Annotated in this window: 43 protein-coding genes (1 of these 43 only partly in view); 22 read left to right on the top strand and 21 right to left on the bottom strand. The window is 34.7% G+C overall.

Going from position 1 to position 43358, the window contains the following annotated elements:
• Nucleotides 1–33 precede the first annotated feature (33 nt).
• The 8 genes from B0A66_RS03340 to B0A66_RS03305 all read right to left on the bottom strand — a co-directional run bounded on the left by B0A66_RS03340 (nucleotide 34) and on the right by B0A66_RS03305 (nucleotide 7705).
• Nucleotides 34–444 carry a BrxA/BrxB family bacilliredoxin gene (locus B0A66_RS03340; protein WP_026982321.1) on the bottom strand — a complete coding sequence of 137 codons (411 nt, stop codon included), beginning with the start codon at nucleotides 442–444 and terminating at the stop codon, nucleotides 34–36.
• A gap of 143 nt (nucleotides 445–587) precedes the next feature.
• Nucleotides 588–1385, bottom strand: a complete 798-nt coding sequence (locus tag B0A66_RS03335; RefSeq protein ID WP_089048435.1) for a tetratricopeptide repeat protein — start codon at nucleotides 1383–1385, stop codon at nucleotides 588–590.
• 3 nt (nucleotides 1386–1388) lie between these two features.
• On the bottom strand, nucleotides 1389–2606 hold the full coding sequence (locus B0A66_RS03330; protein WP_089048434.1) for a lycopene cyclase family protein: 1218 nt from the start codon (nucleotides 2604–2606) through the stop codon (nucleotides 1389–1391).
• A gap of 85 nt (nucleotides 2607–2691) precedes the next feature.
• Nucleotides 2692–3417 carry a hypothetical protein gene (locus B0A66_RS03325; protein WP_089048433.1) on the bottom strand — a complete coding sequence of 242 codons (726 nt, stop codon included), beginning with the start codon at nucleotides 3415–3417 and terminating at the stop codon, nucleotides 2692–2694.
• 120 nt (nucleotides 3418–3537) lie between these two features.
• Complete coding sequence (locus tag B0A66_RS03320; protein WP_089048432.1) at nucleotides 3538–3999, bottom strand: thioredoxin family protein; 462 nt, start codon at nucleotides 3997–3999, stop codon at nucleotides 3538–3540.
• 1 nt (nucleotide 4000) lies between these two features.
• On the bottom strand, nucleotides 4001–6262 hold the full coding sequence (locus B0A66_RS03315) for a TonB-dependent receptor (RefSeq protein WP_089048431.1): 2262 nt from the start codon (nucleotides 6260–6262) through the stop codon (nucleotides 4001–4003).
• Between the two features lie 154 nt (nucleotides 6263–6416).
• Nucleotides 6417–7325: an NAD(P)/FAD-dependent oxidoreductase gene (locus B0A66_RS03310; RefSeq protein ID WP_089048430.1), complete on the bottom strand. Its 909-nt coding sequence runs from the start codon at nucleotides 7323–7325 to the stop codon at nucleotides 6417–6419.
• A gap of 35 nt (nucleotides 7326–7360) precedes the next feature.
• Complete coding sequence (locus tag B0A66_RS03305) at nucleotides 7361–7705, bottom strand: MerC domain-containing protein (protein WP_089048429.1); 345 nt, start codon at nucleotides 7703–7705, stop codon at nucleotides 7361–7363.
• Between the two features lie 84 nt (nucleotides 7706–7789).
• Between B0A66_RS03305 and B0A66_RS03300 the strand changes: the two genes are divergently transcribed.
• From B0A66_RS03300 to B0A66_RS03290, 3 genes are all read left to right on the top strand, one after another.
• Nucleotides 7790–8191: a Fur family transcriptional regulator gene (locus B0A66_RS03300; RefSeq protein ID WP_089048428.1), complete on the top strand. Its 402-nt coding sequence runs from the start codon at nucleotides 7790–7792 to the stop codon at nucleotides 8189–8191.
• Between the two features lie 75 nt (nucleotides 8192–8266).
• Complete coding sequence (locus B0A66_RS03295; RefSeq protein ID WP_089048427.1) at nucleotides 8267–10138, top strand: Nramp family divalent metal transporter; 1872 nt, start codon at nucleotides 8267–8269, stop codon at nucleotides 10136–10138.
• 90 nt (nucleotides 10139–10228) lie between these two features.
• The gene (locus B0A66_RS03290; protein ID WP_089048426.1) at nucleotides 10229–10882 is read left to right on the top strand and encodes a metal-dependent transcriptional regulator; all 654 of its coding nucleotides are present in this window, start codon (nucleotides 10229–10231) and stop codon (nucleotides 10880–10882) included.
• A 522-nt stretch (nucleotides 10883–11404) separates the two neighbouring features.
• On the opposite strand, the gene B0A66_RS03285 is transcribed toward B0A66_RS03290, so the two are convergent.
• The 7 genes from B0A66_RS03285 to B0A66_RS03255 all read right to left on the bottom strand — a co-directional run bounded on the left by B0A66_RS03285 (nucleotide 11405) and on the right by B0A66_RS03255 (nucleotide 17472).
• Nucleotides 11405–11806: a hypothetical protein gene (locus B0A66_RS03285; RefSeq protein WP_089048425.1), complete on the bottom strand. Its 402-nt coding sequence runs from the start codon at nucleotides 11804–11806 to the stop codon at nucleotides 11405–11407.
• Between the two features lie 180 nt (nucleotides 11807–11986).
• Entirely contained in the window at nucleotides 11987–12769 is a 783-nt protein-coding gene (locus B0A66_RS03280; protein WP_089048424.1) for an enoyl-CoA hydratase/isomerase family protein, read from the bottom strand.
• Between the two features lie 10 nt (nucleotides 12770–12779).
• Nucleotides 12780–14195, bottom strand: coding sequence for an ATP-binding protein (locus B0A66_RS03275; protein WP_089048423.1), 1416 nt, complete (start codon nucleotides 14193–14195; stop codon nucleotides 12780–12782).
• Nucleotides 14196–14337: 142 nt separating this feature from the next.
• Nucleotides 14338–14886: a CopD family protein gene (locus B0A66_RS03270; protein ID WP_089048422.1), complete on the bottom strand. Its 549-nt coding sequence runs from the start codon at nucleotides 14884–14886 to the stop codon at nucleotides 14338–14340.
• A 61-nt stretch (nucleotides 14887–14947) separates the two neighbouring features.
• The gene (gene hemH, locus B0A66_RS03265) at nucleotides 14948–15964 is read right to left on the bottom strand and encodes a ferrochelatase (RefSeq protein ID WP_089048421.1); all 1017 of its coding nucleotides are present in this window, start codon (nucleotides 15962–15964) and stop codon (nucleotides 14948–14950) included.
• 158 nt (nucleotides 15965–16122) lie between these two features.
• Nucleotides 16123–16563, bottom strand: a complete 441-nt coding sequence (locus B0A66_RS03260) for an FEKKY domain-containing protein (RefSeq protein WP_089048420.1) — start codon at nucleotides 16561–16563, stop codon at nucleotides 16123–16125.
• 36 nt (nucleotides 16564–16599) lie between these two features.
• Nucleotides 16600–17472, bottom strand: a complete 873-nt coding sequence (locus B0A66_RS03255; RefSeq protein WP_089048419.1) for an AraC family transcriptional regulator — start codon at nucleotides 17470–17472, stop codon at nucleotides 16600–16602.
• A 227-nt stretch (nucleotides 17473–17699) separates the two neighbouring features.
• Here B0A66_RS03255 and hemA point away from each other — a divergent pair, with 227 nt between their 5' ends.
• The 9 genes from hemA to B0A66_RS03210 all read left to right on the top strand — a co-directional run bounded on the left by hemA (nucleotide 17700) and on the right by B0A66_RS03210 (nucleotide 25244).
• A complete protein-coding gene (gene hemA / locus B0A66_RS03250) occupies nucleotides 17700–18950 on the top strand; it encodes a glutamyl-tRNA reductase (RefSeq protein WP_089048418.1) in 1251 nt (416 codons plus the stop codon).
• Nucleotides 18951–19071: 121 nt separating this feature from the next.
• On the top strand, nucleotides 19072–19998 hold the full coding sequence (gene hemC, locus B0A66_RS03245) for a hydroxymethylbilane synthase (RefSeq protein WP_089048417.1): 927 nt from the start codon (nucleotides 19072–19074) through the stop codon (nucleotides 19996–19998).
• Nucleotides 19999–20673 (top strand): uroporphyrinogen-III synthase, encoded by a 675-nt coding sequence (locus tag B0A66_RS03240; protein WP_089048416.1) that lies wholly within the window; start codon nucleotides 19999–20001, stop codon nucleotides 20671–20673.
• A gap of 179 nt (nucleotides 20674–20852) precedes the next feature.
• Nucleotides 20853–21878, top strand: a complete 1026-nt coding sequence (gene hemE / locus B0A66_RS03235) for a uroporphyrinogen decarboxylase (RefSeq protein ID WP_089048415.1) — start codon at nucleotides 20853–20855, stop codon at nucleotides 21876–21878.
• A 63-nt stretch (nucleotides 21879–21941) separates the two neighbouring features.
• Nucleotides 21942–22319, top strand: a complete 378-nt coding sequence (locus tag B0A66_RS03230; protein ID WP_089048414.1) for a hypothetical protein — start codon at nucleotides 21942–21944, stop codon at nucleotides 22317–22319.
• Nucleotides 22320–22322: 3 nt separating this feature from the next.
• Nucleotides 22323–22874, top strand: coding sequence for a GNAT family N-acetyltransferase (locus B0A66_RS03225; protein WP_089048413.1), 552 nt, complete (start codon nucleotides 22323–22325; stop codon nucleotides 22872–22874).
• A complete protein-coding gene (locus B0A66_RS03220) occupies nucleotides 22864–23277 on the top strand; it encodes a hypothetical protein (protein WP_089048412.1) in 414 nt (137 codons plus the stop codon). The genes B0A66_RS03225 and B0A66_RS03220 overlap by 11 nt, the downstream gene beginning before the upstream one ends.
• Before the next feature lie 6 nt (nucleotides 23278–23283).
• The gene (gene hemF, locus B0A66_RS03215; protein ID WP_089048411.1) at nucleotides 23284–24186 is read left to right on the top strand and encodes an oxygen-dependent coproporphyrinogen oxidase; all 903 of its coding nucleotides are present in this window, start codon (nucleotides 23284–23286) and stop codon (nucleotides 24184–24186) included.
• 122 nt (nucleotides 24187–24308) lie between these two features.
• Complete coding sequence (locus B0A66_RS03210) at nucleotides 24309–25244, top strand: DUF4421 family protein (protein ID WP_089048410.1); 936 nt, start codon at nucleotides 24309–24311, stop codon at nucleotides 25242–25244.
• Nucleotides 25245–25309: 65 nt separating this feature from the next.
• Here the strand turns inward: B0A66_RS03210 and B0A66_RS03205 are convergent, their stop codons facing one another.
• Together B0A66_RS03205 and B0A66_RS03200 are read right to left on the bottom strand one after the other, a co-directional pair.
• On the bottom strand, nucleotides 25310–27154 hold the full coding sequence (locus tag B0A66_RS03205) for a hypothetical protein (protein ID WP_089048409.1): 1845 nt from the start codon (nucleotides 27152–27154) through the stop codon (nucleotides 25310–25312).
• 3 nt (nucleotides 27155–27157) lie between these two features.
• Complete coding sequence (locus B0A66_RS03200) at nucleotides 27158–27790, bottom strand: hypothetical protein (protein WP_089048408.1); 633 nt, start codon at nucleotides 27788–27790, stop codon at nucleotides 27158–27160.
• Between the two features lie 246 nt (nucleotides 27791–28036).
• Between B0A66_RS03200 and hemB the strand changes: the two genes are divergently transcribed.
• Nucleotides 28037–29029: a porphobilinogen synthase gene (hemB, locus tag B0A66_RS03195; RefSeq protein ID WP_089048407.1), complete on the top strand. Its 993-nt coding sequence runs from the start codon at nucleotides 28037–28039 to the stop codon at nucleotides 29027–29029.
• Between the two features lie 9 nt (nucleotides 29030–29038).
• On the top strand, nucleotides 29039–29437 hold the full coding sequence (locus tag B0A66_RS03190) for a c-type cytochrome (RefSeq protein ID WP_089048406.1): 399 nt from the start codon (nucleotides 29039–29041) through the stop codon (nucleotides 29435–29437).
• Nucleotides 29438–29500: 63 nt separating this feature from the next.
• Here the strand turns inward: B0A66_RS03190 and B0A66_RS03185 are convergent, their stop codons facing one another.
• Nucleotides 29501–31561, bottom strand: a complete 2061-nt coding sequence (locus tag B0A66_RS03185) for a M13 family metallopeptidase (protein ID WP_089048405.1) — start codon at nucleotides 31559–31561, stop codon at nucleotides 29501–29503.
• Between the two features lie 201 nt (nucleotides 31562–31762).
• Between B0A66_RS03185 and B0A66_RS03180 the strand changes: the two genes are divergently transcribed.
• The 4 genes from B0A66_RS03180 (at nucleotide 31763) to B0A66_RS03165 (ending at nucleotide 34999) form a co-directional block, all read left to right on the top strand.
• Complete coding sequence (locus B0A66_RS03180) at nucleotides 31763–32428, top strand: SCO family protein (RefSeq protein WP_089048404.1); 666 nt, start codon at nucleotides 31763–31765, stop codon at nucleotides 32426–32428.
• 103 nt (nucleotides 32429–32531) lie between these two features.
• Entirely contained in the window at nucleotides 32532–32771 is a 240-nt protein-coding gene (locus tag B0A66_RS03175) for a FeoA family protein (protein WP_089048403.1), read from the top strand.
• The gene (gene feoB, locus B0A66_RS03170) at nucleotides 32771–34870 is read left to right on the top strand and encodes a ferrous iron transport protein B (RefSeq protein WP_089048402.1); all 2100 of its coding nucleotides are present in this window, start codon (nucleotides 32771–32773) and stop codon (nucleotides 34868–34870) included. Before B0A66_RS03175 ends, feoB begins: the two co-directional genes overlap by 1 nt.
• Before the next feature lie 6 nt (nucleotides 34871–34876).
• Nucleotides 34877–34999 (top strand): FeoB-associated Cys-rich membrane protein, encoded by a 123-nt coding sequence (locus B0A66_RS03165; protein WP_089048401.1) that lies wholly within the window; start codon nucleotides 34877–34879, stop codon nucleotides 34997–34999.
• A 179-nt stretch (nucleotides 35000–35178) separates the two neighbouring features.
• Here the strand turns inward: B0A66_RS03165 and B0A66_RS03160 are convergent, their stop codons facing one another.
• The 3 genes from B0A66_RS03160 to B0A66_RS03150 all read right to left on the bottom strand — a co-directional run bounded on the left by B0A66_RS03160 (nucleotide 35179) and on the right by B0A66_RS03150 (nucleotide 37726).
• Nucleotides 35179–35832, bottom strand: a complete 654-nt coding sequence (locus tag B0A66_RS03160; RefSeq protein ID WP_089048400.1) for an HD domain-containing protein — start codon at nucleotides 35830–35832, stop codon at nucleotides 35179–35181.
• Between the two features lie 107 nt (nucleotides 35833–35939).
• A complete protein-coding gene (locus B0A66_RS03155) occupies nucleotides 35940–36932 on the bottom strand; it encodes an acyl-ACP desaturase (protein ID WP_089048399.1) in 993 nt (330 codons plus the stop codon).
• A 53-nt stretch (nucleotides 36933–36985) separates the two neighbouring features.
• Nucleotides 36986–37726, bottom strand: coding sequence for a lysophospholipid acyltransferase family protein (locus B0A66_RS03150; RefSeq protein ID WP_089048398.1), 741 nt, complete (start codon nucleotides 37724–37726; stop codon nucleotides 36986–36988).
• Between the two features lie 126 nt (nucleotides 37727–37852).
• Here B0A66_RS03150 and rnpA point away from each other — a divergent pair, with 126 nt between their 5' ends.
• The 4 genes from rnpA to B0A66_RS03130 all read left to right on the top strand — a co-directional run.
• Complete coding sequence (gene rnpA / locus B0A66_RS03145; RefSeq protein ID WP_089048397.1) at nucleotides 37853–38257, top strand: ribonuclease P protein component; 405 nt, start codon at nucleotides 37853–37855, stop codon at nucleotides 38255–38257.
• Nucleotides 38258–38337: 80 nt separating this feature from the next.
• Nucleotides 38338–39150 carry a DUF4349 domain-containing protein gene (locus tag B0A66_RS03140; protein ID WP_089048396.1) on the top strand — a complete coding sequence of 271 codons (813 nt, stop codon included), beginning with the start codon at nucleotides 38338–38340 and terminating at the stop codon, nucleotides 39148–39150.
• Between the two features lie 2 nt (nucleotides 39151–39152).
• Entirely contained in the window at nucleotides 39153–40790 is a 1638-nt protein-coding gene (locus B0A66_RS03135; protein ID WP_089048395.1) for a S41 family peptidase, read from the top strand.
• 281 nt (nucleotides 40791–41071) lie between these two features.
• A protein-coding gene (locus tag B0A66_RS03130; RefSeq protein WP_089048394.1) for a contractile injection system protein, VgrG/Pvc8 family crosses the window boundary here: on the top strand, nucleotides 41072–43358 show its 5' portion. The gene runs 911 nt beyond the window's last position; only the first 2287 of its 3198 coding nucleotides appear in the window; the start codon lies at nucleotides 41072–41074; its stop codon lies beyond the right edge, outside the window.

The following is a 43358-nucleotide window of genomic DNA, read 5'->3' as shown; positions in this document are numbered from 1 at the left end:
TTTGAACCTCTGAGCCTTTGTACCTCAAAAAAATTAACAAAACTCGTTAAAAGCGTCTTGTAAGTTCTCAGCGATTAATTCAGCTGGGCGACCTTCGATATGGTGACGCTCTAACATGTGAACTAATTCTCCGTTTTTGAACAAAGCCATAGATGGCGATGATGGAGGAAAAGGGAACATGTGTTGTCTTGCAGCATCAACAGCTTCTTTATCTACACCAGCAAAAACTGTAATTAAATGATCTGGTTTTTTAGCTCCTTCTAAACTCATTTTTGCTCCCGGACGTGCGTTTCTTGCAGCACAACCACAAACAGAGTTTACAACAACTAAAGTCGTACCTTCTGCTTTGATAGCATTATCTACAGCATCAGCACTATGTAAATCTTGAAAACCAGCAGCAGTTAATTCAGCTTGCATTGGCTTTACCATTTCTTCTGGATACATATTTCTTAATTTTTAAATTTTACTTTTGAACTGCAAAGTTACGAAGTTTACGCGCACCAACTTAATTTGAACTATAAAGTTTTGTTATAGTTCAATTTATTTAGTCAAAAGTTGAAAAGTCATATAATCGAAAGTCCTAAATTTTACTTTGAAAACCTTACTTGATAAGGATACATTTCGTAAACTGTGTTATCCTCATTAATAGAATATCCTTTTTTAGCATCTTCCTGTGCAACATCATACAGAGCCTTAATTTGCTCTTTTGGCTTTCCCTGTTTCAGCCAGCAAATTGCTTTGTAATATTTTGCATCTGAAAATTCAGGATATATTTTTAATGCTTTATCAAAAATAGCAATTGCTTCATCCAGTTTTTGTAATTCATATTTTGCAATTCCCTGATAAAAATAAGCTGTAGGGTGTTCTAACTTGCTTCTGTTTTTATAAATATCATTCACATAATCATCCAAAAGCTTTTCTGCTTTTGCATATTCATTGAGTTGCAGGTAACTAATTGCCATATAAAAATTATAAGTATGATCCATGACATAAGAGTTTCCGTAAAGTCTGATACATTCCTCAAAATCGGCTATTGCTTCTTTGTAATTATGCGAAAAAATACATTTTATAAAACCGCGGTACGACAGCCAGCGCTCTTTATCATAGAAAACTGCTTTATCTAAATATGGCATTCCGACTTCGTGTTTCTTGCATTTAAAATACGGCATCGCTTTTTGCTGCCATAAGTAAGCAATGGTGCTGTCTTTTTTCAAACCTGCATCAAGACAATTTTGATATTCGGTCATTTCATACATGTAACTGTGTTTATCTACACAGTTTTTAAAAGTCTCTTCGACAATAGCATCTTGCGCTTTGTTTGTTGAAACTTGCGCGTAAGACAAAAGGGTAAATAAGAAGCTAAAACCTAAAGTAATTTTTTTCAAAGTTCATCGTTTTTGGTTGTATTTTTTTGGAAGAAAAATCAGAACAAATAACGATTTTAAAAATGGGATTTTTGGGCACTTTAAAATAACTTTAACATCTTCGAGAAGTGTAGTTTCTTCGTCTAAAAACTTAAAAATCAGTTGAGGATTTCCCTTTCGAAATAAGGATGAAAAAATACGGCTTCCCAATTCATTATGGCGGTAAAGGATATCTAAAAGGAGAAGATCATAAAACCAGAATCTGTTCTTTTTATGAAATGATGAGAGTCTGATTGATTCCTTATTTGAGACAATAGATCCTGAAGCGTCATTATCCTTTAGAAATGAAACCAATGCTGTTGACTTTTTATCTGAATTTTTGAAGGTATAACCTGTACTTGCTTTTGTCCATCCGCCGGCGGTACCAATATTCAGGACGCGTTTGGTATTCTTCTTCCAAAAAGGAAAACAGGTCATGGGAATACTTCCCTGCTCTTTCTCTGTAATTTCGTATTGATCTGCACCGAGATTTCGCAAGTAAATTTGAATCTCATTTTCATATTCTTCTTTTGCCAGAAGATTTTCAGAAAACAAAGTATATTCGACTAAAGCTTCTGTCTTAGAAATAGGCAACACATACATAAATCGCGTATTGCCTCTTTGCTCTATCGAAAAATCCATAAAAGTAGCTTTTTCAGGATTGAAGATTTCATTTTCCGTTTTCACAAACCAGCCGATAAAGTGCTGTTGCAGAACAGGATATTTAGTCTGACTTAAAGGAAAAACTTTACAATAAATACTATTGAATAAATAGTTACAGGTATATCGATTACTTTCTGTACCAACAAAAACATGGGTTTCTAATTCATTGATATCGGTTACTTTCTCCTTTGAAATCGTGATGTTCTCCTGATTGGAAATAGTTTCAAAAACATATTTGTAAAAATCCAAACCCCGAATCTGATTGTATTGATACGGTTTTAGTTCTAAATCCTGCTTAAAATTGTCATGTCCAAATAAAGCTAAATCCCATTTTTTAAAGATTATAGGATCCCAAATACTTTCGTTCTGGCCCCAAAAACACCAAGTACGATCGTTAGTTTCTTTAGCATCTTGGTCTACTAATAAAATAGATCGATCAGAGAATCTTCCGCTCAACACCATTTTATAAACGGTCATTAAAGTCGCTAAACCAGTTCCTGTAAAAATGTAATCGAAATGTGGGATTTGTGAAGATTGCATTCTCAAAAATAAGAAAATTTATTGTTGTTATTTTTGAGAATGCATTTTTAAAACTTAAAAAAAAGATAAAAAATGATCTATAATCTTAATTCCTTCTTTTGAGATTATCGATGTCTTGCTGTTGCTTTTCAAGAAGCTTTTGCTGATTCATAATCTGAGCTTTCTGATCTAGTAAAGATTTATTTTGTTCTATAAGATATAAAGTAAGTTCTTCTACTTTTTTCATCAAAACTTTATTCATTTCACCCAACTCTAATCCATTTTCAGTAATTTCTTTAGCAGAAGGCACCTCTGGAAGATGTTTGTTTATTTTAATGAATTTTTCTAAACTTTCCAATGAGATTATCTTGTAATCATCTTCGAAAACATAATCTGGCCAAACAATTACTTCTACTTTAATTTCTTCGGAGCGAATTTTTCCTTTTACAGATAATTTTTCAGTGGAACTTGGAGCCATACCTATTCCAACATGGTCACTACCACCCTTCAATGCAATAAAAGAAAATCCTTTTTTTGGATCAACAATAAATTGTGAATAGTTAGTTTCATCCCCGTTTATAGATGTTTGTAATCTTAGTTTATCCAGCTTATCTACTTTCCCTAATTGCTCAAAAAACACACCATTACCATCTTGTCCGGAATATAAAAATTGTGAAGCTTCACCCCACTTTATTATTCCGTTTACATCAAGTCTATATTTAGGAGTGTTAGTTCCTATACCAACGAAACCGCCGCTTTCAAAAATATTTGATGTTTGAGCAAATCCGTTTAAAGCTCCGAGCATAATGATAAATAGGGAAAATTGTTTCATATTGTTGTTTTGAAAGTTGTTATTAAATTCCAGACAAAGAAACGAAAAAATTTTTCTCGTTTTGACTTTTTACTATTTCTAAATTATTATGTTTTAACCTAAAAATACTTATAAAATAACTTAAACGATTTTCTCTAAAAGCACTTTAAAATCCTTTGCATTAAGGTAATTGCTGTATTGCAGGATAATTTCATTTTCTTCATTCAAAACACATAAGATCGGATAAACAATTTGTTTGTTTATCGTCCCCAATTGCAACGCCAATTCGTGAACTCCAACATTATTTCCGGAGGGCTGATACTTAAATGTTTGTTTATTAAAAGTAATTGCCCTTTTCTCCTCAGCATTAAAATCAATAAAGTAAAAATCGGAGTTTAACTTATTGATGATTTCCTGATCTTTAAAAGTGGTGTTTTTCATTCTATGGCAAAACTGACACCAATCGGTGTAAATGAATACGATTGTTTTTTTCTTTTGAATGCGCTGCAAACTATCCACTTTTTCAAAGGTTCTCGCTTTGAGTTGACTAAAACCTGTTGTCGTAATTCCGATAAGAAAGACAATTATCATTAGCTTTTTCATACTATCTGAATGTATATCGCAATCCGAAGAATCCGCGAATCGTTTGGTTTTGTCCGTATACATACGTGGTGTCAAAGGTCAATCCGTATGGATTATCGGGTGTTGCCATTACTTTTCCCGCGGCATCATATTGCACATTTTTATCGAAAGGATCATTACTTCTCGAAATCAAAAACGGATTATTTTGCTTTGGTGTAAAGTTCAGCAAATTTTTCACACCTCCATAAAGCTCAAAATTCTTCCATCCAGAATACGTAAATTGTATGTTCTGAATACTGTACCAAGGTGACTTTGGACTTCTTGGGTCTAACTCACTAAGTAACGGAAGATTCATAGGACTGTATACATTTCCGGTATAATCAAGTAATAAATTCCAAGGTTCAATTTTATACGACACGCTCCACGTTCCGGTGAAGTTTTCGGTTAGAAAAGGTCTTTGAGAAATTCCATCTTCTACATTTTTATTGTCTAAAACGGTTGCTCCTAAGATAAACTTTAAACCGGAAGGGAAATTGACATCAACATTGGTACTGATTCCCTGGCTTATGGCGTAACCATCGATGTTGTCATAAATGATTTTGTTAGGATCTGTTTCATAATCGGAAATAATTTTATTGCTAAATCGGGTAAAGAAGGCTGTGGTTTCAATTCCGATAAACGTTCCATTGGTGAAATTGATCTTTTGAATGTAATTCAAATTTGCATTTATGGATTGCTCGGGTTTTAAATCATTCTGAATCACTACATCTCGTGAACCGGTGAGCGCTGCATGATCTTCTGTAAACAAATTGACTACACGAAATCCGGTTCCGGCATTGAATCTAAAAATAGTATTTTCATTTTTCTTCCATCGATAAGCTACTCTTGGCGTAACAATAGAACCATGAATGGAGTTGTAATCGTATCGCATTCCTAATAAGACCTGGCTTTGCTTTGAAAGCGTAATTTCATCCTGCACAAAAATTCCCGGCAACCAAGTGCTTTCAGCTTCTTTTGTTGCAGGTGTATTATCATCGTAGTATGAATAACGGTTGGCGATTCCGGCAAGAAAATCGTTTCTTCCTATTTTCTTATCCCAGGTCAATTGCAGAAATCCAATCTTTTGATTCGCGATATACGATGTTGTTCCGTAGCGGCTATCCTGATAATGTACATTTCCAGAGAAGGAAAGCATTAATTTTTCTTCAAATGGCAATTGATAACTTCCTATCAATTCACCACGTTTTGTATAAACACTTTCACCATAAATTTCGTCACCGCCTCGGTACTTTTTCTCCCAGCGTACATCTCCACCCCAACGATCTTCGTACATTCCACGTGCTGCGATGGTAAACAAACGATTATTTTCACGGGCAAAGCTCCATTTATTAAAGACAGAAATTCTTTCGGACAGGGCTGCATCCGTAAAATTATCTTTGTCTTTGTCTATTACCTGATCGTAATTAAAGTAATTAATACCCACAATGGAAGTCGCTTTTTTTCCGGCATTAAATTTCATTCCCAAATCAAGATTGCTTTCAAAATACGACGTGGTAAAATAATCAGCTGAAAACAAAGGGGCATTGGTTGGATTTTTAGTAATGATGTTAATCAAACCTCCAACGGCTTCACTACCGTACAATGAGGATGCGGGACCTTTTACAATTTCTATTCGCTCAACCAGAGAATTTGGAATTCCGGACAAACCATAAACCGTAGAAAGACTGCTTACAATAGGCATTCCGTCGATTAAGACCAAAGTATACGGACCTTCTAATCCGTTTATGTGAATGTCTCCTGTATTGCAGACACCACAATTCAGCTGTGGACGGACGCCATTTATATTCTGCAATGCCTCGTAAATACTTGGTGTTGGATTTTTCTTGAAGAAAACCGGCGAATATACCTCAACTGGAACGGCACTTTCTAATCGTTTTACTGCTTTTAGAGTTCCGGAAACTACTACTTCATTCAAGTTGTTTTGATTATCGGTCAATTCGAAATCATACGATTGAACTGAATTGTTCTTAACCTCCACTTTTTTCTTTAAACTTTGAAAACCAATTTGTGAAATCTGAAGTGTGTAATTGCCAACCGCAACGTTTCCGATCATGAAGTAACCTAAACTATCTGTTACAGCTTTGTGTTCTGTTCCTAACAAATGAATGTTTACATATTGTAATTTATGACCTTCGCCAGATACAAATCCTTCGATTTTACCCTTTTCCTGAGCAAACGTAAATTGGAAACCAAACAAAAGCAATATCAAAAATAGTTTTTTCATTGTTTTAAAATTAAATTTAGACAAAACTAAAAATTAAATTTGACAAATATAGTTTATAAAGCAAAAAACTTTTTAACTAATTCTTTTCGTATAACTTATAATACCTAACAGGTTTCTAAAACCTGTTAGGATAGGCAAACGTTAGCAAATTCAATTACACAAACTCAGCATCGATAAGTTCTTTATTGATTGCCGCTCCGGCAAATGATCCTGAAGAAACTGCCATTGCAACAGATCTTGCCTGAATGCAACTATCGCCACTGGCAAAAATGCCTGAGACAGTAGTCTTTTGCATAAGATCGACTTTAACTAAACCTTGTTCTGTCAATTCGCAACCTAAAGATTCGATTAGGGAACAATGTTGTTCAAAAGGCGGACGGAAATAAACCGCTTCAATCTCCATTTTAGATTGATCTTTGAAAATGATTTGCTTAATATTTCCCTTTACATGTTCTATTGCATCAATTTCATTTTCAATTATTTGAATATTATGTTGTTTTAAAACTTCAATATCTTTTGAAGCTAAAGTCGATTTTCCGTTGGTTAAAATTCTTAGGTCTTTCGTCCAGTTTGAAATCATTTTGGCGTATTCAAAGCCCATTGCTCCGTTGGCAATAATGGCTGTTTTCTGTTCCTTGACTTCATAACCATGACAATATGGACAATGTATAACGGAAATTCCCCAGCATTCAGCTAGACCAGGAATTGCTGGAAGTAAATCTTTGACGCCTGTTGAAAACAATATTTTCTTGGCAGAGAATACTTTACCGGATGCTGTGGTGATTTCGAATCCGTTTTGGGTTTTAACCGCTGCTGTGGCAAGTCCGCTATAAAATTGAACGGAATTATAATACTCGACCTGTAGTTTGGCTTTCGCCGAAATTACCGCGGGTTTTTCACCATCTTGGGTTATGAAATTATGTGAATGTGGTGTTTGTCTGTTGCAAGGCAAACCACTATCGATAACCAAAACTTGTCTTAATGCACGACCTAAACTCATTGCTGCTGAAAGTCCGCTATAACTACCTCCGATAATTATAACATCAAAATGATTTTGTTTCATAAGTATTTCATTTATATTTATAGCCGCTCCCGCAACTATTTTTTATGTAATTTATAATTCAATAAATGCCCTACGATCATTCCGACTCCTCCAATATATAGAAGGTCAAGATGAATCTCCAAAATAATGTCAGCAAGAACACTTATCCAGATTAAGCTCATCGAAATAACAAGGATCGCTGATATTAAAATCGAGGTCTTGTTTACAATTTTTAAAATGGCTAAAAGTCCGATCGTGGCAAAGAACAAATCGACAAAAGGATTATGACTTAAACCTAAAGGCAAAATGGTAAGCAGCGGAAAAATCAAACAATGAACCAAACAAATAGTTGCAGACGAAATTCCTAAAATATCGTAAAAGGATGAGGTAGTTTTCTTCATTTTCAGTACTTTTGATTAATGCAATTTTGTTGCAAATATACACTTTTATTTAACTTGCAACAATGTTGCATTAAAGTTTTTACTATGGACAAAACGAAAACAACACGCAATACAGCAGCAAAGACGGCCGTTTTAGAGATTTTGACTCAATCAAAAATTGCTTTATCTCATACCGAAATTCAGAAACAAACAAATGATCTATGCGATCGCGTTACGATTTACAGAATCCTCGACCGCTTAGTTAACGACGATATTATTCATAAAATTGTCAATCTTGATGGTACTGTAAAATATGCAAAATGTCATCATCATGCACAACGTGTACATATTCATAACCATGCGCATTTTAGCTGCGAAAAATGTTTGGAGATCACTTGTCTTGAAAATGTAAAGCCGAGTTATATCATTCCACATAACTATAAAGTCAACGAGATAAACTTTACATTGTCAGGTTTGTGTCCGAATTGTTTAAATTCTAACAATTAAGATTTAGACAAGCCTAAAAATATTGTTGCACGAATATGATTAATCCCTATATTTGTTCAAACAACATTTTTTACAATGGCCAACTCTTTAGAAGAAGTACATCAATCGGTAGCGACAGAACATAAAAAAACAGGATTCAGAAAAATATTAGCCTTTTTAGGTCCCGCCTATTTAGTAAGCGTAGGTTATATGGATCCTGGAAACTGGGCAACAGATATTGCCGGTGGAAGTCAGTTTGGATATTCTTTGCTTTGGGTTTTATTGATGAGTAACTTAATGGCTTTGCTTTTGCAGAGCTTAAGTGCAAGACTTGGTATCGTAACGCAACGCGATTTGGCGCAAGCTTCGAGAGAAACGTATTCGAAATTTACCAATTACATTTTATACTTTTTAGCCGAAATTGCTATTGCCGCCTGCGATCTTGCAGAGGTTTTGGGAATGGCAATCGGGATTAATCTTTTATTCGACATTCCGCTTATCGAAGGAGTGCTTATCACGGTGTTAGATACTTTCCTCCTCCTTTTCCTGATCAATAAAGGAATTCGTAAAATGGAAGCTTTTATTATTGTGCTGGTTGCCATCATCGGATTCTCCTTCATTTTTGAAATGATTTTTGCTGAACCGGAACTTGACAAAGTTATGTACGGACTTATTCCGTCTATGCCAAATTCTGCTGCATTGTATATCGCGATCGGAATTATTGGTGCTACTGTAATGCCTCACAATTTATATTTACACTCGTCGCTAGTACAAACCCGTAAGTTCGACAGAACGCCAGCGGGTATTAAACAAGCTTTGAAATATAACTTTATCGATTCTACTATTGCCTTGAACCTGGCGTTTTTTGTAAATGCTGCTATTTTAATTTTGGCCGCAGCTACCTTTTACAAGAATGGTATGTTTGAAGTGGCCGAAATTCAGGATGCACACCAATTTCTTGAACCGCTATTGGGTACTAAATGGGCACCAATCTTATTTGCGGTTGCTTTGATTGCTGCCGGACAAAGTTCGACTGTAACGGGAACACTTGCCGGACAAATCGTAATGGAAGGTTACCTGAATTTACGCATTCAGCCTTGGGTTCGACGCATTATTACCCGATTGATCGCGATTGTTCCTGCTGTTGTGGTGATCTTAATTTATGGAGAAAGTGTAACGGGAAAACTTTTGATTTTAAGCCAGGTTATTTTGAGTTTGCAATTGGGCTTTGCGATTATTCCGTTGATTCACTTTGTGAGCGATAAAAGCAAGATGAAGGGTTTTCATATTTCTAAAATAACACAGGTTGCTGCATGGATTATTGCCCTTATCATTGTTTCGCTTAATGCTAAATTGGTTTATGATGAAATAACATCGTGGCTTGCCAGCGCTGAACAGCCTTTGTTTTTATGGCTGACGGTTGTTCCACTTGCTTTTGGACTTTTGGGATTGCTTTTATACATTATTGCAAAACCTTTTATTGCCAGAGCTAAATCAGATATCGAGAATCACTCGCCACATCACTTAAAACTGGAATACACTCCAAAAGAAGCGTACAGCAAAAAAAACATTGCCATTTCTGTCGATTTTTCTAAAGCGGATGAAGCTGCACTTAACAATGCTTTTGAACTTGGCGGAATCGACGCGCAATATACTTTAATTCATATTGTGGAAACTGTTGGCGCACTTATGTACGGAGGTCATGTTGACGATCACGAAACTACAATCGATGAAAAGCTTTTATTGGAATATAAAGAGATGCTTTCGCAGAAGGGCTTTAAGATCGAAACTGCTCTTGGTTTTGGTAAACCAAACACTGTAATTCCGAAGATTATCAATGAGGGTAATTTTGATGTTCTGGTTATGGGAACCCACGGCCACACAGGTGTAAAAGATATTTTATTTGGTACGACTGTAGATAAACTAAGACATAAAATTTCGATACCTTTGTTGATTGTTAAAAAATAGGGACATAGCAACAGAGGGACAAAGGGACAAAGATTTTAAAAACTCTGAACCTTTGTTGCTTTGCACCTTTGCACCTCAAAAAATAAAAAAATGACTTTTTCAGAAGAAAACTATCTTAAATCAATTTATCATCTTACGGCTTCTACTGATGCGGAGGTTAGTACAAATGCTATTGCTGAAATGATGGAAACGAAAGCTTCATCGGTGACGGATATGCTGAAAAAACTTTCTGAGAAGGATTTGGTGCATTATAAAAAATACCAAGGTGTTTCTTTGACTGAAAACGGTAAACTGGCGGCTAAAATGATTGTTCGTAAACACCGTTTATGGGAGGTGTTTTTGGTAGAGAAGTTAAGCTTTAGCTGGGATGAGGTTCATGATATTGCGGAACAGCTGGAGCATATTAAATCGGAACAATTGATTAATCGTCTGGATGATTTTCTGGGCAATCCGACTGAGGATCCGCATGGTGATCCTATTCCGGATGCTAACGGACGTATTGTTAAGATTGAAAAGTATTTACTTTCTGAATTGGCAGAACAACAGGTTGGTATTTGTGTTGGGGTAAAGGATACCTCATCGGAATTTTTGAAATATCTGGACAAGCAGGAAATTGCGCTGGGTTCTCAAATTGAATTTCTTTCTAAAGAATCTTTTGATTTATCGGTTAAAATTAAGGTTGATGGACGTGAATTGTCTATTTCTAATAAAATAGCTTCTAATTTGTTTGTGAAACTGGCTTAATGCTATTTCACGGAGATACGCGAAGATTTTTTATACAGTTTTGTATGGAACGAACTATATTGCAGCAGCTTCCCGAATATTATTATGTTGAAGCTTTAATTTATCGCGCAAAGGCGCTAAGACGCAAAGTTTAAACGAAAGCTTAAGGATTAATTTAGCAAATGCGGATTGGAATTTATTTGTGAAACTGGCTTAATTTCTTAGAGTTATTTCGCGAAGAATTGCACAGAGGTTCACTAAGATTTTTTATACAGTTTTGTAGGGAACGAACGATATTGCAGCAACTTCCCGAATGTCATTATGTTGAAGCTTTAATTTATCGCGCAAAGGCGCTAAGACGCAAAGTTTAAACGAAAGCTTCAGGATTAATCTGTTGAAAATATTCACTCAAACATCTTTTAGAAATCAAATCTCCTAGCCCCGATAGAAGTGGAAATCCTTTTGTGCCGGGGTTCGGCACAAAAGATTAGAATGGATAGCGGGATTAGCTCCTAAAAACGAACTTACACACTATCCTTTTCTTTATTTAATTATGCCCTTCTCTATCATTTCAAGCATTACCGGTGATGCGTTCTTGAAGGTTGGTTCCTGCTCGATAATACTTCCTGCGTTCTTTTTGTTTACTTTGAAGGTCACATCGTTGTCTGTTGTGAATAAAAGTGCGGTTAAAAACGGATTCTTGATATAGGTTCCTAATACTAATAATGCTTCGTCTAATGTATGGATGCTTTCGATTTCTTCGGTTTTGTAACGTGAAGTCAGTGAAATCGAAAAGGTGTTGTCTTCATTTAGGACCAATCGGAAGTAAATGTTTTTGATTTCGGTATCACCGATGGTTTTTGCTAAAGTAAGTTTGGCAAAGGTTCCGCTTTGTATGCTTTCTTTAACGCGCTCACAAAAAAGAGCAAATATTGGTTCGTACATTTTTTAAGGTGCTTAGGTTCTGAGATACTGAGGTTCTAAGTTTTTTTAATTACTTTGAGAATCTTTGTGTTGTTTTGTCACAGAGTTACACAAAGATTTCGCAAAGTTACACAAAGCTTTACATTAAATTTCTTCTTTATGACTCTCTGTGGAATCTTTGCGCAACGCTACGGTTAAACTTTATTTTCCTGTAAATTCGGCTTTGCGTTTTTCTAGAAATGCTGTGGTTCCTTCTTTAAAATCCTGAGTACCGAAACATTTTCCGAATGATTTGATTTCGACATCGAAACCATTTTTACCATCTGTATAATTGGCATTGATTGCTTTTATGGCTTTACTGATAGCAAAAGGAGCATTTTTGATGATTTTTTTTGCGATTGCTGTTGTAAAGTCAATTAGTTCTGATTGCGATACTACATGGTTTACTAAACCATATTGCTGCGCTTCCTGTGCAGAAATCATTGCTGCGGTCATAATCATTTCCATAGCGCGTCCTTTTCCCACTAATTGAGGCAAACGTTGTGTTCCTCCGTATCCCGGAATAACGCCTAAGGTTACTTCCGGCAATCCCATTTTGGCATTGTCTGATGCTATTCTAAAATGACATGCCATGGCAAGTTCTAATCCACCACCTAATGCAAAACCATTAACGGCAGCAATAACTGGTTTTTTAAGATCCTGAATGAAATCGAATAAAAGTTCTTGTCCTTGGGCTGCCAATTGTGCGCCTTCGACAACGGTATAGTTTGCAAATTCTGAAATATCAGCTCCGGCTACGAATGCTTTTTCTCCGCTTCCGGTTAAAATGATAACACGAACGTCATCGTTTTTACCTAAAATTTTAATGGCCTTGTGCAGATCTTCAATCGTTGCTTTGTTTAAAGCGTTTAGTTTTGTAGGTCGGTTAATGGTTACGGTTGCAATTTTTTCTTCGATAGAAATTAAAAGATTTTCGTAGTTCATGACGCTGATTTTATGAGTTTGTGATAGGGAGAGAAACTCTAAAGGTGGTTCCTTTTCCGAAAGTTGATTCAAAGGTAATTGTTCCTTTGTAATTTTCGATGATGTTTTTTATAATTCCGAGTCCTAATCCCATTCCGCTTGTTTTTGTGGTGAACTTGGGTTCGAAGATTCTTCCTGTATCTTGTTTTTGAATTCCGACTCCGTTATCCTTTACTGCTATTTCGACATTGTTATTACGCCTTTTTACGGTAACTAAAATTGATTTTTGAGCCTGATTTTCGGGAATTGCCTGAGTAGCATTTTTTACCAAGTTGGTGATAACACGGATAAGCTGCGTTCTGTCCATGATAGAAATGATTTCTTTTTCCTGACTTTCGAATGCAATGTATTCTTCATTAAAGATATCAAGTGCTAGTTCTACTACCTCAACGACGTTAAGTGTTTCGTTTTGTTGCGCGGGCATTGAAGCAAAATTCGAAAATGCCGAGGCTACAGCGCTCATGGTATCTATTTGCTGAATAAGTGTTTCGGAATAATCATTCATTTTTTGCTTGACGTCTGGGGCGAGCGGATCAAATTTTCGTTGAAAGCTCTGTACTGTTAAGCGCATTGGCGTAAGCGGATTTTTGATTTCATGCGCTACTTGCTTTGCCATTTCGCGCCATGCTTCTTCACGCTCGCTTTGAGCCAGCTTAATCGCGCTGCTTTCCAACTTATCGACCATTCCGTTATAGGCTCTGATCAAAAAGTTGACTTCTTTGCTGTTTGCTTCAAGAACAATTTTCTCGTTTTTCTGATCCAGATTGGTTTCTTCGAGCTTATCAGAAATGGTTTTTAATGATTTGGTGATGTACGTGGATAGGAAGTATGCAATTGCAAAAGCGACGATTAGCATAAAAGAATATACCTGACTAAGGCGAATTAAAAAGGTGTTTAATTCGTTGTCGTAATAGCCATCATCTTCTAAGTACGGAAGGTTCAAAACTCCCAATGGTTTGAATTTTTCGTCTTTTATTAAACTAAAAGAAGATCTGTTTTTGACACCATCTATGGTTTTAATATCAACAAAGCGCTTTTCGATAGATGAACGAACCAGTTTCAGGATGAACTCCGGAATTGGTGGCGCTACTTTATCTACTGCAAAGGACTCTTTTGAGGACTTTAGCAATTTTCCGTCGAGGCTGTAAATATTGATTTCGATTTTGTGAATCTGGGCTAATTCATGGATTTTATCTTTGAAAATTAAATCCAGATTGCCGGTTTTTAAAGGATAGGTCGTCGTTGCAAGAACATAATTGATGTGTTCTTTTACTGCGTTTTCTTTTCGCTCTAAACGTTCCTGATGGTATTCTTTTGCTTCGTTCTTGAATTGAATAATTGAAATGGAAGCTAATAGAAATGATGCCACAACAATCAATACAATCATCGACAGGAATATCCTGGTTCGCAGTGAAAGCATTGACATTTTGAAGTTGTTCACCATGATTTTTAATTATGAATTATGAATTGTGAATTATGAATTAGCAGTGCATCTTTAAAATTGACAATTCATAATTCACAATTTACAATTATTTTTTCTCTCTTATTCTTTTGTAAAAACGAAAGCCTAACATGATTAGTACTGAAAATAAAACAATTCCCACTACTCCAAAAATCCAGTTGAAAGCACTTTTCAGGATAACTAAAAAGACTACTGCAAAAAGGATTATGGTTGCGCCTTCATTCCATAAACGCATATAGTTAGTTGTATATTTTACCTCATCGTTTTGTAATTGCTTAAATATCTGATGACATTTTGCATGATACAAATACAAAAGGAAAACAAATCCCAACTTAACATGCATCCAAGGCATTTTGAGCCAAACTTGTCCTATGTCTGTAAAGAACAACATCCAAAAAGCAAAAATACTTGCTAAAACTGCAGAAGGCCATGTAATGATATACCACAAACGATAGGTCATTATTTTGTATTGTGCCTGTAAAATTTCTTTTTCTGGCGATGGCTTGTCGTTGGCTTCAATTTGATATACAAATAAACGCACGATATAAAACAAACCCGCAAACCAGGTAATTACAAATATTAAATGTAACGATTTTAAGTAGTTATAATATTCCATTTTTTTCGTTTATGGTTTTGGGTTTTTCAATCTAAAATCAAAAGTCTAAAATCTAAAATATCTAAACAGCTGCCCAATCATTAATCCACTTACCTACTGTTTCACACCATTCATCATCGTCATTCAAACACGGAATAGCCAAGAATTCCTGTCCTCCGTTTTTCTCAAAATCTTCTTTAGCGCGCATGGCAATTTCTTCTAAGGTCTCTAAACAATCTGAAACGAAAGCTGGTGTTACTACAGCTAAATTTTTAATTCCTTTGCCCGGCATTTTATCGATTTCAACATCGGTATAAGGTTCTAACCATTTATCACCTGCTAAACGAGATTGGAATGTAAGGCTGTATTTGTCTTCAGGAAGTCCTAATAATTTTACGACTTGTCTTGTGGTTTCGTAACATTGGTGACGATAACAGAAATCATGTGCCGGCGAAGCTGTGTTACAGCAAGAACCGTCGATTTTGCAATGTGATTTTGTAACATCGGTTTTACGAATATGACGTTCTGGGATTCCGTGGTACGAAAACAATAAATGATCGTAGTCAAAACCAACTAAATGTTTTTGGATAGAATCTGCTAAGTTTTTAATGTAATCCGGTTTGTTGTAAAATGCAGGAACGTCTGTAAAAGTCATGTTTGGAAACTTCTTTTTACGAATTTCTTCTGCTTTTACTAAAATGGTAAGTGTAGATGCCATTGCATATTGTGGGTACAATGGAAAAAGCAATACTTCTGTAACGCCTTTATCGTGTAATTCCTGCAATCCTTTTTCGATAGTCATGCTTCCGTAACGCATTGCCAATGCTACCGGAACATTTACCAAAGGCTGTACTTTTTTCTGCATTCTTTCTGAAAGAACGACTAAAGGTGAACCTTCATCCCACCAAATCTTTGCATAAGCATGCGCTGATTCTTCTGGTCTTTTTCTTAAAATAATACCACGAACTAATAAAGCTCTCAATAAATACGGAACATCAATCACGTATTTATCCATTAAAAATTCGTCTAAATATGGTTTTACATCTTTTGCTTGTGGACTTTCCGGTGATCCTAAGTTTACTAGTAGTACGCCTTTCATTATTGTTTTATTGCTTTAGGCTTTAAGCTTTGGGCTTTAAGCATTTGTTTGTTTTTAATTTTTCGTCAAAAGTATTCTATAATACTTTTTAGAAATATGATAATTATTACTTTTTAATTATTGTAGAATATCTAAAATTGATGCTTAATTAATCTTCTTTAATCATTACTTATATTAATCATTTCTTCTCGCATCTTTTCCTCCCAATCTTTCCCATTTCTTTTTTCAAGGTAAAAGGCCGTAACTCTTTTATATTCTTTTGCTAAAATAGAAGTTTGTTTGTCAACCATACATCCTAAATTATGTTCATACAAACCATATTTGGTCAGAATATTTTTCCTTAACTCACGTTCAACTTGACTTCTATTCAATATTTCATCCATTTTTTCAATATGTTCACGAGTTGCTTTAGACATTGTATCTATTGTCGATTGTGCAAAAACAGGTCTGATAAAAGGTAGTCCATTAGTAAAATATTTAACAGAATCTACTTTTATATCGTGTTGAGCATTTTCTAATATTTCAATAAAAGATGGATCTCTTAAATTTGCACAGCTTAAAAAGGTTAACGCAAATATTAAAACTCCTAACTTAAGCATAGATTTTCTTTTATATTTTTCAATTATACATATTTACTACACATTCGTATTTATGGACATTAAATATTTCTTTGGGGTTGTCGCAAATTTTTTCTTGAATGCCGCAATAAAGTGACTTCCGGTGCTATAACCAATTTTCAATCCTACTTCGTTTACATTATAAGATCCGCTGTCTAATAGTTTTCGGGCGAAATCCATTTTGTAATCGAATAAGAAACCATAGACAGTATCGCCATAAATTTGTTTGAACCCCATTTTGAGTTTCTTTAAATTCAGACCAATCTCATCTGCCAATTCCTGCAGGCCCGGAGGTTCCGCCATATTCGCGATAATAATTTCTTTGGCTTTTCGTATTTTAAGAACGTTGTCTTCATCTATCAAAAACGGACATTGCTCTGCATTTGGATCTTCAGTTCTGTTGAAGTACAAACTCAGCAATTCATATCCTTTTCCTTTATAATACAGGTTTTTTATAGACGGATGCAGGTTGTAATGAAACAGCTGACTCAATACGATAGCCATTGAAGGACTGATATTTCCTTCGTTGTAATACTTTTTATCCTTATTATCAGGGCTTAAAAAAGTAATATAATCTGCTTCTGCAGAAAACAACGCGTGAAATTTTTTAATCGATACAATTACAGATATCACCCATGAATTTGGAGAAAGTTCTAAATTTAATGGCAATTCTTTCTGTGGATTGTACAAAAGCAACGATTTTTCTTCTTTCAATTCTAAGGCGTAATTACCCTGATTGAACAAAAATTTGGCATTGCCTTTTATCCCAAAGTGAAACTGAATCAGCCCACTACCAACTTCATGCTGCGCAAAAAAAGGCTCAGAACCATCGTTCTGAAAGCGGATAAGCGTAAAGTCGTCTTCAATTTTTATAATTTCCTGAGAACCCATAGCGATGTTTTTTAGAAGATAAAATCACAAGTAATCAAAAATCTTATTTAGAATCACTCTAAACAAATTGTTTCAAACAAGTTGATTTTGCTACAAAAATACTTCTTTTTGCATAAAAACAGACGTTTAGAATCAAAAAAACACGCAGCGATACAAAAAGCACTTTGAGCGTTATTTTTATCAGCACTATAGTCCTAATTTTGTTGAACTTTTATGAAAGTGAATTTATGGAAAACATTAATGTACCGAAACACCTATATTTTTATTCAGTTGGATTAAGTTATAAGAAAGCTGATGCTGAGGTTAGAGGTCAATTTAGTTTGGATGCGATTGCTAAAACGCGTTTGCTGGAACAGGCTAAAACGGAAGGAATAGAAAGTTTAATTGTCACTTCGACTTGCAACAGAACCGAAATCTATGGTTTTGCCGAGCACCCATTTCAATTAATAAAACTTATTTGTGATAACAGCAACGGTACTGTCGATGCTTTTCAGAAAGTAGGTTTTGTATATAAAAATCAAGAAGCTATTAATCACATGTTTCGCGTAGGAACAGGATTAGACAGTCAGATTCTTGGTGACTTCGAGATTATCTCTCAAATCAAAACAAGTTTTACCCATTCTAAGTCATTAGGTTTAGCCAATACTTTTTTAGAGAGATTGGTCAATGCCGTTATTCAGGCAAGCAAGAAGATTAAGAATGAAACAGAAATCAGCTCAGGCGCTACTTCCGTTTCTTTTGCATCTGTACAATACATCCTTAAGAATGTTGAAGACATTAGTAATAAAAACATTTTACTTTTTGGAACCGGAAAGATTGGAAGAAATACTTGCGAAAATCTTGTAAAACATACCAAAAACGAACATATTACTTTAATAAACAGAACGAAGGACAAAGCGGAGAAATTAGCCGGAAAACTAAATCTGATTGTTAAAGATTATTCAGAACTTCATTTAGAACTTCAAAAAGCTGATGTTGTTGTTGTTGCCACAGGTGCTCAAAACCCAACGGTAGACAAAGCAATCTTAAATCTAAAGAAACCTTTATTGATTTTAGATTTATCTATTCCTAAAAACGTTAATGAAAATGTTGAGGAATTAGAAGGTGTTACTTTAATTCACATGGATTACTTGTCACAATTGACAGATGAAACATTGGAAAACAGAAAACTACACATTCCGGCAGCTGAAGCAATTATAGAAGAAGTTAAGGAGGAATTCATCACCTGGACAAAGGGCCGCAAATTTGCACCTACTATTAATGCTTTAAAAGACAAGCTTAACGCTATTAAAACGTCTGAATTGAATTTTCAAAGCAGAAAAATTGCCGATTTTAATGAAGAACAAGCTGAAATCATCAGCAACAGAATCATTCAAAAAATTACTACTCATTTTGCGAATCACCTTAAAGATGATGACACCATGGTAGATGAAAGTATTGAATGGATTGAAAAAGTCTTCAAAATAAAAGCATCTTAGTTTTTTACCATTAAGATATTAAGCTAATTAAGCTTAATAGTAAAAAACATGCACAAACCTTAATGATACTTAATATCTTAATGGTGAGAAAAATAAAAAAACCTTGGTTTTAAAAACAAAAATGGCAGAAAAGACAATAAGAATAGGAACACGCGATAGCGAATTAGCACTTTGGCAAGCACATACTGTAGAAAAAAAGCTAAACGATTTAGGTTATAAAACTTCAATTGTTGCTGTAAAATCTCAAGGTGATATTATTCTTGACAAACCACTTTACGAACTGGGAATTACGGGAATTTTTACTAAAACTTTAGATATTGCGATGATCAATGGTGATATTGATATTGCTGTTCATTCTATGAAAGATGTACCAACTGCTTTACCTAAAGGTATTGTTCAGGCTGCTGTTTTAGAAAGAGCTAATGTTCTTGATATTTTGGTACACAAAGGAAATCCGGATTTTGCAAATAACCCAAGTACTATTGCTACAGGAAGCTTACGCCGACAAGCGCAATGGTTTAATAAATATCCTAATCATACTGTAGTTGATTTACGTGGAAACGTAAACACCCGTATGCAAAAATTACAAGACAATAATTGGGACGGAGCTGTTTTTGCTGCTGCAGGATTGGAGCGCATTAACCTGAAACCAGAAAATTATATTAATTTAGATTGGATGGTGCCTGCACCAGCTCAAGGCGCAATGATGGTTGTGGCAATGGAGAATGACAATTATACTCTTGATGCCCTTTCTCAATTAAATGATATTGAAACTGAAATTTGCACTTATATCGAACGTCAGTTTTTAAGAACACTCGAAGGTGGCTGTACTGCTCCTATCGGTGCTTTGGTTCGCTACAACGAAAACGAAGATACTTTGCACTTTAAAGGTGTTTTGCTTTCTGTCGACGGAAAACAAAAATTGGAGATTGACAAAACGGTTGCCATTGAAGAATGGAAAAAGCTGGGATTCTTTGCTGCACAGGAAATTTTAAATTCCGGTGGAACAGAATTAATGCAATCTATTAAAGAATCTTTAAAAAAGTAAATGGCAAAATCAATTCAAATAATCGCAACAAAGAAGCTTTCTGCTATTCAGAAACAAGAATTACTGAAATCAAATATTGGTGTAATCGAAGCTGATTTCATTGAAACCCACAACAAACCTTTTGAATTAAAAGACCTCAACGACAATTTGATTTTTACGAGTCAAAATGCTGTTCACAGTGTTTTATCAAATCCAAATTCAGAAAAACTAAAAAGCAAAAATGTATTTTGTGTTGGTTTAAAAACAAAAATTCTTTTATCAGAAAACGGATTCAACGTGGTAGCTTACACGGGTTATGCTGCCGACTTAGCCGAAATCATTACTTTGATCTACCGCAACGAAAGCTATACGTTTTTTAGCGGAAATCTTCGAAGAGAAACACTACCAAAAGCATTGCAGGATGCTGAGGTAAAAATGAATGAGATTCAGGTTTATGATACTTCATTAAAACCTCAAAAAATAAGTACCGCCGCAGACGGTATTTTATTTTTTAGTCCTTCCGGAGTTGAAAGTTATTTGAAAGAGAATACCATAAAGAAAGAAACTTGCTTTTGTATTGGTGAAACCACAGCAGAAGCTTTACATAAAATCACAAAAAACATCATTATTGCTGATCAACCAACGGTTGAAGACGTAATCGAGGATGTAATCACTGAATTTGGCTATAAGCAGTAGGCTATAAGCTTTAAGCAGTAGGCTTTATGCCTTTAGCAAAATAAATATCGCTTATTACCTAAGCTTATAGCAACAAACTAAAAAAGCCTAGAGCCTAAAGCTTATTGCCTATGGCAAAAAATAAAAAACACGAACACGCTGAAAGTCTAAAAACTGAAAGCCTAAAGCAATAAAAAACAATGTTAAAAAACGATCTATTTTTAAAAGCATTAAAAGGAGAAACTGTACAACGTCCACCAGTATGGATGATGCGTCAGGCTGGAAGATATTTACCTGAATTTATTGCGCTTCGCGATAAGTATGACTTCTTTACACGTTGCCAGACTCCGGAATTGGCTGCAGAGATTACGGTTCAGCCTATTCGCAGAATTGCTCCTGATGCTGCTATTTTATTCTCGGATATCTTAGTTGTTCCTCAGGCAATGGGAATCGAAGTATTGATGAAAGAAAATTTTGGTCCTTTTTTACCAAATCCAATTCGTTCAATGGCAGATGTGCACCGTGTTTATGTACCGGACATTCAGGAGAGTCTTGGTTATGTAATGGATGCTATTAAATTAACGAAAGAAATGCTAAACGACGAAGTACCTTTAATTGGTTTCGCCGGTTCGCCATGGACTATTTTCTGTTACGCTGTAGAAGGAAAAGGTTCTAAAAGTTTTGATACTGCCAAAGGATTTTGTTTTTCTAATCCTGCAGCAGCTCATACATTATTACAAAAAATCACAGATACCACCATTTTATATTTAAAAGAAAAAGTAAAAGCAGGTGTTGATGCTGTTCAGATTTTTGATTCTTGGGGAGGAATGCTTTCTCCTGTAGACTATCAGGAATTTTCATGGAAATATATCAACCAGATCGTTGAAGCTTTAGCGGATCATGCTCCGGTTATCGTTTTCGGAAAAGGATGTTGGTTTGCTCTTGGCGAAATGGGTAAAAGTAGAGCTTCTGCACTTGGTGTAGACTGGACTTGTTCAGCAAGAAATGCGCGTTACTTATCTGGTGGAAACATAACATTACAAGGAAATTTCGACCCGTCAAGATTACTTTCTCCAATTCCAACGATCAAGAAAATGGTTCATGAAATGATCGATGAATTCGGAAAAGATAAATATGTTGTAAATTTAGGCCACGGTATTTTACCAAATATTCCTGTTGATCACGCTAAGGCGTTTATTGACGCAGTGAAGGAATACGGACAATAGTATTTTGTAACTAATTAAATATTCGGCGAGGTTTTAAAAACCTTGCCGAAAAAACAAATAAGAATGTTAAACAAAGGACTAAGAGACGAAGAAAGCATCAGGATAGAGAATACGCTACGCACTTTGCACGCTCTTATTTTTGTACCTAGATTCTGGAACGTAGAAGATACCAGTCTTATTGACGAACAACTCAAAGCTTTTGGTCTGAGTTTACAAAGAACAATTGAAATACCGGAAGAGGAATTGATCATTTTGTTACAGCGATGTCATCTTGACTGGAATCAACAAGAACAATTTGCTGATATTTTAATGGGCTTATCGCAAGAAAAACAATTTAATTTTATAGGAAAGGCACTTGCCATTTACCAATATATCCAACAGGAAAGCAAAGTTTTTTCGTTTGGAATCAATACTAAAATTGCTTCGGCTAAAAGCAAATAAGCAATGTACTTTACTGATCTAAAAATAGAAACGATTGATAGCATACTTCCAGAAGAGTTTTATAAGCTTATCGACAAGAATAGAGCTCATATAGAGAAAACATTTCCTGTTACTTTAGCGAACTGTTCCGATTTTGATAAAACAAAACACTTTATTGCTGTAAATCAGGATAAAGAAAATAATAAAGAAGGTTACTTTTTTTATGCCCGCAATACAAAAACGAATGCCTTAATTGGATATCTATGTGTAAAAAGCATCGATAACAGAATTTCAAAATGTGAGTTGGGTTATTTTATTGACAAAGATTTTGAGGGAAAAGGAATTACATCTAAAATTGTATCCGAAACGTTAGCCTTTTGTTTCCATACGCTAAAAATGAACAAAGTTTTTATCTGTACTTCAAAAATTAATATCGCAAGTCAGCAAGTTGCATTAAAACATCATTTTAAACAAGAAGGAATATTACGCGAAGAATTTAAAAGCAGCGAAGGCACATTAGAAGACATCGTTTACTTTGGATTACTCAAATCAGAATACATTACTCATGAAAGATAAAATCCTTATGCTTACTTTTTGCTTGAGTCTATTTTCTTGTAAAACCTATACTATCAATCCTGAAAATTTTAAACAACAATTTGAAAATATTGAATATGATCAATCTACATCTGCTATAACTGGCCCAATTCATTATAACGGTTTTCAAATCAAAACATTAAAAGTAAAAGATAAAGAGGGCAATACACAGATACTAGAAAACAAACCATCTTTAGAAATGCGTGTCACTTTAAATAATGGAAAGCGAAAACATTTTTACTTTGATAGTATAAAATTTATAAATGACACTTTAATTGGTCATAAATCAAGATTTCTTCCAAAAATGATTACAAAGATTCCATACAATGAAATATCAAAGATTGAAATTCAAGATGGTGGAAAGAATTTTAAATATAAAAATTAATCTAGCATGAAAGATAAATTTTACGCATACATACAAAAATTACAAGACCAGATTTGTGCTGGATTAGAGACTGTTGACGGAGCTGCAAAATTTCGCGAAGATCTTTGGGAACGTCCTGAAGGCGGTGGAGGAAGAACTCGTGTTATTGAAAACGGAAATGTATTCGAAAAAGGCGGTGTAAACATCTCTGGTGTTCATGGTAAACTGCCGGAAGCGATGCAGAAAATGTTTGGCGTTGCCGAAGCTGATTTTTTTGCCTGTGGACTAAGTTTGGTATTGCATCCTAAAAACCCAATGGTTCCTACTGTTCATGCAAATTGGCGTTATTTTGAAATGTATGACGAAAACGGAAAAGTTATCGAGCAATGGTTTGGCGGTGGACAAGATTTAACACCTTACTATTTGTTTGAAGAGGATGCAGTACATTTTCATCAGACTTGTAAGACGGCTTGTGATAAGCATAATCCTGATTTTTATTCGAAATACAAAAACCAATGTGATACTTATTTCTGGAATGCACACCGAAATGAAGCTCGCGGAATTGGCGGTTTGTTTTTTGATTACTGCAAAGCAAATGAAACAATGGATATGGAGGACTGGTACAACTTTGTAACGGAAGTTGGTGATAGTTTCTTAGAAGCTTATGTTCCTATTGTAGAAAAACGAAAAAACTTAGAATATACGGATGCTAACAGAACATGGCAGGAAATTCGTCGTGGCCGTTATGTAGAATTTAATCTGGTTCATGACAAAGGCACTTTATTTGGATTAAAAACCAATGGTCGTATTGAAAGTATTTTAATGAGTTTGCCTCCACACGTGCAGTGGGTATACGATCATCAGCCTGAAGAAGGCAGTAAAGAGGAAAAAATAATAAAAGTACTACAAGAACCGGTCGATTGGGTCTAATATATTACCCTAATCTATCAGAATTAGTTTTAGCTTTTTTGTAATTTTATTCTCTGTAATTTTCATCAAATTGGTGATTATTACACAGTTAAAATAAATTACATTAAAAAAAGCATGTAAAAATGAATCTAAGACTAATTATTTTATTTCTCCTTGTAAGTACTTGGAATTGTTTCGCTCAAAATGATTCTATTTCTAATATTATAGACTATGATGATAAAGTGATAGCCAGCCTTTACCAGTTAGAAACAGCCAATCGTTTTGATATTCTATCGGGCAAAGAAGCCAATTTTAGAACTGTTAGTATTGAGCCCGATTACAAATCACAGTTAGGTGTTAGTTTAAGTTATCAGTTTCTTAATCTGAGTTTGAGCTTTGCACCAGATTTTTTTCCGGGAAACAAAGAAAGTAGAAACGCAAAATTACTCAGTTTCAACTACACGCTATTTTTAAAAAAATGGGCACAGTCCTTTACTTTTATTAATCAAAAAGGGTTTTATATTAGCGAAAAAGGACTTAGCCTTCCTCTTCCGGATATGCGTACTACTAAAATTGGAACCACAACATCTTATATTTTTAATGACAATTTTTCGTACAAAACACTGACTAGCCAAAATGCATGGCAACGAAAAAGTGCCGGTAGTTTTGTTCCAAAACTATCCTTCTATTATACAAATCTTACTTTCAATTCGGATTTGGATTTTTCAGATGGAAATATGTATTTTTTATCATTAGCGCCAACCTATTGTTATAATTTCGTAATTAGTAACCGTTTTATAATAGGTTCCGGAATTGGATTTGGCGCAGGAATTAATATGATTGATGAAAAAGTGTATGGTCTGTACCAATTTGATTTTAATTTTAAACTCGGTTACAATAAAGACGATTTCTTTGTCTTTGCAAACACTAATGTAGTTAGTTTTTTTCAAAGTGATGCTGCCCAAACCAGACTTGATGATACTTTATCCAGCTTTATTTTTACAATTGGTTATCGCTTTGATGCTCCCAAAAAAGTCAAAAAAGTTTATGAAAAGATTCATGAAAAAACAGGTCTATAACTATAAAAAAATGCCCCGTAAGAAATTGAATTCATACTGAGCATTTTTTTTGATCAACTATTATATTATTTACTTACTTCTTGCACCAAATCTAAGGTTTGTAAAATGATATTCTTATCTGATTTTGATGAACTTAGCTTAAAGCCAAAAATCAATTTATTATCAATCAGTTTTTTAGGAGATTCAATTGTAACATCATTAAACTGATTTGCTACTCTTTCCATCTTTTCTGATTTGACACCTGTCATCTTTCCTTCGTTTTTGTATATCGTTGCCAATTCAGCCAGATTTAATTTTGCTGACATGTAATTTTTCTTCAAAGCTTTTTTTGTTTCGCTTACAAAAGAACCTTTTCCTCCATTGAAGTAATCGAAAGTATTGGTTACAACGACAACATCTTTATCTTTTTTAATAAAAATAGTTCCATACTCTTCTGTTCTCGCAATCATGTAATATTCACCTTGCTGTATTAATATTCCTTTGCGAACACCTAATTGAATCAATTTATCTCCAAATGTTGGATGTGTAGAGGTAAAAGCCGCAGAAAACAACGGAATTGTTTTTTTGATTTTCTTCTCCGTTTCTATTTCTTCATAATTATCTCCGTATTCATACGCTTTTGTCAAAACCTCAACTTCTTTCGTTCCGTAAACAAACATGGCTAAATCTCCATCTAAAAGAGTCGATGTGGCTTGTTCGTCGACAATGGTCGAAATTAAATCTGTAATTAATAGAATATCCTCTTTGACTAATTTAGGATTCTGAAATAATGAAGCGGTTAATGACGGAAAAGTTTCTAAGGCGGCTTTCGTATTCAAATGATATGACATATAGCCCAATGGCTTATCAGCAGGAAAATAGTTAAAAAGATTTTTATTAATTTTTCTATCTGTAATTTTCTGAATCGCTACAGCCATTTCCGGAGAATACTCAATTACCTCTTCTACTTTTGCGTTATCATTATCAAAATATAAATCAAGACCAATTCCTCTTATCATATCACCAATATTTTTTTCTACTGGCAAAAACTTATTATACGCGCTAAACTGCGAAAATGCATTATACGCTGAACCTAAGCTAGACATTACGGAACTGTAATTGACCCAAGACGAAATGTCTGCCGTCGCATTTATCTTGTTTGAAGATGGAACTGTAAAGCCATTTTCGAACAATGCTTTTATATAAAGTCTTTGTTTTTCAGCAAGCCTATAATCAAAATCAGCCTGTTCTTTCTTATACTCTTCATGCGATCCTTCATATTCATCAATATCAATAACTGGTGATGTATTATATCGTGGTGGTGCCTCTTCTATTATTACATCACTTTGCTCATCGTTTTCTTGGTTGATTACTCCGTTTTGCTCGCTAATTTTCTCATCATATTCCTGATAAGGCTCTGTTACCGAAACATATCCCTGAGATGTCAACGGAAATGTTTTAAATTTCTTAGTATACTCAAAGATTACCAGATAGTTCTCATTCCAAGCAAATGAAGCTTTTTCACCTTTTGGTGTGTAAACTGAATATTGAGCGAAATCCTGAATTGCCGAAACCTCTACTAAATCTGTGTTCAGTTTCTTTTTTTCTTTTTCAATTATAAACTTTTTAAAGGCTTGTCTTCCAATTATGGGAATTGTAACCTGATAATACGGAAGACTATCGGTGAAACTTCCGTGAAAGGTTGCTTTCTGATCCCATTTAAAAAGAGCGATATATTCGTCTAAATCAAGGTTTGCCTTTCCTTGTTTGTACTGGCTAATAAGCGGATGGTTTAGTACATCTGCAACACTAACTTTTTTTGAAAGCTGGTTTCCATTAAACTGCACAAAATAATCGTATTGGTTTGGATTGACCTGTCCAAAAGAAAGGTACATTGAAAATAAAAGGAAGTAAACATAAAAATGTTTCATAAATCAGGGGATTAATTGGATTGTATTGTTCATTAATGCCGATTTTTTAAGGACGCTGTACATACTTTGCTTTAAAAAAACGGTCTTTTTATTTGGTGAAATTTTACTGTTCGGATTCGTTACAGTGGCAATATCTTTATCAAAGGTATAAATAGCAATAATGCTGGCCGCTTCAAGATCTTCTTTTTTCTTAGGGTCTTTGATCACTTTATCGGGAATTGGATACGAAGCTATCCTCTCAAAGTTCTTATCATTACTGCTAAAATGAATCTGATCAGTTTGATTGTTGATGCTGTTCACCACGGCATTTAGTGCTTTTACATTGGCATATTTCAGTTTGATTATGAAAACATAATTCTGAAAATCTGTTTTTGTAGAAACATTACTGATTCCTTCTATTTTTTCTGCTTTGAGTTTAAAGTCTGTCAGTTTTTTAGTGATTTCCTGCTCGTTAGGAATTTTAACGCCATCTACTTCTTCCAGCCAAATGGCAGATTTAGTTTTGAACCAGGATTTAGAAAAGTCGACCATTAGTGTGTATTCACCACTTTGGTCGTTAAAATGTTTTATTCTTTCTGTTATTTCAAAGCAGCTGGTAAGGAGCAAACAACAGCATAGCGCCAGGATTTTCTTCATATGACAAATTTAAAAGGATTTTTTCTAAAATCGGTATTTAATCAATTCCTTAATTCTAAAACATCTCACAAAGATTAAAATTTATATCCCTCCTAAAAGTAAAGGCTAAACTAATAATATGCTAAATTTTTAGATAACATTAACGGTTCTATACCTCACTAAAGTCTGCTGTAAGGTGATTTTTCTTTAACTTTACAGCGGAAAAATAATTCCCTTATTTTTGATACAATTCATAAAAAAACAGATATGTTCCCATTACAAAGAAACCGCCGTTTAAGAACCAATGAATCTATACGTTCTTTAGTTCGTGAAACAAGTTTAAGTCCACAAGATTTTATGCTTCCAATGTTTGTTACGGAAGGAAAAGATATAAAAACAGCAATTCCCTCTATGCCGGGTATTTACCGTCATTCTCTCGATAACACAATTAAAGAAGTAAAGGAAGCCTGGGACTTGGGAATTCGTGCAGTAAACATTTACGTTAAGGTAAGTGAGAATTTAAAAGACAACAAAGGTGTTGAATCCTGGAATAAAGATGGCTTAATGCAACAAACTATCCGCGCCATTAAAGATGTGGTTCCTGAAATGATTGTTATGCCGGATGTCGCTTTAGATCCTTATTCGATTTATGGTCATGACGGAATTATAGAAAATGGTCAATTGCTAAATGATGCTACCGTTGATGCTTTAACGAGAATGAGTTTAAGCCACGCTGAAGCCGGAGCCGATTTCGTAGCGCCAAGCGATATGATGGATGGTCGTGTTTTAGCAATCAGAAAAGCGTTGGAAGAAAACGGACACCACAATGTTGGTATCATGAGCTACAGTGCAAAATATGCTTCTGCATTTTATGGTCCGTTTCGTGATGCCTTAGATTCTGCTCCTGTAGATTCTCAAAATATTCCTAAAGACAAAAAAACCTATCAAATGGATTATGCTAATCGAATTGAAGGTATTCGTGAAGCATTATTAGATGTTGAAGAAGGTGCTGATATCGTAATGGTAAAACCAGGAATTGCATATCTTGATATTGTAAGAGAAATTAAAGATGCTGTTCATGTACCGGTTGCTGTTTACCAAGTATCTGGTGAATACGCGATGGTAAAGGCCGCAGCAGAAAGAGGATGGCTTGATCATGACAAAATTATGCTAGAGCAACTTTATTGCATTAAGCGCGCAGGTGCCAGTATCATTACGACTTACTTCGCTAAAGAGGCTTCTATTCTTTTAAATAAATAAATTCCGGATATGAAAAACGTACTACTTTTATCAGCTGTTTTAGCTTTTGCATCCTGTAAAAAAGAAGCAACAGAAACTGTTCAGGACACAACAGAATCGTATACTGAAGGACATGCAGCAGAAGTTAAAACTCCGGAAGCTTTAGGAAAACAAATTTTTGAAGGTAAAGGAAATTGCACTTCATGTCATCAATTAGATCAAAAGGTTATTGGGCCTAGTATTCAAGAGATTGCAAAAATTTACAAAGATAAAAAAGGCGATATGGTTACCTTTTTAAGAGGAAAGGGTGAACCAATCGTAGATCCGAGTCAATTTTCTGTTATGCAAACCAATTTTCCTGTAACACAAGCAATGTCTGACGAAGAACTTCAGGCGATAGAAGCTTATATGTACAGTCAGTTAAAATAACGATTATAATATTATACAAAACAAAAACGGCGCTATTACAGCGCCGTTTTTTATGATTTTAGTTTACCAAATTTTAACCCTTTTCTCAGGATCAACATACATTGGATCTCCTTTTTTGATATCAAAAGCTTTATAAAAAGCATCTACGTTTTGAATTGGAACGTATGCTCTGTACATCCCAGGAGAATGCGGGTCTGTTTTTACCTGATTTTTAATAGCTTCATCTCTTGATTTAGTTCTCCAAACGGTAGCCCAGGAAATAAAGAAACGTTGTTCTGGAGTGTAACCATCGATTAATCCCGGACTTCCGTTTTTCTTTAGGTATAATTGTAATCCGTCAAAAGCAGCGTTAATACCTCCTAAATCACCAATGTTTTCTCCTAAAGTAAATTTACCATCTACGTGAATTCCTGGCAATGGCTCTAAAGCACTATACTGATCAGCCAAAGCAGTTCCTAAAGCTGTAAATTGTTTTAAGTCGTTTTCTGTCCACCAGTCTACTAAGTTTCCATCTGCATTGTAACGCGCACCTGAATCATCAAATCCATGAGAAATTTCATGTCCGATAACTGCGCCCATTCCACCATAGTTTACAGCTTCATCTGCCTGATAATTGTAAAACGGCGGTTGTAAAATCGCTGCAGGAAAAACAATTTCATTATAAGATGGGTTGTAATATGCATTTACTGTTTGTGGCGACATTCCCCATTCTGTTTTATCAACTGGTTTTTTTAGTTTATCGACACTTTTCTTGAAGTTCCATTTTGAAAGGTTTTTTGAGTTTTCATAATAGCTTCCGCCTTCTGCAACACCTTTGATTTCTAAAGCAGAATAATCTTTCCACTTGTCCGGATAACCAACCTTTACGGTAATCTTGTTCAGCTTTTCGATTGCTTTCGCTTTTGTAGCGTCAGACATCCAGGTTAGATTCGTAATACGATTTTGGTACGCCAAAACTACATTGTGAATCATATCTATGGCTTTACTTTTAGCTTCAGCCGGAAATACTTTTTCTACATACAATTTTCCAAGTGCTTCACCAATACTGCGATTCACTACAGCCAACGCTTTTTCTTCACGTGGCAATTGTTTGATAGCTCCTCTTAATGTTTTACTGTAAAAGTCAAAACTAGCAGTTTCAAGATCAGTTGACAATTTTGAACCTGCTGAATTTAGTAAATCCCATTTCAAATATTGTTTCCAGTCTGCTACTTTGTTTTCTGTAAAAACAGTTTGCAGTGCTTTCATGTATCGAGGTTCTGTTACGACAACAGTATCTAATTTGGCTATGCCAAGACCTGTAAAGTAAGCATCCCAATTAATCGCCGGTGTCAATTTTTGAAGTTCAGCTACCGTCATAGGATTGTATTGCAAACGACTGTCTCTGCTTTCAACACGATCTAATCTTGGTTTAGACAAACTGGTTTCTAATGCTAATATCGTCGCAGCACTTTGTTTGGCTTTCTCCGGAGATTCCCCAATAAACTGCATCATGCGCGCTACATGCAATTCATATTTAGCACGTTTTTCTTTAGAATCTTTATCTTCAGAAGTGTAATAATCCTTATCAGACAACCCTAAACGGCTTGCAGAAAGACTTACAGAATTTTTAGAACTGTTCTTTTCGTCAGCGCCAACATAGATTCCAAAGAATCCTGAACCACCTTCAGGTTCTAATTCTACTAAATATTTTTGAAGATCAGCTACATTTTTTATAGCATCAATTTTCTTTAAGTATGGCTTCAAAGGTTCAATACCTCTCTTATCTCTTCCAACAGTATCTAAAACAGTAGTAAACAAGTTAACCGCTTTCCCTTGATCTGTATTCGACTTATACTTTGGATTTTTCGAAGCTTCCTTCAAAATAGCCATAGCATCTTTATCTGTTTTTTTAATTAATTCATTAAAGCTTCCCCAAGTTGTTCTGTCGCTTGGAATTTCAGTTTTATCCAGCCATTTTCCATTTACAAAGCGGAAAAAATCTGTACCTGGACTAATTGAAGTATTCATATAAGAGACGTTAATCCCAGGTTCTTTAGAAGTTACCTCTTGTGCGTTAACTGCAGTTAATGAAAGCATTGCAGAAAAAACACAAAACATAGGTTTACTAAGTTGTTTTTTCATTTTAAGTTGTTTTTGATAGTAATTACAAACATATTGTTATTATTTTAAACCATATGTTAAAATTATAACAATAATCATACGATAGGTTTTTTAACACGAAAAATTATTAACATTCCTGTAAATGTCTATTCTGCTGTTAAAACCAATACTTAATTCGTTTTATAAAAAGTCGTTTTTGTATTTTTGCGCCAAATTATCCTCATGAAATCACTTCTTTACAGATACCGCAAATTCTTTATTGTTTTAATTGTATTTTCTGTCATTACAATATCCTTATTTTATTCGGCTTTAAAGCCACAAAAAACATTACCTATTTATAATCCTGCCGATGTAAATCCGGAGTTGGTTGATAGCACTGTTCAATACAAAAGTAAATACCATACCATTGCTGACTTTTCGTTTGTAAACCAAAATGGTAAAATGATAACGCAAAAAGATTACGAAGGAAAGATTTATGTTGCCGATTTCTTCTTCACAACTTGTGGTTCTATTTGCCCAAAAATGACAACCAATCTTGCCGGAGTTCAAAAAGCAATAGTAAACAATCCTAAAGTAATGCTGCTTTCGCACACCGTTTTTCCTGAAGTGGACAGTATTCCTGTTTTAAAAGAATACGCCAAAAAACATGGTGTTATTGACAGTAAGTGGAATTTGGTTACCGGAGATAAAAAAGAAATATATACGATGGCCCGAAAATCTTACCTGGCGGTAAAACTCGGCAGACCGGATCAGCTGTATGATATGGTTCATACAGAAAATTTCGTATTAGTAGATCAAAAACGTCGTGTAAGAGGATTTTATGACGGAACAAATAAAGAAGAAATGCAACGTCTATTAGATGATATTGAATTCTTGTCGAAGGAGTAAAAACGCCAATATTTAGAAACATTTAGCATATTCACTTCTACTAAATGCCTTCAAATAAAGAATAATTACCTATTTTTGCAATCTAAATTCAATCTAAATAAGCTTGCAAAATACTATCCACACACTGAAAAAAGGCGAAAAAGCCATTATCAAAGATTTTGATATCGATTTGATTCCGCTAAAATTATTAGAAATGGGTTGTTTACCGGGCAACTTAGTCCAACTACTTCAAATTGCTCCTTTGGGAGATCCTTTATATTTAGATATTAATGGTTCTCATGTCGCAATTCGTGTTGAAACAGCACGTGAAATTGAAGTTGAACTTATCAAAACCAATTTCTAATGAGCATACAAAATATCAATGTGGCCCTTATCGGGAATCCCAATACAGGAAAGACTTCTGTTTTTAATCAGCTTACTGGTTTAAATCAACAAGTTGGAAATTATCCTGGAATTACTGTTGAAAAGAAAATAGGATTCTGCAAATTACCTAACAACATCAAAGCTAACATTCTGGATTTACCCGGAACTTACAGTCTGAATGCAAGTTCTATGGATGAAAGTGTTGTTATTGAACTTTTATTAAACAAAAACGATAAATTATATCCTGATGTTGCTGTTGTAGTAACTGATGTAGAAAATCTAAAACGAAATTTACTGATTTACACTCAGATAAAAGATCTTGAAATCCCAACGATTTTAGTCATTAACATGTCGGATCGTATGGAAAGCAAGGGAATTACACTTGACATTCCGTATCTGGAAGAAAAGCTTCAGACCAAAATTGCACTGGTTAGTTCTCGAAAAGGTCATGGTATAGAGGAATTAAAGGAATTAATTGTTTCCTATAAAACAGTTTCCAGTACACCTTGTCTGGATGCATCTGTTATTGATAAAGAATATTTTGACAGTTTACAAAAAGCGTTTCCAAATCAGTTGTTGTACAAATTATGGCTGGTTATTACACAGGACGTCAACTTTTCGAATCTGGATCGTAATGCTATCAGAAGTACTTTTACGAAGTCGAATTCTGAGTTAAAACGTTTACAGCAACAGGAAACCATCAAAAGATATAAGTTTATAAATGATGTTTTAAAAGAAGGTCTCAAAGTTGATGCTTCGACAGCAACGGATTTTAGAGCAAATTTAGATCGTGTGCTAACCCACAAGTTCTGGGGTTATATTATCTTCTTATCTATTTTGTTTTTGATTTTCCAATCGATTTTCAGCTGGTCAACCATACCAATGGATTTCATTGACAGCACATTTGCTTCTTTAAGCAGCTGGGTTGCGGAAGAATTACCGAGCGGTATTTTGACCGATTTACTTTCTCAGGGAATTGTACCGGGAATTGGTGGTGTTATTATTTTCATTCCGCAAATTGCTTTCCTGTTCCTTTTCATTTCGATTTTAGAGGAAAGTGGTTATATGAGCCGTGTGGTATTTTTGATGGATAAAATAATGCGCAAATTTGGTCTTTCCGGAAAAAGTGTTGTGCCTTTGATCTCAGGAACGGCTTGTGCTATTCCGGCTATTATGGCAACACGTAACATCGAAAACTGGAAAGAGCGTTTGATTACTATTTTGGTAACTCCTTTTACTACTTGCTCTGCCAGATTACCGGTTTACACGATAATCATTTCGCTGGTAATTCCTGAAGAACGTGTTCTTGGATTTTTGAACGTTCAGGGTTTGGCTTTGATGCTCTTGTATTTACTAGGTTTTGGAACTGCAATTCTATCTGCTTACATATTAAATAAAATATTAAAAATAAGCGCCAAAACGTATTTCGTAGTCGAAATGCCAAGTTATAAATTACCGCTTTTCAAGAACGTTGCTATAAATGTGGTCGAAAAAACAAAGGCTTTTGTTGTTGGAGCGGGTAAAATTATCTTAGCGATTTCTGTAATCCTTTGGTTTCTGGCTTCGTACGGACCTGGTGATGCTTTTAACAATGCGGAAGAAATTGTAAAAGAACGTTTTGTTAATACTCCGCTTGATGAACCTACATTTGAAAATGAAGTTGCTTCTCAAAAATTAGAAAACTCCTATATTGGAATTATGGGTAAAGCTATTGAGCCTGCCATTTCTCCATTGGGTTACGATTGGAAAATAGGAATTGCAATCATCAGTTCGTTTGCAGCACGTGAAGTTTTTGTGGGGACACTAGCTACAATTTACAGTGTTGGAAGCAGTGATAATGAAGCTACCATAAAAAGCAAAATGCAAGAGGAAGTAAATCCGGTTACGGGAGAGAAAATTTTTAATTTTGCTTCAGGAATTTCCTTATTACTATTTTATGCTTTCGCTATGCAGTGCGCGAGTACTTTAGCGATAACTAAAAAAGAAACCAACTCGTGGAAATGGCCTGCTATGCAATTGGTTTTCATGAGTGCATTAGCCTACTTTGTAGCGCTTTTGGCTTATCAACTTTTAAAGTAAAATGCCATGATACAAGAAATAATAGCATTTGTCATACTCTTTATTGCCATTGGTTTTTTGGTTAAAAAATTCCTTTGGAAATCAAAAAAGAAAAAGAATTGCGGCGACGGAAACTGTGGATGTTCTTAGAGGAAGGTTCTAAGTTGCAAAGGGACTGAGGGACTGAGGTTTTTTATCTTGCCTCTTTCTTTACTTTGTCTTAAATAGTATAACTGTTTTCATTTAGAAACAATAACTGCTAAACATAAAAAGAGCGGCTTCATTAATTTGAAGCCGCTCTTTTATTAAAACTTAAACTTGAGAATAAGCTACTTAACTCCTTCCCATTCAGCATAAAACTGACCGAGAAATGTTTCCATAAAATGATGTCTTTCGGCAGCGATTTGTTTTCCTGTTTCGGTATTCATTTTATCTTTCAGCAATAAAAGCTTTTCGTAGAAATGATTTATAGTTGGTGCATTATTCTTTTTGTACTCTTCTTTCGTCATATTGGTGACCGGACTTATTGCAGGATCGTATAAACTACGATTTTTAAATCCGCCATAATTAAACGCTCTTGCTACTCCAATCGCTCCAATTGCATCTAAACGATCCGCATCCTGAACGATATCTAATTCTATCGAGCTGAACTTCTTCTCGAAATTTCCGCCTTTGTACGATATGTTTTCGATGATCTTTACAACATGCTGAATAATCTCCTCTTCTACTGATTCCGATTCTAAAAATAAACGTGCTGTTCTAGGTCCGATGGTTTCGTCTCCGTTATGAAATTTACTGTCGGCAATATCATGAAGCAAAGCACCTAATGCTACAACTGTTTCATCGCATACCGTTCCTTTTGCAATTAAAAGTGCATTCTTATATACACGCTCGATATGAAACCAATCGTGTCCGCCTTCTGCATCAGTTAATTTTTCTTTTACAAAAGCAATTGTTTTATTTATTAATGCCGCACTACTCATAAACTATCTTTTTACAAAAAATGCTGATTGTCAAAGTTTTCAAAACCCTAACAATCAACATTACTATTCTAATTATCAATTTTAAATCTAAATTCTAAATCAGAAATCTAAAGTCTCGCAGGTTCAACCCATTTAAAAATATGTGACTCTTGCGGAATTACTAATCTTTCAGAGATTTTTGCCATACGCGCCGGTAATTTCATTAAATAATCACGTGCTTTTTCAGCTTCATCTGTTAAGCCTGACATTTTATCAATTTCCCACTTATCCATTAATTTTTGCATGATATCGACATAATCACTTGCTGTGTAAACACCAATACGTTGCGCTGAATCAGAAAACTGCTCAAAAGCTGAACTTATTTTTTGACCTGATTCTCTTAAAAAGTGTGCCGGCATTACGATCTTTTGCTTCATCATGTATTGAAAAGCCAACATCATTTCGCTTGGATCTACTGCAAAAATACGTGTAACAAATTCGCTATACGCATGGTGATGACGCATTTCGTCACCTGCAATCATTTTACACATTTTAGACAACTTGTTATCACCAAATTTCTTAGCCATTTGTGCTACTCTATTGTGCGATACATACGTTGCTAATTCCTGGAAACTTGTGTATACAAAGTTTTTGTACGGGTCAGATCCAGTTCCAATATCAAAACCGTCGTTGATTAAGTGCTGTGTTGTCATTTCGATTTCACGCATGTTCACACGACCGGACAAATACAAGTATTTATTAAGTAAATCACCGTGACGGTTTTCTTCACCTGTCCATTGTCTGATCCATTTAGACCAGCCATTTCCACCGTTCTCTATCTGATTTATTCCTTCTACATCCATTAACCACGATTCATAAGTTGGTAAAGCTTCTTCAGTAATAGTATCACCTACTAAAGTTACCCAGAAATCGTATGGTAATTCTTTGGCAATTTCACGCAATTCTCTAACCTCCTCAAAGAAATTATCTCCTTCAGAATTAGGCAGAAAATCTGACGGCTGCCAAATTTTTTCTACTGGAATTAAATACTGTTCAACGAAGCTATCCACGTTTTTTTCCAAAAACTGCATTACTTCTAATCTAATGTTTTTTATAGACATTACTTATTTTAGATTTGGGATTTAAGTTATCGCTTTTTACGAATAACCAAAATCTATTTATACTCGTTTACTCCTTCCACCACAGCCTTCTCGCTCAAAGCCAATAATTCGGCTATATCATAATCTTTCACAGCCATAGCTTTATGTGCTGTAAAGGTAAGATGATTTCCTAAACCAACTGGAAAAAAACCAAATTTTACCATCTTCCATGAATTGTTGATACTCACTGGTACCACATACGCTGAAGGCGCATATTTACACAGGATTTTTAAACCACTTTGTGCAAATTCTTTTGGTTTTCCGGTTTTACTTCTGGTTCCTTCCGGAAAAATTACTGCAGATCTTGTATTTTTTTCTATATATTCAGACAAGCCTTTAATAACAGGAATGGCTTGTTTAGGGTCTTTTCGGTCTATTAACACTGAACCTCCGTGACGTAAATTATAAGACACACTTGGGATTCCGCTACCTAACTCTTTCTTACTTACAAATTTACAATGAAAACGTCTAAAGTACCAAATCATCGCTATGATATCATACATACTTTGGTGATTGCACACAAAAATGATAGGAACTCCTGTTGGGATCGTTTCTCTGTTTTCTATTGTATATCTGGTTCCTACCAAATTAGTACATCTTAACAGAAAGAAATTTAAATAATCAACACTTTTTTTATGAGCCTGATAACCAAAAACATTTAAGCAAATCCATTGTATTGGATGAAAAACCAATAAACAAAGACTAAAACATAAATAGTAAATTACGGATATGGGATACGAAATTATCTTTTGCATGCTTATAAAATTTAAAGGCCAAAAGTAATAAATATATTTTTAGCGGTATTAAAATTAAAAACAATAACCGTGTTTATGGTTTAATTGTACCTTTGTACTATAAAATTGCAAATTTTTTCTGAATTAATGAACTTTACATACCCTAAAAATGAACGTTTAAAAAGCAAAACAACGATTGGTTTACTGTTTTCTGAAGGAAAATCGGTATCAAAATATCCGTTGCGTTTGGTTTATCGTGTTGCAGAAGCTCATCAGGAGGAAAAAATTAAAATCGGTGTTTCGGTTTCTAAAAAGTATTTTAAAAAAGCGGTTGATCGTAATTATTTTAAACGCGTTTTAAGAGAAACATACCGATTAAACAAGCATCTATTGCTTGAGAACGTTACGGAATCTTATTCTTTTATGTTTTTTTACCAGACAAAAGACAAACTATCTTACGAGGAAATCAATACCAAAACGATTCAGCTGTTTGAGAAGTTTTTACAACAAGTAAACAAAATCACTGATTCTGAAGCTAAAACTGATTTGTAATCCTTCGGAAACAACTTTATTTATCAAACTAGACTGTGAATTATAAAAAAATTGTAGTTTTAAATTTAATTTGAAATAATATGAAATATATTTTCTTTTTATTCTTTGTCTTCTTGACTTTGTCAGGTTGCAGCAAACACGAAGAACCATCTAAAAATATGATGATTACGACTGTTAAACTTCCTCCAAAAAAAGAATCTTCTTCAAGTTCAGAGGTAAATTCTAATACTTCTCAAATTACTCAAAAAATAATCAAAGAAGCTTCACTTCGATTTGAAACCAATAATTTAGAAGATACTTTCAATCAAATTCAAATTGCGATTACAGCAAATAAGGCGACCATTCAAAATGACTCGGAAGGGAAAGATTACGATAACGTTTATAGAAATTTAACAATACGTGTTCCCAGTCAAAATTTTGATTCTTTTATAAATGCAATTTCAAAAGGAGTTTCTTACTTTGAAAGAAAAGATATTTCTTCTCAAAATGTTACCGAAGAGTATATTGATCTGACTTCAAGACTAAATACAAAGCGTAAACTTGAAGCACGTTATTTAGAGATTTTACAAAAAGCAACGAAGATTAGTGAGATCTTAGAAATTGAAAAACAAATTTCAGTTATTCGCGAAGAAATTGAAGCTAAACAGGGACAATTAAAATATCTTGAAAATCGTGTTTCAGAAAGTACCGTCTCAATTTCATTTTACAAAACTGTTGCTCAAAAGGAAGGTGTTAAAGCCTCATACGGTTCAAAAATATGGACAGCAATTCAGTCTGGCTTTTTTAGTCTTTCTGAGTTTTTAATATCTATTATTAGCATTTGGCCATTTATTATACTATTTTGTGTAATCGCTTATTTTATTAGAAAAAGATTTAAAAGAAAAAAAATATAATCATGTATCCTTACCTCAAAAAAAAATTCATCATACCTACCGTAGCAGCAGGATTTTTATTTATTGGAACTAGTTTCAAAGAAGATTTTTTTGAAATTGCCAAGCAAATTGAAATCTTCACTACTTTGTTTAAGGCAGTAAATACTAATTATGTAGACGATACCAATCCTGGTGATTTAATGGACAAAGCCATTAAGAGTATGTTGGGAAGTTTAGATCCGTATACCGTATACTTTAACGAACAGGATGTTGTAAACTTCAAAATTAATAACACTGGCGAATACACAGGCATTGGCGCTCTGATTTCCAGAAAAAAAGACCGCCTGATTGTTCGTGAACCATATAAAAATTATCCGGCAGATAAAGCTGGGCTAAAAGCAGGTGATGAAATTATTCAGATTGGTGATGTTTTAATTGCTGATTTTAAAGATGATGCATCTCAATTATTAAAGGGAACAAAAAACACAAAGATTACCCTAAAATATCTACGTCAAGGAAAAACGAATACAACAGATCTGGTTTTGGACGAAGTTGATATTAAATCAGTTCCGTTTTACGGAAAAATCGATGATAAGACGGGATATATTGTTTTATCACATTTTAACAGAAAAGCATCTGCAGAAGTAAAAGATGCTCTTGAAAAATTGAAAGCTGATGGCGCTAAACAAATTGTTCTTGACTTAAGAGGTAATCCGGGAGGTTTACTAAATGAAGCGGTAGATATCTGCAATTTGTTTGTTCCAAAGAACGAAGTTATTGTTACTACAAAATCAAGAATCGAAAAACACAACAATACGTACAAAACACAAAATCAACCTATTGATACTGAAATTCCGTTAGCTATATTAGTGAACGGAAGAAGTGCTTCGGCTTCTGAAATTGTATCCGGAGCATTGCAGGATTTAGATCGTGCTGTTGTTTTGGGAAGTCGTAGTTTTGGTAAAGGTTTAGTACAGCGTTCTGTAGACTTAACTTATGGAACACAACTTAAAGTAACGATTTCAAGATACTACACTCCTTCGGGAAGATGTATACAAGCTTTGGATTATGCTCATAAAGATAAAAATGGTGTAGCACAAAAAACGGATGCGAAAAACTTTAATGCCTTTAAAACCAGAAAAGGAAGAACGGTGTTTGATGGTGGAGGTGTTTTACCGGACATTGAATTAGAAGAAGCTAAAATGAGTCCGATTACGACTGCACTTCTCAAAAACGATGGAATCTTTGACTACGCAACAACGTACTACTATAAAAACCCAGCTTTGGGAGAAAAAATTCCTGTACTTACGGATGCTGATTATGCGAGCTTCAAACAATATCTGAAAGTAAATAAAATAAGTTTTGATACTGAAACAGAAATCGCACTTCGAAATACATTAGCCGCTGCCAAAAACGAAAAGATTGATGAAACAATCTCTGCAGAATATCAGCAACTATTGAATGCGCTTGAGAAAAGTGAAACTACTTTGCTTGACAAAAACCAAAAAGAAATTAAGGGCTTAATTCAGGAAGAACTTATTAAGAGATATCAATATCAGGAAGGTTTATATCAGTTTTACTTAAAAAACAATTCTGAAATTAAAAAAGCGGTAGCTGTTTTAAACAATCAAACAGAATACAAAACGATTTTGAAAATGTAAAACAATCTATTGATAGCTAATACAATAGAAATTATATTATTTTCTTCTCATAACGTACAAACCCGACATTTTAGAATTATGTCGGGTTTTTTGTTTAAGATAAATGATACTTTAATTTATCATAAAAAACTTTTTTCACAAAGTGAGAAATATTTTTCTTACGTTTGTAGCAAACAAATCTAATCCAAATTAGATCTGCTTTTTGAATACCACTCAATTCCATTATTGACTTAAAGTTTGATGAACATTTTATCAGCTATAAACTTTAATCAATATACGCCTTGGCTTTACAAACCAACACCAAAATTAAAATTGGAGAAATTACGATCACCAATTTCAGCAACTTAATTATTAATCAGGAGATTCACGCTCACAATACCTTCTCGGTCGAGGTACGACAGGATTTACTTGTTCTCGAGTATAAAAGCGTCATGCCTGTCTCGCAACGCTTGTATGGCGAAAAAGTAACAATCGAAGTCAAACCCATTGATGGATTAGACGATTTGTTGCTTTTTAATAATCGTAATGATTATGCACTTCATTTTTCAGGAATCGTAACCAAAATCAAAACACGAAAATCCCGCTTTGAAGATCTCGAAGAAACACTTTTTATTTCGGGTCACAGCTGTTCTATCCTTTTAGATGATGGTTTGAAATGCAATTCTTTTACCAACAAATCATTAAATGACATTGTTTCAGAAGTCAAAGCAGGCTACGATATCGATATGAATATTTTCGCTTTTTACAAAAATCTTCTTCCGTATACGGTGCAGTACAACGAAACTACTTTTAATTTTTTAAACCGTCTTGCCAAACGATACGGCCATTATTTTTACGACAACGGCCGTGTGATGGTTTTTGGCGCTCCGGGAACTTCGGGCGGAGAACCAACGCTAGTGTATGGCGCGAACATGCAGGAGTTTAGTTATGAAATGAAGGTTTTGCCTTCCCAGCTTGAAATTATTGAAAACGATAATCGTTTGGGGAATTATGCGACAGACCAAACATTAAAATATCGCAACGAATGCGATGGTTTTCAGCAGAATTTTTTAAACAAATCCAATACTATTTTTAATCAGACAGCGCAACAGCAATTGAATCAGAATCCTGCTGGAGGAAGCGGTAAAACAGCTTTAGAAGAATATACCAAAAACAAAATGCGTGCTGTGTTAGGCAAGCTAATGCAGGTAACAGCAAAAAGCGAAGTCGCGGGAATTACACTGGGCAACTCAGTACGGATAACCGGTGTAGACGTTCAGCTTGAAAGCTCGTATTGTATAACAAGCATAACGCATGTATGTGAGGACCAAGGAACTTATGAAAATCACTTTACTGCGGTAAACTTAAATGGTTCTGTATTTTCCCCTCAGACCAATCCCGATTTAGTTCCACACTGTGTAAGCCAAACCGCAATCGTAACGGCCAATGCTGATCCTGACGGATTGAGTTTTGTTCAGGTACAAATGCCGTGGCAGCAAGTAAATAATAAAACGACACCTTATATTCCGCTGCTTCAGGATTATGGAGGAAGTGGAAGAGGTTCACATATAATCCCGGAAGTTGGCGATACTATTTTGGTCGAGTTTCAGGGAGAAAATGCGGAGCTGCCAATCGTAAGAGGTATCATGACGAACAATAAACAAAAAAGTGGTTTCAGTACACCCGGAAATGATTTGAAAGTCCTCGCTACCCGAAGTGGTAATCAATTGATGATGAATGACAGTGCCGGAAGTATTTTGGTTCAGGATGCTTCTAACAGTCAAATGTTATTAGATGGTAATCATAAAATATCACTAAGAGCAGATACTTTGCATATTGATGTAAAGCAACTAATCATGAATGCCTCAGAAAGTACCGAAGTCACGACAAACGATTACACACTTAATGCGCTGAGTAAAATATATGCCACCAGCAAAAAAATGAAGCAAGTTATAAAAGGATTTATGAATTTTTGTAGTGGTAAAGTTTTACTAAACAGCGATGATACGATTGATATCGAAGGGAAAGTGGTTAAACTACATGGTAAAAAACAAGCATTGGTTCATTCTGATGAAGAAGCGATGATCAATAGTTTAGGCACTGCAAAAATACATGGAGCGCAAGGTAATAGCTTTACAAATTCACCACAAACAGTAAATGCTGCTCCAACCGATATTGTAGAACTTGCTACTGTATATTTTAGACCACTCCCAACCTGGAGAGGTGAATTTGGCTTTGACTGGCTTCGTGAAAAAGACAATGGTATAAATATAAAACCTGATTATAAAAGTATTATTGAAAGCGGTTACAAAGACGGTATTACAGATTTAACCAAGGCTCAAGCTTTTGAAAAGCTGAAAAAAGAATATGAAATTATTCCTATTGCAGGAAAAACAAAAGCTAAAAAAAAATCAAAACCTGGAGAATATTTTGTGCCCTATCTAAGCTTGTTTTCAAAAGAATTTGTTGACTCACTATCCGGAACAGCTACAGTTGCTCCACCTTATGAAGCAGAATTAAAAGTGCTCATCGATATTGAAGAGGACTTAGACCGATTGGAATTTGAATATGACGGTTCTTTATTACAAA

This window comes from Flavobacterium hercynium, from assembly GCF_002217285.1.
Taxonomy (GTDB): Bacteria; Bacteroidota; Bacteroidia; order Flavobacteriales; family Flavobacteriaceae; genus Flavobacterium; species Flavobacterium hercynium.
Note: the sequence above shows the minus strand (reverse complement) of the source record. Positions and strands in the feature narration are given on the sequence as shown.

Coding starts and splice junctions, on each gene's coding strand:
- B0A66_RS03340 (WP_026982321.1), bottom strand. CDS start 444: ATGTATCCAGAAGAAATGGTAAAGCCAATGCAAGCTGAATTAACTGCT.
- B0A66_RS03330 (WP_089048434.1), bottom strand. CDS start 2,606: ATGCAATCTTCACAAATCCCACATTTCGATTACATTTTTACAGGAACT.
- B0A66_RS03325 (WP_089048433.1), bottom strand. CDS start 3,417: ATGAAACAATTTTCCCTATTTATCATTATGCTCGGAGCTTTAAACGGA.
- B0A66_RS03320 (WP_089048432.1), bottom strand. CDS start 3,999: ATGAAAAAGCTAATGATAATTGTCTTTCTTATCGGAATTACGACAACA.
- B0A66_RS03315 (WP_089048431.1), bottom strand. CDS start 6,262: ATGAAAAAACTATTTTTGATATTGCTTTTGTTTGGTTTCCAATTTACG.
- B0A66_RS03310 (WP_089048430.1), bottom strand. CDS start 7,325: ATGAAACAAAATCATTTTGATGTTATAATTATCGGAGGTAGTTATAGC.
- B0A66_RS03305 (WP_089048429.1), bottom strand. CDS start 7,705: ATGAAGAAAACTACCTCATCCTTTTACGATATTTTAGGAATTTCGTCT.
- B0A66_RS03300 (WP_089048428.1), top strand. CDS start 7,790: ATGGACAAAACGAAAACAACACGCAATACAGCAGCAAAGACGGCCGTT.
- B0A66_RS03295 (WP_089048427.1), top strand. CDS start 8,267: ATGGCCAACTCTTTAGAAGAAGTACATCAATCGGTAGCGACAGAACAT.
- B0A66_RS03290 (WP_089048426.1), top strand. CDS start 10,229: ATGACTTTTTCAGAAGAAAACTATCTTAAATCAATTTATCATCTTACG.
- B0A66_RS03285 (WP_089048425.1), bottom strand. CDS start 11,806: ATGTACGAACCAATATTTGCTCTTTTTTGTGAGCGCGTTAAAGAAAGC.
- B0A66_RS03280 (WP_089048424.1), bottom strand. CDS start 12,769: ATGAACTACGAAAATCTTTTAATTTCTATCGAAGAAAAAATTGCAACC.
- B0A66_RS03275 (WP_089048423.1), bottom strand. CDS start 14,195: ATGATTGTATTGATTGTTGTGGCATCATTTCTATTAGCTTCCATTTCA.
- B0A66_RS03270 (WP_089048422.1), bottom strand. CDS start 14,886: ATGGAATATTATAACTACTTAAAATCGTTACATTTAATATTTGTAATT.
- hemH (WP_089048421.1), bottom strand. CDS start 15,964: ATGAAAGGCGTACTACTAGTAAACTTAGGATCACCGGAAAGTCCACAA.
- B0A66_RS03260 (WP_089048420.1), bottom strand. CDS start 16,563: ATGCTTAAGTTAGGAGTTTTAATATTTGCGTTAACCTTTTTAAGCTGT.
- B0A66_RS03255 (WP_089048419.1), bottom strand. CDS start 17,472: ATGGGTTCTCAGGAAATTATAAAAATTGAAGACGACTTTACGCTTATC.
- hemA (WP_089048418.1), top strand. CDS start 17,700: ATGGAAAACATTAATGTACCGAAACACCTATATTTTTATTCAGTTGGA.
- hemC (WP_089048417.1), top strand. CDS start 19,072: ATGGCAGAAAAGACAATAAGAATAGGAACACGCGATAGCGAATTAGCA.
- B0A66_RS03240 (WP_089048416.1), top strand. CDS start 19,999: ATGGCAAAATCAATTCAAATAATCGCAACAAAGAAGCTTTCTGCTATT.
- hemE (WP_089048415.1), top strand. CDS start 20,853: ATGTTAAAAAACGATCTATTTTTAAAAGCATTAAAAGGAGAAACTGTA.
- B0A66_RS03230 (WP_089048414.1), top strand. CDS start 21,942: ATGTTAAACAAAGGACTAAGAGACGAAGAAAGCATCAGGATAGAGAAT.
- B0A66_RS03225 (WP_089048413.1), top strand. CDS start 22,323: ATGTACTTTACTGATCTAAAAATAGAAACGATTGATAGCATACTTCCA.
- B0A66_RS03220 (WP_089048412.1), top strand. CDS start 22,864: ATGAAAGATAAAATCCTTATGCTTACTTTTTGCTTGAGTCTATTTTCT.
- hemF (WP_089048411.1), top strand. CDS start 23,284: ATGAAAGATAAATTTTACGCATACATACAAAAATTACAAGACCAGATT.
- B0A66_RS03210 (WP_089048410.1), top strand. CDS start 24,309: ATGAATCTAAGACTAATTATTTTATTTCTCCTTGTAAGTACTTGGAAT.
- B0A66_RS03205 (WP_089048409.1), bottom strand. CDS start 27,154: ATGAAACATTTTTATGTTTACTTCCTTTTATTTTCAATGTACCTTTCT.
- B0A66_RS03200 (WP_089048408.1), bottom strand. CDS start 27,790: ATGAAGAAAATCCTGGCGCTATGCTGTTGTTTGCTCCTTACCAGCTGC.
- hemB (WP_089048407.1), top strand. CDS start 28,037: ATGTTCCCATTACAAAGAAACCGCCGTTTAAGAACCAATGAATCTATA.
- B0A66_RS03190 (WP_089048406.1), top strand. CDS start 29,039: ATGAAAAACGTACTACTTTTATCAGCTGTTTTAGCTTTTGCATCCTGT.
- B0A66_RS03185 (WP_089048405.1), bottom strand. CDS start 31,561: ATGAAAAAACAACTTAGTAAACCTATGTTTTGTGTTTTTTCTGCAATG.
- B0A66_RS03180 (WP_089048404.1), top strand. CDS start 31,763: ATGAAATCACTTCTTTACAGATACCGCAAATTCTTTATTGTTTTAATT.
- feoB (WP_089048402.1), top strand. CDS start 32,771: ATGAGCATACAAAATATCAATGTGGCCCTTATCGGGAATCCCAATACA.
- B0A66_RS03165 (WP_089048401.1), top strand. CDS start 34,877: ATGATACAAGAAATAATAGCATTTGTCATACTCTTTATTGCCATTGGT.
- B0A66_RS03160 (WP_089048400.1), bottom strand. CDS start 35,832: ATGAGTAGTGCGGCATTAATAAATAAAACAATTGCTTTTGTAAAAGAA.
- B0A66_RS03155 (WP_089048399.1), bottom strand. CDS start 36,932: ATGTCTATAAAAAACATTAGATTAGAAGTAATGCAGTTTTTGGAAAAA.
- B0A66_RS03150 (WP_089048398.1), bottom strand. CDS start 37,726: ATGCAAAAGATAATTTCGTATCCCATATCCGTAATTTACTATTTATGT.
- rnpA (WP_089048397.1), top strand. CDS start 37,853: ATGAACTTTACATACCCTAAAAATGAACGTTTAAAAAGCAAAACAACG.
- B0A66_RS03140 (WP_089048396.1), top strand. CDS start 38,338: ATGAAATATATTTTCTTTTTATTCTTTGTCTTCTTGACTTTGTCAGGT.
- B0A66_RS03135 (WP_089048395.1), top strand. CDS start 39,153: ATGTATCCTTACCTCAAAAAAAAATTCATCATACCTACCGTAGCAGCA.